Here is a 56,185-nt window from a genome sequence, read left to right on the forward strand (position 1 = left end):
CTCGGCCCCCGACCGCTCGACCACCAGTGCGCCGATCTTCGAGTCCTTGTCCCACTGGGCCCAGTCCTGGCCGCCCCAGCCGTTGAAGATCCAGTCGACGCCGCCGAGGCGTCCGTCCTCGGACAGTACGAATGTGGGTCCGATGTCGCGCATCCAGGCGTCGTTCAGCGGCGCCGCGACGATGTCGATGTCCGCGGACAGGTACTCCTCGGCTGCCGACACCTGTCCGGGGTCGACGACGACAGTGACGGGCTCGAACCGGGACACCGCGTGCGCCACCTCGGCCCACGTGGTGCGGGCCTCGTGGTGTTCCTCGGGGGTGTCGCCCAGGGAGTAGCCCTCACTGGGGTAGGCCATCCAGGTGCGTTCGTGCAGTTCGCCTTCCGCGGGCATGCGCCAGGTCATCAGGCCCTCCCGAACGGGGAGGCGTGATCGACCGGCTCGGTGAGGACGCCGTAGGTGTCGGGGCGCCGGGTGGCCAGGAACGGGAACAGGGCCAGCCAGTCTTCGCGCTGCTGGAGGTCGAGGTCGGCGACCAGGACCGCGGATTCGTCGCGCGGGGCCTGCGCGAGGATCCGGCCGTAGGGGTCGGAGATGAACGACGAGCCGTAGAACGTGATGAGGCCTTCGCTGCCGTGGCGGTTGGGCACCACCATGAACGTGCCGTTCGCGATGCCGTTGCCGACGATCACCTGCTGCCACAGCGGCTGGGTGTCGAACTGCGGGTGGTCGGGCTCGGAGCCGATCGCGGTGGGGTACACCAGGATCTCGGCGCCGCCGAGCGAGTACGCGCGGGCGACCTCGGGGAACCACTCGTCCCAGCACGTCGGCAGTCCGAGCTTCGCCCCGCCGAGTGCCTCGGCGGTGTGGACGGGGTACGGATCGGTTGCGGGACCGCCGCGGAAGTAGGTGTCCTCGTAGTAGCCGGCGGTGACGGGGATGTGCAGCTTGCGGGTGCGGGCGAGCAGTTCACCGGAGGGGGCGACGAGGATGGCCGTGTTGAACCCGAGCCCGTCCTCGTACTGCACACCGTCCTCGGAGTCGTTCCGCTCGTACAGCGAGGCGTGGACGAGGACGCCGTGTTCGGCGGCGGCCTTGGCGGCGAACGTGAACGTGGGGCCGGTGAGGAGGTCCTCGGCGGTCCGTCCCGGGTTGTCGCCACCCGGCGTCGACGCGGGGTAGCGGCTCAGTGTGAGTTCGGGGAGGAACACCACGCGCGCCCCGAGTTTCGCTGCCGCGGCGATGCCCTCGTCGAGTTCGGCCCGCAGGTCCTGATCGTTCTCGTGCCAGCGGTGCTGGACGAGACCGACACGGAGCGGGGTGCGTCCCGTCTCGCGTGTCCTCGACAGGGACTCGGGAGGGGTGAGGGCGGTAATCGTCAACATTGTGTTTCCTCGGATGTTCGGTTCGGCGAGCGCCTAAAACGAATTGGATTCGTTAAGTATGGTGGGTGAATGCTCGGCGATCAAGGGGTGGGGCGTGACGAATTCGATTCCTTCGGTATCCACCCTGGTCGCCGGTGACACACACCGACCAGGAGGGCACCCATGCCACGGCCATCACAGCGACTGCTGTCGCCGGAGATCATCACCGAAGCTGCCATGCGCATGGTGGACCTCACCGGTGACTTCACGATGCCGGGTCTCGCCGAACGGCTGAAGGTGCGGCCCTCCTCGCTGTACAACCACGTGTCCGGGAGGGCGGAGATCATCGAACTGATGCGTGCCCGCATGATGGCGGGCATCGTGGTGGCGGACCCCGACGGCAAGTGGAGCGAGACGGTGGCCGGCCTCGCGCGCGAGTATCGGCGCAATTACGCCGAGCATCCTCGGCTGATTCCTCTGTTCACCGCGCACACAGTGCAGTCCGGTGTGGCATTCGGGCTGTACAACGCGCTGGCGCAGGCATTCTCGGACGGCGGCTTCACGCCCGAAGAGATTCTGCACGCCATCACGACGGTCGACAGCTTCGTGCTCGGGTCGGCGCTGGACCTCGCCGCACCCGAAGTGGTCTGGGCGACGGCGCCGGAGGCGAACGAGGCCATGCTGGCCGCCCTGGCCACGTCCGGGCCGAACCCCGGACGGGCGGATGCAGCATTCGAGTTCGGGCTGCGGACGCTTATCGCGGGCTTGGTGGCGCAGGCTCCGTTCGAGCCGTGAGATCGCCCTCGTCCCGCAACGCCGACGTGTCGCGGTTGAGGGTCTCGCCGCGGAAGAAGGCGGGATTGCGGAAGCGCATGACCATCATCAGCACGGCGCCGAGCAGGAGGATGCCGAAGCCGAGGAAGAAGACGAGGCCGATTCCGCCGATGGACGCACCGCTCGCGTTCTCCGGGTCCATGCTCTCGTCGATCGAGATGACGAACACGGCGAACAGCATCAGCCCGCCGAGCAGCGGAAACGCGAACCGGAAGACGGCGTTGCGCACGCTCGTGAACAACCGGCCCCGGAAATACCAGACGCAGGCGAACGCGGTGATGCCGTAGTACCAGCAGATCATGATGCCCAGCGCGGCGATCGTGTCGAGCAGTGTGCGCTCCGACAGGAACGTGACGACGGTGTAGAAGACCGCGGTCACCACACCGGCGACGACGGTCGCGTAGGACGGCACCAGGAACCGCGGCGACACCTCGGCGAGCTTCTTCGGGAACGCGCCGTAGGCGCCCATGGCCAGCATCGTGCGCGCGGCGGGCAGGAACGTGGTCTGCAGGCTCGCGACCGAGGAGACGAACACGGCGAGGAACAGCAGCATGCCGCCCCAGTTGCCGAGAACCGGATCGGCGAGGGCGCCGAAGACGTTCTCGGAGTTGTCCGGGTTGCCGAGGCCGAGACCGTCCTCGCCGACGCCCGCATACATCATCGCCGCGACCGACACGAGCAGGTAGGTCAGCAGAATCGTCGCGACGCACAGCAGGCCGGCGCGACCGGGGGTCTTCTTCGGGTTCTTCGACTCCTCGCCCAGTGTCAGGCAGGTGTCCCAGCCCCAGAACGCGAAGATCGAACCCGTCAGGCCGATCACGAACGCACCGAGGGCCAGTCCCGTGAACGGGTTGAACCAGCTCAGGTCGAACGACAGCCCGGCGGGGGCGGACCCGTTGCCGACGTGAACCAGTGCCACCACCGCGAAGGCGATGAGCAGCACCATCTGGAAGCCGACCAGCGCGACCTGCAGCTTCTCACTGGTGGTGATGCCGCGACTGGCGATCCACGTGGCGAGCGCGATGAAGAGCAGTGTGGTGCCCACATTCACGAATTTGTTGCCCGGCAGATCCGCGATGCTCGGGGCGTCGAACAGTTTCGCGATGAACAGATAGAAGAACTGCACGGCGATCGCCGCGAGGTTCGAGAGCACGATGATCGTGGCGATCACCATGCCCCAACCGCACATCCAGCCGACGTACGGACCGAACGCCTTGGTCGACCACGTGAACGACGCACCGCAGTCCGGGGATTCGGAATTGAGCTCACGGTAGGCGTACGCCGTGAGGAACATGGGAATGAAGCCGGCGATGAAGATGGCGGGCATCTTCAACCCGACGGCCGCGACGATCAGCCCGATGCTGGCCGTCAGCGTGTAACCCGGTGCCACCGACGAGATTCCGAGGATCGCCCCGGAGAATGTCCCGACCGCACCGGTGGCCAGCCCCTTGGCGCTCACGGCGCCGTCGGCCGACGCCGGCGCGCCTTCGCTGTTCGTCATGTCTGAACCTCCGGTCGGGAACGAGCGTGGATCCGGGGCGGGTGTCGCGGACGGTTTACTCACTGTTTTCGAACTCCTGCTTGGGGACGACCACCATGGGCACCGGCAGGACGCGGAGCATCTTGGCCGCGGTGGATCCCAGGAACAGTCGATGAGGTTGGGCGAGCCGGCTGGAGCCGACCATCACGAGGTCGCCGTCCTGCCAGTCGAGTGTGCGGACCGCCGATTCCACGGAGGATCCGTCGGCGATCGTGACGGACACGGGAAAGTCTTCGGGAAGAGCGGATTTCGCCACTTCGAGGGTGCTCTGCGCGTGGGCGACGGCCCGGTCGCGGATGTCGTCGGGGGTGTCCCGGTGATCGCGGAGGTCGTTCTGCGGGTCGAGTGCGACGAGGGAGACGAGGCGGAGCGGGGTCTGCATCCGCTCGCACGTCCGTACCGCCGTCCGCAGCAGCACATCCGCCCCGGTCCGGGTCCCGAGCGCGCAGGTGACCTCGCGGATCTTCTTCGCGGAGGAATGCCGATAGCCGCGGGGCGCGAGGGCCAGCGGAACGTGCGCCGAGTGCAGCAGTTCCGTCGACACGGAGCCGACGGAGTGCCGCCCCAGCAGGCCGTCTCCGGCGGCGCCGACGACGATTGCCTGCGCCCCCAGCCGGGACACCTCGTCGATGAGACCCTGCGCGAACGAATCGTGGAAGCTCAGGTGGACGTCCACGTCGATGTCGCTCGGCACCGACGACTTCGCCTCGTCCAGCCAGCGCTGGGCACGGGAGGCGAGGATGTCGTCGTAGCCGGTCTCTGCCGGAACTCTCGCCGGGACCGTCCGGTCCGGCGGGAGCACCATGCAGATGTCGAGCTGTGCGCCGAGACTGCGGGCGAGCTGCGCCCCGAGGGCAAGACCGTCCTCCCCGCTGGGGGTGGCGAGATATCCAACGACCAAACGCATGGTGACGGTTCCGATCTGTCTCGGGGCGGGTGGTTTACGCGAAGCCGACGTACTTGGTCTCGAGGTACTCCTCGATGCCTTCGGTGCCGCCTTCGCTGCCGAGGCCGGACTGCTTGACTCCACCGAACGGCGCGGCGACGTCGGAGATCACTCCCCGGTTGACGCCGACCATGCCGCTCTCGAGCTTGTCGGCGACGCGGAACGCACGGTCGACGTTCTGTGTGTAGATGTATGCGGCGAGACCGTATTCGGTGTCGTTGGCGGCGGCGACGCCCTCGGCCTCGGTGTCGAAACCGGTGATCGCGGCGACGGGTCCGAAGATCTCCTCGCGGACGATGCGCGCGTTGGCGGGCACCTCGTCGAGGACGGTGGGCTGGAAGAAGTAGCCGGGACCGTCGACGGACTTGCCGCCGGTGCGGACCCGGGCGCCCGCGGCGACGGCGTCGTCGACGAGGGACGCCACGTTGCGGCGCTGCTTCTCGTTGACGAGGGGGCCGACGTTGGTGCCGTCCTCGCTGCCCGGTCCGACGGTGAGTGCGGCGATCCGGTCGGTGAGCTTGGTGGTGAATTCCTCGCGCACCGAGTTGGCCACGATCAGGCGGTTGGCGGCGGTGCAGGCCTCGCCGCCGTTGCGCATCTTCGCGGCCATCGCGCCCTCGACCGCGGCGTCGATGTCGGCGTCGTCGAACACCACGAACGGGGCGTTGCCGCCGAGTTCCATCGAGGTGCGCAGCACCTGCTGGGCGGACTGCTCGATGAGGATCTTGCCGACCCGGGTGGATCCGGTGAACGTCACCTTCCGCAGCCGCGGATCCGCGAGCAGCGGTTCGGTGACGGCGGCGGCGTTCGACGCGGGCAGCACCGACAGCACACCGGCGGGCAGGCCTGCCTCGGCGAAGATCTCGGCGAGCAGCAGCATGGTGAGCGGGGTGTCCTCGGCGGGCTTGACGATGATCGTGCAGCCGGCGGCGAGCGCGGGGCCGATCTTGCGGGTGCCCATCGCGAGCGGGAAGTTCCACGGCGTGACGGCCAGGGTGGGTCCGACCGGAACCTTGGTGACCATGATCCGTCCGCTGCCGGACGGTGACGTGGTGTAGCGGCCCTGGATGCGGACGGCTTCCTCGCTGAACCAGCGCAGGAACTCGGCGCCGTAGTTCACCTCGCCGCGGCTTTCCGGCAGGGCCTTGCCCATCTCCATCGTCATCAGCAGCGCGAGGTCGTCGGTGCGCTCGATGACCTTCTCCCACGCCGAGCGCAGGATGATCGACCGCTGCCGCGGCGCGGTCGCCGCCCATTCCTCCTGGACCGCCGCGGCGGAGTCCAGTGCGCGCATCGCGTCCTTGCCACCGGCATCGGCGACGTCGGCGATCAGGGTTCCGGTGGCCGGGTCGTAGACCGGGAACGTGCCGCCGTCGATCGGGTCGGTCTGGGCGCCGTCGATCCACAGACCGGTGGGCAGGGTGGCGCGGAGCCGTTCGAAATCAGTCATTGGAGTCCTCGTGGTGGGAATGGTGGTGATCGCACGCCTCCGGGGTGGGGGCGACGTCGAGGGCGGGGTTGCGGTCGAAGAATCCGACCGGCTTCAGCCAGAAGGACACGGTGTCCGCAGGCATGATCGGCCAGTCCTCCGGCCGGGGAATGTGGTGGATACCGAACGTGTACCAGAGCACCACGTCGGTGTTCTCGATCGGGCGGTCGGCCGCGGTCCAGGCGGGAAGTCCGTGATCGACCTTGCTCTGGTTCACGAATTCCCCGGCAGGCCAGCGCTCGTCGGGTGAGTTGGGCGTCACCCAGACGGTGTGGCCGATCGCACCGGTGCGCTGGAAGATCGGCGACGCCGGGTCGAACATCGACGGGATCGCGCCGCCGGGAACGAGCTTGTAGGCGGGGGCGGTGCCGAGGCCGGTGGTCGTGTTGTCGTTGACCACCTTCCACGCCCGCTGGCTCTGCCAGTCGAAGTCCTGTCGGCCCTCGAGTTCGGTGCGCAGCGGGGTGTTCTTCTGGCGCAGCGCGAGACCCAGAGGGTTGTCCGGGCCCATCGGCACCACTTCGGTCTCGGTCGCGTACACCGTGTTCTCGGTGCCGTCCACGTCGAGATCGAGGCGGGCGACCAGGAAGTGCTGGTGGAACGGCGCGTACGTGCGGTTGTCGACGAGCGTCCCGCTGGGGTGCTCCCCGCCTTCCGGGAAGTGGCTGACCACCATGATCCCGGTGGCGCGGACCTCGCATTCGATGTTGCCGTCCTGGTAGAACCGCCAGTAGACGAGATATTCGTAGTTCGCGACCGTCACGTGTGTCGACACCGTCAGCCGCCGCATGCGGCGCACCTCGGCGCCCGCATCGTGGTCGACGTGCTTCCAGAGGACGGCGTTGTCCTCCTCGTGGATACAGATCGCGTTCTCGATCGTGAACGGCACACCGTGGCTGTCGTGGAGTACGGCGTCGAGATACCGGATCTCGCCCAGGCAGTCGCAGCCCAGGGTGAGTGACGTGGTCATGAACCCGATGCCCCACTCGCCGATGTCGAAGGCGGTGCGGCGGTAGTGATCGGTGCTGGTGTCGCGATACGGCACCGCCATTTCCGCGAACGACATCCGGTTCGCGATCGAGCGCACCCGGCCGTTGTCGTTGTAGGTCACCGCGTGCAGGGTCATGCCCTCGCGGTAGTTGAACCCCACCCGCAGTGACCAGTTCTGCCACTCGAGCTTGTTGCCCTCGAGCGTGAACGACGGTCCCTCCGGCTGGACGATGTCCAACGGCTTCAGCGGCGGCCGCGTGCTCGCGTCGCGGATCCGTTCCGGGATGTGCCGGGGCACGTACTCGCCCATGACCTCGGGACGTTCGACGCTGAACGTGTCCTCGATCTCGAGCAGTTCCATCTTGTTGACGTCGATCACACAGTGGAAACCGTTGACCGGGCCCGCGTACGGGTTGGCGCCCTCGGCCGCCCGGACCCAGGTGTCCGACCAGCCGAGCCGGCGTCCCTTGTACTTCTCCGGGGTCACCGCGTCGCCGTACGTCCACACGTCCATGAACACCAGGCTCATGTCCGTGACCCCGCGCTTCGCGAGCGCCGCGATCACGTCCGGGTGCCCGCGGAGGAAGGCGTCCGCCTCTTCCCATTCGTCCACCGTGAAATTCGCCTGGACGTCCGGGATGTGCTCCCAGGAGACCACGTTGTCTCCCGTGAGCGAGACGAGCGCCTTGTAGGTGTCTCCGCTGTTGCGGTCGAAGCACACGACGACGGCCCGGCGGTCCGGGACGGTACCCGACGCGTCGAACGCCGACACCTCGGCCTTGCCGGGCTCGGCCAGTTCGATCGACGCGAACCGCCAGCCGTCCCCGACCCCGTGTTCCCGGGCGAGGACGGCCGCGGCCTGCGCGAATTCGTCCGCCCCCAACGGGTCCAGAGGATGGAACGTGCCGGTGGTCGTCCGGGTCATGGTGTCTCCTCTGGTCGTGGGGTGGGCACTTCGTGCTCGTGCGCCTTTTCGGTTGCGGTGACTACCGAAAAGGCGCACGGGTCAGACGAGCGAGCGCACGATCTGCTCGATGACGGTCAGGGCGTCGTCGAGCAGATCGTCGCTGATCACCAGCGGCGGAAGCAGTCGGATGACGTTTCCGTAGGTACCGCACGTCAGCAGAATGACACCTTGTTCGAGCGCATGGGCGGCAATCGCCTTCGTCAGTTCGGCGTCCGGCTCGTCGGTGCCGGGCTTGACGAACTCCATCGCGAGCATCGCGCCGCGTCCACGCACGTCACCGATGACGCCGACGTCGGCGGCCAGTGCCTTCAGCCGCGGCAGGGCCAGGTCGCCGATGTGCTGTGCGCGAGCGGGCAGGTCGAACTTCCGCATGCTGTCGATCGCCGCGAGCGCGGCGGCACACGCGACGGGGTTGCCGCCGTACGTGCCACCCAGACCGCCGGGGTGCACCTTGTCGAGGAGTTCGGCGCGGCCCGTGATCGCGGACAGCGGCATGCCGCCCGCCATGCCCTTGGCCATCGTGATGATGTCCGGGACGATCTCCTCGTGCTCGCACGCGAACCAGGCGCCGGTGCGGGAGAACCCGGTCTGCACCTCGTCGGCGATGAACACGACGCCGTTGGCGCGGGCCCAGTTCACCAGGGTGGGGAGGAATCCCTCGGCGGGAACGATGAATCCGCCCTCGCCCTGGATCGGCTCGATGATGATCGCCGCGAGTGAATCGGCGCCGATCTGCTTCTCCATCTGGCTGATGGCGCGCTGGGCGGCCTGCTCACCGGTCAGTCCGTCCTGGTCCCGGTAGGGGTAGGACATGGGGAGCCGGTACACCTCGGGCGCGAACGGACCGAAGTGGGCCTTGTAGGGCATCGACTTGGCGGTGAGGGCCATCGTCAGGTTCGTACGACCGTGGTAGGCGTGGTCGAACGCGACGACGGCGTCGCGGCCGGTGGCGAGGCGAGCAACCTTGATCGCGTTCTCCACGGCCTCCGCGCCCGAGTTGAACAGGACGGTGCGCTTCTCGTGGTCGCCGGGGGTGAGGGCGGCGAGCTCCTCCGCCACGCGGACGTAGCCCTCGTACGGGGTGACCATGAAACAGGTGTGGGTGAAGTGCCCGACCTGCTCCCGAACCGCCTCGGCGACGGCCGGATCGGACGCGCCCACGCTGGTGACCGCGATGCCCGAGCCGAGGTCGATCAGGGAGTTGCCGTCGACGTCGACGACCACACCACCGTCGGCATCCGCCGCGTACACGGGGACGCTGGAGCCGACGCCCGCGGCCACGGTGGCGCGGCGACGTGCGGTGAGGGCCGCCGACTTCGGGCCGGGGAGCTCGGTGACCAGGGCGCGCTTCTGCGGCAGCCGGTACTGGATGTCGTTCATGTTGGTGCAGTCCTCAGGGTCGTGACGTGGATGGGTATGGGGTGGGCGACGTCAGTCGTGGGAACTCATGACGTGCTTGATGCGGGTGTAGTCCTCGACGCCGTAGCCGGAGAGGTCCTTGCCGTAGCCGGAGTACTTGAATCCGCCGTGCGGCATCTCGGCGACGAGCGGGATGTGGCAGTTGATCCATACGGCGCCGAAATCGAGTGCGGCCGAGAGGCGTTGCGTGACGCCGTGATCGTTGGTCCACACACTCGACGCCAGACCGTACCGGACGTCGTTGGCGAGGGTGACGGCCTCCTTCTCATCGGAGAAGCTCTGCACGGTGAGGATGGGGCCGAACGTCTCCTCCTGCACGATGTCGTCGCGCTGGTCGACGCCGGTGATCACGGTGGGTTCGAAGAAGAATCCTTGCTCTCCCGAACGCTTTCCGCCGGTGACGATCTTGGCCGAGGTGGGGAGCGAGGCGATCTTGGAACTGACCGCGTTGAAGTGGTTGATGTTGTTGAGCGGGCCGTAGAACGCGTCCGGGTCGTCCGGCAGACCGGGCTCGAGCGTCTCGGCCTTGCGGACGAGGGCGTCGACGAGCTGGTCGTGGATGGACTCGTGGACGAGGACGCGGGTGGCGGCGGTGCAGTCCTGGCCACCGTTGAAGAAGGCTGCCTCGGCGATGCCGCTCGCGGTCTTCTCGATGTCGACGTCACCGAAGACGATGGCGGGGGCCTTGCCGCCCAATTCGAGGTGCGCGCGCTTGAGCTGGCGTGCGGCGGAGACGGCGACGGCGATACCGGCGCGCACGGATCCGGTGATCGACACCAGTCCGAGGGCCGGGTTCTCGACGAGGGTCGCGCCGGTCTCGCCGTTGCCGAGGACGACGTTGAAGACGCCGTCCGGCAGGATCCCCTTGGTCAGCCGGGCCAGGACGAGCGTGCTGTTCGGGGTGGTGTCGCTGGGCTTGAGCACGATCGTGTTGCCTGCCGCGAGCGCGGGGCCGATCTTCCACAGCGCCATCATGAACGGGTAGTTCCACGGGGTGACCTGACCGACGACACCGATCGGCTCGCGGCGCACGTAGGACGTGAAGCCGTCCATGTACTCGCCGGCGGCCTTGCCTTCGAGCATCCGGGCCGCGCCCGCGAAGAAGCGGAGCTGGTCGGCGCCCACCTTGATCTCTTCGTCGGCGATGACCTGCTTGGGCTGCCCGGTGTTGCGGCATTCGGCCTCGACGAGTTCGTCGCTGTGCGCCTCGATCGCGTCGGCGAGCTTCAGCAACGCGGTCTGCCGCACGCTCGGGGTGGTCTTGCCCCACGAGACGAAGGCCCGCTCGGCTGCCTCGACGGCGGCGTCCACGTCGGCCTTGGTGGAGACGGGCGCACGCCCGACGACGCTCTCGTCCACGGGGTTGATCAAGTCCAGCGTCTCCGTCGCGGATGAGGCGACGAACTCACCGTTGATGTAGTTCTCGAGTACGTCGATCGACATTCGTACCGGTTCCTCTCGTGGGGTCGAAACTCGTGTGTCGGAACGGACCGTCGGTCGATCAGTCCGACCGGAGTCCGGAGTTGCAGAGCATCTGAAAACAAGTGTGCGCTGCCTCACAAGCCAGGGGCAGCTGACAAAATGGTGAAAGACGCGCCCCCCGCCGCGCCGAGTTGTCCAATCCGGAGTCACCCGTGCGAGCAGGTGTGGCCGGCCGCGCCGGAGCCGGCGAAGGGCACGTCCGCAACGGCGCTCGCCGAGGCGGCGTCGTGCACGATCGCGCCGCCGACGAGGGTGAGGTCGGCCCGCTGGTCCAGCAGTTGTCCGGGCTCGAGCGTGTAGAGGTCCGCCGACCAGACGACCAGGTCGGCCCGGGCACCCGGACGGATCACTCCGAGCTCGTCCTCGGCGTGCCACGCCCACGCGCCGCCGCGGGTGTACGCCCGCAACGCCGAATCCAGGTCCATCCGTTCGCGCGGAGTCCAGTCGGTCCGGCCGTCCAGACCCGAGCGGGTGAGGGCGGAGTACAGGCCGACGAGCGGATCCATCTCCCCGACCTGCCAGTCGCTCGAGAACGCCAGCGCCGCCCCCGACTCGGCGAGCGAACGGAATCGCCACGCCCGGTCCCACCGGTCCTCGCCGACGTTCTCCATCCACGTTCCCGCGACGAGGTCGGGAGAGCAGTGCCGCGGCTGCATCGCCGCGACCACGCCGAGCTCCCGGAACCGGGGAAGGTCCTCGGGATGGAGGCATTCGACGTGGACGATGCCGTGCCGTCGGTCGACCGTCCCGTTCGCGCGGCCGGCGTGCTCGATCGAGTCGAGCGCCAGCCGGATTCCCCAGTCGCCGGTGGCGTGGGTGTGCGTCTGGAAGCCGAGGCGGTCGAGTTCGGTGAGCATCGCGGTGAACTCCTGCGGCGGCAGGCTGGGCGCGCCGCGATGCCCCGGCCGGTTCGCGTAGTCGGACAGCATGGCCGCGGTGTGCGGTTCGATCACGTCGTCGGCGTACAGCTTGACCGGCCCGAGCCGGAGCATGTCGTCGACGGGTGCGCTGTCCACGGCCTCCCGCAGGTCCCGGCGGAACGCGGCGTCGGCGCCGACCGGGTGGAACAGGGCGGTGATCACCCGCGAGTGCATCCGCCCCTCGGCGCGCGCCCGGTACATCAGATCGAGTTCGGCCAGCGGGACCTGCGGTTCGACGACGGTGGTAATACCGCTCGCGGTCGCCATCTCCAGGCTGGACGTGATGCGCCGATAGCGGCGGTCGGGGGAGTACATCGGGATGTCGCGTTGCAGACCGGCCAGACCGGCCCGCGTCATCGCGCTGGTGTAGAAGTCCGTGACCCAGCCGGTGGGGACGCCGTCGTCGTCGAATTCCGGCCGTCCCCAGGGGATCTGGGTGCCGCGGTCGATTCCGAGCACACGCAGTGCGGCGTCGTTCAGCCACACCGAGTGCTGGTCGTAGGTGGTGATGAAGACCGGACGGTCCGTGAGGCCGCGTAGGTCGGCGGCGTTCGGGCGGCGCCCGGTCACCACGGAGTAGACGGCGTTCTCGGCGCAGATCCAGTCGAGGTCGGGGCGGGTGGCCGCGTGCGCGCCGATCCGTCGCCGGACCTCGGTGAGGTCGGGTGCGCCTTCGAGGCTCACGGCGTCGGGATCGAATCCGAGGAGAAGGTGGTTGTGGCTGTCGATGATCCCGGGGGTGAGCAGTCGCCCTCGCAGGTCGATGGTGCGCCGGGCGGCGGGGGCGTCCTCGGTGGTCCCGACGTACCGGATGTGGCCGTCCGCGATGCCGACGGCCTCGGCCCGGCCGGTGGTGTCGAACGTCCGCACGACGCCGTTGGTCAGAAGCAGGTCGAGCATCAGCAGTTCTCCTCGGGGGCGGCGTTCAGCAACAGCAGGTGGGTGTTCTTGCGCGGTCGCAGGTACAGGGCGAAGTAGACGAAGCCGGCGGTGACGAGTCCGAGGGAGATGCCGAGGCTGAGCCACTGCTCCGGGTCGAGCAGCGTGACGACGAAGACGAGGCCGAGCGCGGCGATGCAGATTCCCGGGGCCAGCGGCCACAACGGCATGCGGTAGCCGATTCGGGTGGTGCCGCCGCGGCGGTGGTTGATCGCGGCCAGCGCGATGAACAGGTACGTGAACGTCAGGGTCGTCCCGGTGGCGGTGAGCAGGACGTCCAGCGGGACGAGGCACGCAGCGAACGCGATGGCGCCCATCACGACGGTGGCGAGGACGGGGACGCGGCCCTTGGCGCTGACGGTCTGCAGCGGCGCGGCGACGGTCTCGGGGAGGGCGCGATCGCGTGCGGCGGCGTAGAGAAGCCGGCCCGCCTGCAGCGTGATCGCGATGATCGCGTTGATCACGGCGAGGGCGATCGAGAGCAGGACCACCATGGCGACGGCGTGACCGGCGCGTTCGGTGAGGAATGCCTCGACAGGAAGGCTGGAACCGAAGAGTTCGGTCTGCGAGCGGGCGCCCACCAGGATCGCGATGAGCGGGACGAGTTCGGTGGCGACGGTGATGACGGCGCTCCAGATCACTGCCTTCGCGATCGAGCGGGCGGCGTTCTTGGTCTCCTCGGCGAAGTAGACGGCGCCGCCGTACCCGTTGTACGCGAAGATTCCCTGGGTGACGGCCAGCATCAGTCCGGAGATCGCCAGTGGTGCGAGGTTGCCGGTGCTCGGATCGAGAACCTCCGGGCTGAGGAGGCTGGTCAGTGGCCGTTCCATGTGGACGAAACCGAGGACGGTGAGCAGAGCCAGCGCCGCCATCTCGACGCCCAGGAAGACCCCGGTGAGCCATGCGTTGGTGCGGATGTCGAAACATGCGGTCACGGTGGTGATCACGACCACGACGAGCGCGGTCTGCTGCGGCGACAGGCCGTGGATCGCGACGCCCAGGTAGTCGGCGACCCCGAGGGCGAAGACGGCGATGATCAGCGGCAGGGAGATGAGGCTGATGAAGAACGTGGCGACGCCGAAGGCCGGTCCGAGTGCCCGCGACACGAGTGAGTAGTCGCCGCCGGCAACGGGATACGCGGACGCGAGTTCGGCGTAGCAGAAGGCGATGAGGATGCTCACGATGCCGGCGATGAGGAACGCCCAGAGCACGCCGGTGCCGAACAGGGCGAGCGCCGAACCACCGAGGATGAAGACGCTCGACGCCGGCGAGATCGACGACAGGGTGATCAGGATGTTTCCGCCAACGCCGATGCTCCGGGAGAGCGAGGCCTCGTAGGTGCCGGGTGCGGCGGGGGGAGTGGCGGTGGGTGGCCGGGCGGTCTGGTCCATGAGCTGTCCGTTCGGGGAGGGGGAGGGGCGAAATAGTTTTTTGACATGTCCGTCAAACAACTGGGCCGAGTGTCACAGATCACGTCGGCTAGTGTCAACGGCATGGCGCGACCGAACACTCAGAAGCAGCGGCGTTCCGAGCTCATCGAGGCGACACTCCAGGCGGGATCCGCGCACGGGCTCAGGTCGCTGTCCCTGACCGATGTCGCGAAGCGCGCGGGCCTGACGCGCGGCGCGCTGCTCTACTACTTCGACGATCTGGATTCGCTTCTCGTCGAGGCCCACCGGGCGGGCACCGAGCGCTACTGCGACCTGCGCGACGAGGCGGTGGCCGCGCAGTCGTCGTACGCCGCCAAGCTGCGGACGGCCATCGACGCCGGGCTGCCGAGCGGTCCCGACGACACCCTGATGCGGCTGTTGTACGAATTCGACTTCATGACAGGCACTTCGGCGCTGCACGACGAACTTGTCCAGAAGATGTATCTGCGTCAGTTCGCGACGTACCGCGCCATCCTCGGCGACGGGCACGCGGCGGGGGAGTTCACCGTGCGCGGCGACATCGACCAGGCGGCAATGAATCTGGTGGCCCTCGAGGACGCCTACGGGCTGCACATCGTCGGGGGAAACAGTCTCATCACCGTCGATGCCGCGCGCACGGCGATGCTGGGATTCTGTGAGCAGATCGGCTGCGGCGTCACGGAAGACGCCGCAGCCGAACGGGACTGACCGGGCCGGCTGCGTCGGCTACGCCGGGTGGCTGCCTGCCACCTCCGCTTCGTGGCGCACCGAGCCGGCCACCACGGTCAGCTGCACCCGCGCGGTGAGGAGGGAATCGGCGCCGGCGGTGAACGGATCACCGTCGAGGACCACGAAGTCGGCGGCCTTGCCCGTGACGAGTTGACCGGTGAGGTCGTCCCAGCGGCACGAGTAGGCGGCGTCGCGGGTGGCGTGCGCGAGCGCGTCGGCCATCGGCAGTGCGTACTCGGGCAGGTTCGGGGCGAGCGCCGGATCGATCGCGGACTTGCGCGTCGTCGCGATGTACATGTTGGGCAGCGGGGGATGCGGCGCCGTGGGGGCGTCGGACCCCAGCGCGAGGACGGCGCCCGCGGCGGTCATCTCGGGCCACGGGAACGCCCGCTCGACCCGATGGTCGCCCAGCATCGCCCGCCAGTTGTCCTGGATCGCCGGATCGGCATGGACCGGCTGCATCGACGCGACGACGCCGAGGCGCGCAAGCCGCTGCACGTTGTCCTTCGTGATCGTCTCCAGGTGCTCCATCCGGTGCCGACGCGGTCGAATCCCGTTGGCGGCGATCGCCTTTTCGAGCGCGGCGAGCGCGATCTCCGACGCCTCGTCGCCGATCGCGTGCAGCGCCACCTGCAGGCCGGCGGCATCCGCTGCGACGACCACCGGTGCCAGCGAGGCGAGATCCCAGATCGGTTCGGCGTTCGTCCCGTCCGAGTACGGCTCCTTCATCGCCGCGGTGCAGCTGTCGATGACGCCGTCGATGATGATCTTGATCCCGGCCATCCGCAGCCACGGACCCTGCAGTCGCCGGTGGTGCTCCACCGCCTCGTGCACCTGGCGGACGTTCTCCTCGTCCGAATCGGTTCGTTCGATCAGCCAGTGCCCGGCCACCCGGAGCGGCAGCGTGTCCCCGCCGGCGGCCAGTGCGCGTTCGAGCGCCTCGAGTTCGTCCGCGCCGAGCGCCATGTCGACCGCCCCGGTGACGCCGTCCGCGAGATACTGCTCGAACGTCGCCGCGAGGGCGACATCCCGCTCGGTGTCGCTGACCAGCTTCGCGAGGGCGGGCCACACGATCTGGGTCACCGCCGTCTCGTAGAGCATGCCGGTGGCCTCGCCGGTGACGGGGTCGCGCTCGATCCGGCCGCCGATCGGGTCGGGAGTGTCCGCGTCGATGCCGAGTTCGCGGAGCGCCGCCGTGTTCACCCACGCCGAGTGCACATCGTTGGAATCGAGGTACACGGGACGGTCGGCCTCGGCCGCGTCGATCATCTGCCGGGTCGGCGGGTGCCCGTCGAGTGCCGAAAACAGCCAGCTGCGTCCCAGGAGCCGGGGTGCGTCCGGGTTCTCGGCGGCGAATCGGCGGATGCGGTCCTGGATGTCGTTCAGATCGGCGGCGCTTTGCAGGTCCACCTTCTGGAGGGCCTGGCCCATCATCAGCAGGTGGGTGTGGGCGTCGATGAAGCCGGGCAGGACGAAGGCCCCGCCGAGTTCGACGACGCGGGCGTCGCCGGACAGCGTGTCGGCGGTCGCGGTGTCGCCGACGTAGGTGAGGCGATCGCCCTCGACGATCATCGACTCGGCCCAGGCGGGTTCGGCGGCGGTGAAGATCCGGCCGCCGCGGTAGTGGGTCGTCGTGTCGGTGTTCATGGTGTTCTCTCTTTCCGTCAGACGACGACCGAAGTGGTGTACCGGGCAGTGGGGTCCTGTCCGGGTGACGCGGAGGCCCGCTCGGTGCGCGTCGACAGGCGGGCGATCGACACGATCGGGACGAGCAGGACGAGGCTGATGCCCGCCAGGACGAAGCCGAACGCGACGTAGCCGACTGCGCCGGTCACGAGGGTGCCGAAGAGCGGGGCGAATGCGGACCCCACCAGATACGTCCCGAGGAGCGGGGCGGACCAGCGGCCGGATGGGTCCAGCGCGGCCGCGATGGCCACCACGTAGATGAAGGCCGCGGCGTACACCGTGTTCCAGGCGATGATGAGCACCAGATACGTCGTCGAATCGGTGGCCAGGCACGAGCCCAGTTTGAGGGCCGCGCCGAGCACGAGGAGGACGGCGGTGGGGACGGTGCGTCCGAGGCGTGACCCGAGCGCGGTCAGGACGAGGGCGGCGCCGATGCCGCCCGCGGTGGAGAGGCTGAGGGCCAGACCCATCTGCTGTTCCGTCAGGGCGGCGTGTTCGGCGCCCATGATGCCGGACACCGCCCACAACGAGTCCTCGCCGATCGCCCAGATCGCGAAGAGCACGAGCAGGGTGAAGCCGGCAACGGCCAGTTTCCTCTCGGTGACGCCCTCGGGCAACGGGGTTGGTGTGTGCGCGGTGCTCGCCGAGTCGTCCTCGACGGCGGGGGCGGACGGCAACCAGCTGATCGTGAAGACCGTCGCCAGCGCCAGTACCGCGACGATCCCGAAGGCATTGGTCATGTGCAGGCCGAGGATCGGGATCAGTGCCAGTATTCCGGTGACCGCGGTGCGGTTGACGAGCCCGTTGATCCCGGACACCCGGTTCGGATTGTTCAGCGCGGCCAGAGCCGCCCCGCCGACCGCGACCGCGCCACCGGCACCGATCCCGCCGACGATGATCGCGACGCACGCGATCGGGGCCGAGTGGACGGTGGCGGCGACGGCGAATCCCGCGGCCATCACGACGAGGCTGACGCGGCCGAGCAGGTGGCGCGAGCGCCCCGCCGCCCACCGGGTCGTTGCGAGGCAGACGAGTGCGGTGGCCAGCAGGGAGCCGGTGAGGACGGCGCCGGCGACGGTCTGGGTGATGCCGAGATCGTCCACCATCGCGATGATCATGAGCGGGATCAGATTGGCCGTGATGTAGCCGACGACGAAGACGCTGAACGTGGCGATACCTCGGCCGAGTGTCAGTGGGACGCGGACGGCGGTGGTCACGTGGGATTCCTGGGGTGGGTCAACGACAACTCCGTGTCTCGGGTGGCGCCCGCGTGAGACGTGGGTCACTTAGCGAATGGGATTCGTTAAGTATGCGGAGGGCGCGTCCCGTACGCAAGGGGTCAAACGAACTCAATTCGTTAATGTTGGGTTTCGGCGTTGCCCGAGGGTCGACGTCTGACACAATGGAGTAGTCGTCCGTGCTCCGCTGGCCAATTTGTCCAGCGCTATCCCGATCCCGACCGGTCAGGGTGGCACGGACCCGACCGCAATGCGCAGGAGCCGACATGACCGTTCCCGTTCGCTGGATGTTGTCCCAGCCGGACCTGGCTCTCGAGCTGAAGGGTGGCGCCGCCGGTCTCGGCAACGAGATCACATTCGCCCACACCACCGAACTGCAGGACCCCTTCCGGTGGCTCTCCGGCGGAGAATTACTCCTCACCACCGGCATCCGGCTTCCGCTGACCGCCGCCGACCGGGCCCGATACCTGCGCGGCCTCGGTGAAGCCGGGGTGGCGGCGGTCGGGTTCGGCACCGGTCTCTCGCATCCGGAGGTCCCCGAGGACCTCGTGGCCGTCGCCGACGAGATCGGGCTGCCGCTGCTCGAGGTGCCGTTGCCGACACCCTTCGCGGCCGTGGTCAAGCGGGTCATGAACCGACTCGCGGAGCAGGAGTACGAGGCGGTGCTGCGCGCGTCCCGGGCCCAACCGCGGATGACCCGCGCCGTCATCCAGGGCGGCACCGGCGCCACCGTGCGCGAGCTGGCCGTCGCAACGTCGGCCACCGTCCTGCTCCTCGACCTGTCCGGCCGGGTGCTGGAGTCCCATCCGGCGCAGCCGGCGGAGGATGTGATCGGGGAACTGCGGGAAGTGCTGGAGGCGGGCACCGGCGGGGCATCGAGCAGCGTGTCGCTGGCACGGTCGGGCGCGTCGATCACCGTGCAGCAGATCAGCGTCGGCAGCACACCGCACGGGCACCTCGCCGTGATCAGCCCCACCGCGCTCAGCCACGTCGACCAGATTCTGCTCGGTCACGCGAACTCGTTGCTCGCGCTGGATTTCGAGAAGCCGGTGCGGCTCCGGACCGCACAGAACCGGCTCAACTCGCACGCCCTCGGCCTGCTGCTCACCGAGGACCGCGATCTCGCGCCCGCCTGGTCGCAGATCCGGCACGCCGCAGACGCGGACGGGATGGTCCGTGGACTCACGGTCGTGGCCGAGACACCGGCACTCGCGGAACGGGTGGAGTCGGCGGTCGCGGTCGCCATGAACAAGGCCGGGCGGCAACTCTTCTCGCGCCGTCACGACACGCGGGTCACCGTTCTGCTGCGGGGCACCGACGACGTGGACTTCGCGCGGGCGATGCTACGCGGACTGTCCGGGCCGGCGCGGAAGGCGATCCGTGCGGGGCTGAGCGGGAAGCGGGAGGTCGCCGGTCTGGTGGCGGCCATCGAACAGTCCCAGCTCGCCGCGTCGGCCGCCGAGGCCGGGGCCGAGCCGTTGGAGTTCGCGGCGCTGACCGGTAGCGCGCTGCTCGCCTTCAGCTCGACGCGGGAGGTGCTGAACTCCCTGGCGGACACGATGATCGCGCCGATCGACGACTACGACCGCACCAACGGAACGGAACTGCTGGGATCGCTGCGGGCGTTCCTCGAGGCGAACGGGCACTGGGAGTCGGCGGCCGCGGCGATGGGCGTGCACCGGCACACCCTGCGCAGCCGCATGGCGCGGATCGAGTCGTTGATCGACTGCAGGCTGGACGTGGCGCGGGTGCGCGCCGAACTGCTGCTCGCGATCATCGCCCGGCAGTCGTGACTGCCGGGCGATGATCGGACGGGATTACTTCCCGAGGCGGGCGACGATGTCCGCGGCGGTGCGCTGACCCATCCGCACGGCGCCGTCCACGTGCTGGTAGCCCTCGGCGGCGATGTCCGAGCAGGAGAAGTGGAACGGTCCGACCGGCGTCCGCGTGTCCTTGCCGTACCGGTGCAGGCCGCCGAGGTCGAAGCTCGCGGCGTACGCGCCCCGGGTCCATTCCTCGGAGCCCCAGTCGGACTCGTAGTAGACGACCGGCTCGGCAGCCTTCGGTCCGAGGTAGCGGGCGAGCGAACCGAGGATGGTGGCCCGACGCTCCTCTTCACTCAGTTCGAACATGGCGTCGGCCTTCTCGTCCGACACGAACGCGACGAGGGTTCCCCGGCTGTCCTCGTAGTTGGTGTTGTCGTACACCTCCTGGACGACCTCGGACGCGCCGAATCCGGTGCCGGCGAGACCGTCTTCACGCCAGAACGGGGTCTCGTACACGGCGTGCACCTTGATGACGAGTCCCAGCGACTGGTGCTGGTGCATCTGGTGCTGGCGGCGCGGCAGCGGCGGGTCGTAGGAGATGCGGGAGTACAGGTTCGGCGGGACGGCGAGCACGACGCGGGACGCCTCCACGCGAATGTCCCCGTCCGCCAGCACGACTGCACCGTCCTCGCTCCACTGGACGGTGCGCACCGGCGCGTTCAGGAAGACGTCGTCGCCGAGGGCGGCCGCCATCCGGATCGACACCTGCTGCATGCCGCCGATGACGCGCTTGTCGAGGATGAAGTCCTCGTCCACCAGGTGCGAGAACGATCCGGCGGACGCGGCCATGAGCACGGCCTGCAGCGCGGAGAACGAGTGTGCGGGCTTGGTCAGCATGCCGCCTGCGATGAACAGGCCGATGTTGTCGCGGGCCTCGGCGTCGTCGGACTGCTCGATCAGCCAGTGCTTGAACGAGATCGTGTCCAGTTCGCGGGCCAGCGGGTGCGCCCAGGGCTCCTCGGCGCCGACCTGCGCGGCGAGGTCATCGAGGATCTGGATCAGCCGGTCCATCTCCTTACGGGTCGTCTCGTCGACGGGGAAGGATTCGCCGGTGTAGCGGGTGCGTTCGCCGGCGGCGGAGATGTAGACGGACTCACCCTCGCGGTACCGGTCGAACGTCTCGAGTCCGAGTTCGTCGAGCAGGGAGATGAGCGTCGTCTGGTCGGGGGAGACCCACTGGCCGCCGATCTCCAGCATCGCGCCGTCGATGGTGTCGGTCCAGGTCCGGCCACCCACGCGGTCGCGCGCCTCCAGGACCGCGACGGACAGCCCCGCCTTGCGCAGCGCGGTGGCTGCGGCCAGGCCGGACGGGCCGGCGCCGACGATGGCGACATCACGTTGGAGAGTAGGCACTTTCGAGCTCCTTTGGTTGAAGTGCTGACGGGTTCGTGAAATGTGGTTCGGTAGGGCATGTCTCCCAATCCCCGTTTCGGCGCTCCTGGCGCCCAATCGCCGCCCTGCTGCGTTGTCGTCGGCGCCGATACAACAGCGGTATCGGCTTCTCCTCCGCCTTGCCGGACGACGATTGTTTCGCCAGGTGCATCCGAGAGAGATTGGGAGACACGCCCTAACAGCGGGTGAGCGCGAGTGACAGTTCGGCATCGATGACGCAGATGCTCGAGTTGTCCACGCGGTCGTGGCTCCGCAGCTCGCCGAGCATCTGTGCCAGGCGGTCCGCGGCGGTGGTGTGTTCGGTCAGCCAGGCGGCGACGGCGTCGGCGGCGGACGTCGCGGGCGAGGCGTCGCGCAACACCAGTCCGATCAGGCCGTGCCAGTGCTCCTGCAGGTTGTCGACGAGGACGGCTCCCGCCATGGCCTCCCAGTAGGCGGTCCCGGTCTCGCCGACGGAGAACCGTTCCGACAGCCAGTCGAGGCCCACCACCCGGCCGAATTCGCGGTACGTCTCGGCGACCTGGGTGATCGGCAGATCGAGCGACTGCGCGGTGGTCTCCAGGGCGAAGCCCTGCGCCAGGATCCGCAGCGTGCCCAGGTCCTGGGCGGGCACACCGGTGAGGCGCGGCAGTGCGGCGGCGAGTTCCTGGACCGGCTTCGCGAAGCGCTCGATCAGCGCCTGCGCATCCGTGCCGGCGGTGCGATGCCGCAGCAGCCACGACGTGGTGCGCTCGATCAGGTCCTGGATGCCGAAGTGCAGGTTCAGCCGGGTCCGGTGGGATGCGCCGGGCAGGGTGAGGACCTCGTTCCACAGGCGGTCGATGTCGAACACCTGCCGCACCACCGCGTACGCGACGGTGATCTCGGGGGTGCCGACGCCGAGCCGCTCCTCGAGGCGGTGGATCAGGCCGGGGCCGACACGGTCGATCATGTCGCCGGCCACGATGACGGCCACGATCTCCCGGGCGAGCCGGTGACCGCTGATCTGCTGGGGGACGCGTTCGCGGATGGATGCCGGGAAGTAGTCGGCGAGAACACCGTCGAACACGGCATCGTCGAGCACGGGGGAGGCGAGCAGTTCGGTGACGACGAGGTTCTTCGACTGTGCGAGCAGAACCGCGATCTCCGGCCGGACCAGTCCCTGGCCCGCGCGGTGCCGCGCCGACAGTTCCGCCGCCGACGGCAGGACCTCCGCGGCCCGGCTGATCCCGGCGTCCCGCTCGAGGTTCTCGATCAGCCTCTCGTGGCGTCCGAGCAGGAACGGTGCGTGGACCTCGGCGAGGCTGATGGCGAGGGTCTGGGAGGCGGCGTCGGCGAGCACCGATTCGCCGATCTCGTCCTGGACGCGGGCGAGCAGCGTGTTCCGTTCCTCGGCGGGGAGTTCGCCGGCCGCCACGGCCGCGTCCAGCGCGACCTTCAGGTTCACTTCCCGATCCGACGTGGCGACCCCGGTGGCGTTGTCGATGAAGTCGGCATTGATCCGGCCGCCGTTCAGCGCGTACTCGATGCGGGCGCGCTGCGTGAGGCCGAGGTTGCCGCCCTCACCGATCACCGCGGCGCGCACATCGCTCGCCTCCACCCGGACGGCGTCGTTGGCCGGGTCGGCGGCGTCGGCGTGCCCCTCGGCGGAAGCCTTGACGTACGTTCCGATTCCGCCGTTCCACAGCAGATCCACGTCCGCGGTCAGCAGCGCCTTCACCACCTCGTGGGGCGGGAGTTCGGTGGCGGTGACGCCGAGGCGTTCACGCACCTGCGGCGACAGCGGGATCTTCTTCGCCGTCCGCGGCCACACGCCGCCGCCCGCCGACACGAGGCTCCGGTCGTAGTCGTCCCAGCTGCTGCCGGGCACGGACGCGAGGCGCTCGCGCTCCCGGTAGGACGCCTCGGAATCCGGTTCGGGATCGAGGAAGATGTGCCGGTGGTCGAACGCGCCGACCAACCGGATGGCGCGGCTGAGCAGCATCCCGTTGCCGAACACGTCGCCGGACATGTCGCCGATGCCGACCACCGTGAACGCGTCGGTGTCGACGTTCTTGCCCATCTCGGCGAAATGCCTGCGGACGGAGACCCATCCGCCGCGCGCCGTGATGCCCATCGCCTTGTGGTCGTAGCCGGCGGAGCCGCCGGACGCGAACGCGTCGCCTAGCCAGAAGCCGCGACGCGTCGCGATGCTGTTGGCCAGGTCGGAGAATCGGGCCGTGCCCTTGTCGGCGGCCACCACCAGATAGGGGTCGGCGTCGTCGTAGATCACCGTGTCGCGGGGGTGGACCACCTCGCCGTCGACGATGTCGTCGGTGACGTCGAGCAGTCCGTCGATGAAACTCGTGTATGCCGCGCGGACCGCGTCGGGCGTCGTCTCGGTGCGCACCACGAACGCGCCCTTCGCGCCCATCGGAACGATCAGCGAGTTCTTCACGTGCTGTGTCTTCATCAGACCCAGAACCTCGGTGCGGAAATCGTCCTTGCGGTCCGACCACCGCAGGCCGCCGCGCGAGACCGGACCGCTGCGGACGTGGCTGCCCTCGACGATCGGCGAGTGCACGAAAATCTCGCGGTACGGGGTCACGGCCGCGGACAGCGACAGCAGCGACGGGTCGATCTTGAACGCGGCGGGGGCGGCGCTGATCGTGCGGTCGTGCTGGAACCAGTTGGTGCGCAGCACCGCCGACGTGAACGACAGCAGGCCGCGGAGCAGACGGTCCTCGTCCAGCGTCGCGGTGCGGTCGATCGCGTCGAGCAGCACGCGCTCCGCGTCCGCGACGGCGCTGTCCCGGTCGGGGCCGGTGACGGCGGGATCGAAACGGGCGGTGAACAGGTCGCGGAATCCGCGCACGAAATCACTGTGCCGCAACAGGATCGCCACGATGTTGGGTTCCGACAGTCCCAGCCCCACCTGACGGAGGTAGCGGCAAGCCGCCCGGACCAGGACGGCGTCCGTCCACGTCAGGTTCGCCGCGGCGACGAGGCGGGTGAATCCGTCGACCTCCAGATGTCCGGTGGCCGCGGCCTCGAACGCGTCGGACAGCAGGCCCGGAGTTTCGGCGTCCCAGGCGAAGTCGCCGGTGCTGAAGTCGAACCGGTGGACCAGCGGGCTGCCGGGCTCGCCCGCGGGCAGCTGTTCGTGGGACGCGACCCGCAACCCGAGGTCCGCGAACAGTGCGACCAGCTCGGCGAGCAACGGGGTGCCCTGCGGCCAGACCATGACGGCGGCCGGCTCGGGCAGTGCATCCGCGGTGTCGACGAATCGCAGCCGCGGAGTGGTCCCTCCGGACGCCAGGACCGCGCTCGACACGGCGGCCTCGTCCTGGCGTGGACGGGGTGTGTCGGTCGTGCTCGGAATGACACCGGTATAGCTCATCGTGTGGCTCCTGACCCCTGATCTGGCAAACGCGTGACTTGGGAACCAGTGTGTCGAGAAGAGACGCACGCCACATCCGACGAAGTGGAGCGTCGTGCGGCGACGGACGCGACGTTTCGGAGCCGTGAGTATTTGTTAACCGCGGGCGGTTAACAAGTACTCACGGCCAGACGAGAACGCGGACAGTGTGACAGACGGCCTGGGGGAGAGCAGTGGCAACGCAGACGTTGAGGAACCAGTGCTTCACCAGGTCATCCGTTGATGACCCGGCGATCGCCGAGCGGTGCCTGCAAGGGGACTTCGAGGGTGCCGAACACGGCGACGAGAATGCACATCTTGTCGGCGGCCTCCGGGAGGGTGCCGGTGCGCAGCGAGATCGTGACGGTGGTGTCGGTCTCGGTGACGGTCGCGTCGGCGCCGTAGCACTCCGGGGTTCCGGTGACGAAGTGGATCGCCACCTTGTTGCCGTCCGCGCGGGACCACGACTCGAACGGCGTCGGATTCGCCCGGACGATGTCAGGGCGCGACTCGAAGACGGTGCCGAACTCGTCGCCGGGCACTTCGGAGGGAATCGGCATACCCGACGACGGATTGGTCGGGCTGGGATCCACTGCGGACGCGATCTCCGGGGGAATCGTCGGTTCGTCGATGCTCGAACCGGACCCGCATCCGGCGAGGGCGAGGCAGGCCAGCACTGCGAGGGCGATTACGCGCATATGCCACGGTAACCTCATCCCGCGAGCAGGCCGGAGACCAGCGCAATCCCCGGAATCGCAGCCAACGTGGTGACGAAAGCCGTGTCTCGCGCCAGCACCGTTCCCACCCCGTACCGGCTGGCGTAGACGAAGACGTTCTGGGCCGTGGGCAGCGTCGCCACCACCACGATGGCGAACAGTTCGTGGCCGTCGAGCCCGAGCAGATAGCGCGCCATCAGGTAGGCCAGCACCGGTTGCACCACGATCTTGAGCACCGACGCCAGCGCGACGTCGCGTCGCGGGCTCGTCCCCTTCTCGAGCACCCGCACCCCGTACAGCGAGATGCCGAACGCGAGCAGCGCACCGGGCACCGACGCGCCACCCATGAGCCGGAACGGCTGCATGAGGGCTTCCGGGGGTGTCCAGCCGAGGAGTGCGATCAGCAGTCCCGCGGCACCCGCCACGACGATCGGGTTCTTGAACGGCGCGGTGATCGTGTCGAGCCGCGACGCGCCGCGCCGGAGCGTGGTGACGTCCAGGATGGTGAGGGCGATGGGGGAGTACGCGATGATCTGGAACAGCAGTAGCGGCGCCACGAACGACGCGTCCCCCAGCACGAACACCGCGATGGGAATGCCGAGATTCGCGGAGTTCACGTACGACGCCGACAGTGCGCCGATCGTCAGTTCCGGAAGGGACCTGCGTAGCCACACTCTCGCGACGACCATGTACAGTGCGCCGACCGTCAATGCCGTGACAGCCGCGACGGCCAGAGTGGGCGAGAAGATCACGGAGAGGTCGGACGATGCGAGCGAATCGAACAGCAGCGCCGGTGTGGCGACGAAGAACACCAGCCTGCCCAGGACGGTTTCGCCCTCCGCTCCCAGCGTCCCGCGACGGCCGAGCAGGTAGCCGATGGCGATGATGACGAATATGACGGTGAATCCCGCAACCACTCCCGACACGTTGCGGGGCACCTCCTCGACAGGTAAGCCTCCTGTCGGCAAACCTTCCGAAGTCTAGTGCTCGGCGTTCGGGTGGGTGACAATAGCGTCCGGTCGGGGAGATCGTCTGTGCGCGCGTTCAGTCGCGCGCGAGGAGTCGCAATGCTGCGTCGAACGACCGTCCTCTGTGCGCTGTTCTGCGCGTGGACCCTTGCCTGGGGTGCCGCTCCCGTGGCGTCGGCGCTGGCCCCGCCGTCGAGTGGCGATCCGCAACTGATCGCGCTCGCCGGGCAGGTCCTCGGGCGCAGCTACCGCGAGAACGCGAGCGTCGCGTACATCGACGCGTCCGGTACCCGGTTCGCGAATTTCGGGGCCACCGAGGGTACCGACTTCGAGATCGGTTCCGTCACCAAGACGTTCACCGCGGAACTGTTCGTCGACGCCGTCGCCCGGGGTGAGGTGCGCGAGGACACGAAGGTCGGAGATGTGCTGCCGTTGCGGGGCGCACCGGTCGGCGACGTGACGCTACTCGAGCTGGCGTCCCACACGTCCGGGCTGGCGCAGTTCCCGATGAGCACCGACACCGTGGTGGCCGTCGGGCACTGGGTGGTCGCGTCCAACCCGTTCACGTACGACCGGGACACCCTGCTGCAGCAACTGCAGTCGGCGCCCCTCACGACCCGCGGCACGTACTCGTACTCGACCGTCGGCTTCGCGCTGCTCGGCCAGGCGCTGGCCGCGGCAGCGCACACGGACTACCCGTCGCTGCTCCGCGAGCGCATGCTCGTCCCCCTCGGACTGTCGCAGTCGTGGATGCCGCTCACCGCCGCCGACCTGCCGCCGAACGTCACCCGCGGATTCGACGTCCTGCACCGGTCGCAGGACCCGTGGCCGCTGGACGCCTACGCCCCGGCCGGCGGGTTGCGGTCCACCGCGAACGACATGTCGACGTACGTCCGGGCGCTCCTCGACGGGACGGTCCCCGGCGCCGCGGCCATGGACCCCCTGTGGATCGGCGACAACTACCGCGCGCTGACGTGGTCGATCGTCCCGTTCGAAGGTCGCGACTACACGCTGCACGGCGGCGCGACCGGTGGTTTCCAGTGCACGGTCGTGCTCGACCGGGAGAACGACCGCGGACTCGTCATCCTCACCGACACCATCGGCGGACTCGAGCAGCAGGGTCTGGAGATCCTCGCCCACACTCCCATGTGAGTGTTTTCGCGTCCCGGGGCACACATTGTCACTCACGTGTCCAGGTACCCCCGTTGGGTATGTCCGGTTACAGTGGTCGTGTGGAGACGGCAACCGGGCGGAGGCGCACAGTCGTGGCGCGTGCCGCGCTGCTGATCGCCGTCGCCGCCGGGGTGCTCCTCATGCACAGCCTGATCGCGCCGACCGCGATCGCCGCGGCACACGAGCAGCCCTCGGTCACCGCGTCCCACTCCGAAGACCCCCACGGTTGCGGGGACGGCTGCGAGCAACCCCATGTCACCGGACATCAGTGTGCCGGTGTGATCGTGGTGATCGCCGCGCTGACGTCGGTGATGTTGCTGTGGTGGCATTCCGTGGATCCCGCCGCGCGACGGTCGCGGGTGAGCGCCGACCGTGTGCGGTCGGGGCGCGGACCACCACCGTGGACGGTGCTGTCGTTGGCGGAACTCTCGATTCTGCGGGTGTGACAGGGAGCCCGGGGCGTGTGCCCCGGCGGATCCGACTGTCATTTCCCGAATCGATCTCGAGGAGTTCCTCATGCGTACCACCATCACTGCCCTGATCGCCGCCGCGGCAGGCGCGGCTCTCGTCCTGACCGGCTGCGGCACCGACTCGGCAGGCACCTCGTCGACGTCCGGCGCCTCGACGTCCGCGGTCGAATCGCAGGCGCAGTTCAACGACGCCGATGTCGTGTTCCTGGAAGGGATGTACCCGCATCACGCGCAGGCGGTGCAGATGGCCGACATGGTCGCCGGCCACACCGACAACGCCGACGTGGTCGCTCTCTCTGCCGCGATCAAGGCGGCGCAGCAACCCGAGATGGACCGGATGACCACCTGGTTCCAGCAGTGGGGGCAACCGGTTCCGACGCCCGACATGTCCGGCATGCATGGCATGAACCACGGTGCCGGCATGATGTCGGCCGATCAGATGGACGCCCTGACGGCACTGTCGGGCACGGAGTTCGACCGGCAATGGCTGACCATGATGATCGAGCACCACGAGGGCGCGATCGACATGGCGAACACCGAACTGGCCGACGGTGAGAACCCGGAGGCCAGGCAGATGGCCACCGACATCGTGACCGCCCAGCAGAAGGAGATCGCCGACATGCAGGCCGCGCTCGGCTGACCGGAATGACGAAAAGGCCGCGTAATCCGAGGATTACGCGGCCTTTTCGGTGCCTACGTGAGTTACCGGCTCGTGAAGGGCAGCAGAGCCATCTCGCGAGCGTTCTTGACGGCGACGGCAACCTGACGCTGCTGCTGCGGGGTCAGGCCCGTGACGCGGCGGCTACGGATCTTGCCGCGGTCCGAGATGAACGTGCGGAGGAGGTTGATGTCCTTGTAATCGACGTACTCGATCTTGGCCGCGAACAACGGGTTCTTCTTGGGCTTGCGGCCCTCGACGGGACGCGGCTTCTTCGACGGTGCTCTCTTGACTGCCATCTGCTTCCTTTACCAGCTCGACTTGTGGACGCCTGGCAGCTCCCCGCGGTGCGCCATCTCGCGAACACGCACGCGAGAGAGCCCGAACTTCCTCAGGTGGCCGCGCGGACGTCCATCCGCAGCGTCTCGATTGCGCAATCGTACCGGACTCGCGTCGCGGGGTAGACGCTGCAGTGCCGCCCGGGCCTCCGCGCGCTCGTCTTCGCTGCTCGACGGACGGCGGATGGTCTCCTTCAGCTCCGCGCGGCGCTCCGCCCAGCGTGCCACGACGATCTTGCGCTGCTCGTTCTTCGCGATCTTCGACTTCTTGGCCATGTGCGGTGTCTTCTACTTCTCTTCTCGGAAATCGACGTGCTTCCGCACGACCGGGTCGTACTTCTTCATCACCAGACGATCGGGGTCGTTGCGGCGGTTCTTGCGTGTCACGTACGTGTATCCGGTACCTGCCGTCGACTTCAGCTTCACGATCGGGCGGATCTCGTTGCGGGCGGCCATCAGATCTTCTCCCCACGGGCGCGGATCCGGGCGACGACGGCCTCGATACCGTCGCGGTCGATGGTCTTGATGCCCTTGGTGGAGAGCGTGAGGGTCACCCGCCTGTCCTCACTGGGCAGGAGATACGTCTTCTTCTGGATGTTCGGATCCCAGCGCCGGTTGGTGCGCTTGTGGGAGTGCGACACGGACTTGCCGAATCCTGGCTGGCGTCCGGTCACCTGGCAGTGGGCCGACATGGGCGTTCCTCCCTGTACCCCTCGCAAGAGGTTATGACAATCATTTTCGACAATGGCGAGATTCCAATGTAGCGTTCCGTCCACGTAATGACAATCGTTATCGAAAGGGTGCTCGTGAGTGAGATACTCGACGGCCGGACGCCGCTGATCCTGGTTTCCGGCTGGAACGGCCCCACCGAGGACACGGCGCGGTCGCTGCTCCGCGACGGCACCGTCGTCGTGCATCACGACCTCGACCTCGTGCACGAGGGCGTCGTGCGCCGCACCGTCACCACGCTGGAGTCGGGGGCGCCGCGCGAGCGCCTCGGCATCCTCGAACTGGCGCACGGCTGCATCTCCTGCACGCTGCGCGAGGACCTTCTTCCGCTGCTCCGCCGCCTGCACACCCGCAGTTCGGTGCAGCGGATCGTGCTGCACCTCGACCGCCGGCTCGAACCCGAGGCGGTGTGCTGGGCGGTCGAGCACGTGGCGGTGTCCGGTGTGGTGGGCCAGATCGACGGCCCGGCATCGCGGGACGTGCGCGTCGACGGCGTCGTCACCTGTGTCGACGCGGGAGCGTGGCTGGCCGACGCCACCGGCGACGAAGCACTCGACGACGACCGCACCGTCGCGCAGGTAGCGGTCGGGCAGGTGGACTTCGCCGACGCCCTGGTGGTGTCGGGCAGTGCCGGCGACGGCTGGCAGCAGGCCCGGCTCCACGCCGTCCTGGCCCGGCTGGCACCCGGCGCGCCGATCATCTGGGACGGGGACGCGCCCGACGTCGAACGCCTGCTCCGCGACATCCCGGCTGGCGCTCGGCGCGGTGAGCCGTCCCACGCCCACTCACCGCTGCTGCGCGGGCAGCCGCCGCTGTCCCACGACTGCGGCGTCATGCTCGTCGAGTTCACCGCCACCCGGCCGTTCCATCCGGAACGACTGCACGAGGCCGTCGACGTCCTCCTCGACGGGGTCGTCACGTCTCGCGGCCGCGTCTGGGTTGCGACGCAGCCGGACGAGGCACTGTGGCTCGAGTCGGCCGGTGGGGGACTGCGGGTGGCCAGTGCCGACCGCTGGCTGGCCGCGATGACCCCGGAGGAACAGGAACAGGTCGGGGTCGCGCGCCGCGCGATGGCCGCGCTGTGCTGGGACGAGCGCTTCGGCGACCGGCACACGTCGATGGTGGTGCTGGTGCATGCGGCCGACCCCACCGAGATCGACCGCACGCTGCAGTGGGCGCTCGTCACCGACGACGAACTCGCGGACGAAGCCGCCTGGCAGTCGTGGCCCGACCCGTTCGGGCAGTTCCACGAAGACCCCTGCGAGAGCAGTGAATCACCCTACGCAGAACCCGAATCGAGAGAGGGACACGAATGAAGGCGAACATCCACCCCGACTACCACCCCGTGGTGTTCCAGGACGCGAGCACCGGAACCACGTTTCTCACGCGGTCGACGGTGACCAGCGACCGCACCGCCCTCTGGGCGGACGGCAACACCTATCCGCTGGTGGTCGTGGATGTGACCAGCGAGTCGCACCCGTTCTGGACCGGCGCGCAGCGCGTGATGGACACCGCGGGCCGCGTCGAGAAGTTCGAACGCCGCTACGGAGTGCGCAAGCGCCCGTGAGTACTTATTAACCGCGGGCGGTTAATAAGTACTCACGGGTCGACGACGAAGGAGGAGACACACCATGGCAGTACCGAAACGCAGAATGTCGCGGTCCAATACGCGCAGCCGCAGATCGCAGTGGAAGGCCCAGGCACCCGACCTCGTCGAGGTGACAGTGGGCGGCGCGACGCATCGCGTGCCGCGCCGGCTGGTGAAGGCCGTGAAGCTGGGATTGGTGGACCCGGCCGGGAAGTGACGCTCCCCGTGCGAACCTTGGCGGGTGTTGCTGTACATCCTGGAACTGGTGGGCATCGCGGTGTTCGCGGCGTCGGGCGCCCTGGTGGGGGTGACGAAGCGCCTCGACATCTTCGGTGTGTGCGTGGTCGGTGTCTTCACCGCTCTCGGTGGCGGCATCGTCCGCGACGTCCTGCTGGGCATCCAACCGCCGACGTCGCTGGGTAGCTGGCCGAACCTCGGCACGTCGTTCGGCATGTCGTTGCTGGTGTTCTTCCTGCACTCGACTGTCGGGCGACTCCGCCGGGAGATCCTGGTGCTCGACGCTCTGGGCATGGGCCTGTTCGCGAGCACGGGCGCCGTGATCGCGCTCGACCACGGGGCGAGTCCACTCGCGTCGTGTCTGATCGGCGGGACGGCGGCGATCGGCGGCGGGATCCTGCGCGACGTGCTGGTGAACGAGGTCCCGTTGCTGCTGCAGCGGGACTTCTACGCGGTTCCGGCGCTGCTCGGTTCGGCGCTGGTGGTCGTGGTGAGCGAGTGGGGTTTGGGCACCGACGTGGCGCTGGTGGTGGGAACCGTGTTCGCGTCGGCGCTCCGGGTGCTGGCGCTGTGGCGGAACTGGGGTCTGCCGGGTCCGCGGGTCCTCGAGTGATCGCCGCCAGGGCATGTCGATGATCCCTTCTCAGACATATCTCAGTTGATCGGGCCAAACTGTCGGGTATGCGCATTTTGGTGGTCGACGACGATCGCGCCGTGAGGGAGTCCTTACGGCGGTCCCTCAGCTTCAACGGGTACTCGGTGGAACTGGCCGTCGACGGTATCGATGCTCTCGAGAAGGTGGCGAACGCGCGCCCCGACGCGCTCGTGCTCGATGTGATGATGCCGCGCCTGGACGGTCTCGAGGTGTGCCGACGGCTGCGGAGTACCGGCGACGACCTGCCGATTCTCGTCCTCACTGCGCGCGACTCCGTGTCGGAGCGGGTGTCGGGACTGGACGCCGGAGCCGACGACTACCTGCCGAAACCCTTCGCCCTGGAGGAGTTGCTGGCCCGGCTGCGCGCACTGCTGCGCCGCGCTGCGCCGGAGCCGGGCATCGACTCGGAGAAGATGACGTTCGAGGACCTCACGCTCGACCCGGTCACCCGCGAGGTGACGCGTGGCGAGCGGTCCATCAGCCTCACCCGCACCGAGTTCTCGCTCCTCGAGATGCTGATGGCCAACCCGCGCCGGGTGCTGACCCGCGGCCGCATCCTCGAGGAGGTGTGGGGTTACGACTTCCCGACGTCCGGCAACGCGCTGGAGGTCTACGTCGGGTATCTGCGCCGCAAGACGGAGGCGGACGGCGAGACCCGCCTGCTGCACACCGTCCGCGGAGTCGGCTACGTGCTGCGGGAGACTCCTCCGTGATGGCAGTTCCGTTCCACAAGACCGCCGACAAGTCGGGGTCGGCGAAGCACAACTCGCACCACGTTTCCCGGCACCCCACTGGCCCGATCCCGTTACCGCCCGAGATGCGACCTCCGATGCCGTTGACGCGGTCGGTGTCGTTGCGGTGGCGGGTGACGTTGCTCGCCGCGTCCGTGGTGGCCATCGCGGTTGCCGTCATGGCGATCGCGGCGTACGCCGTGGTCTCGCGGGCGCTGTACGCGGATGTCGACAACCAGTTGCGCACCCGCGCGTCGGCGCTCATCGACAGCAATCTCGTGACGTTCGATCCGCGCTACATCGCGGGCGCGACGCTGTACACGACGGACATCAGTGTGGCGCTGATCTTCCCGGACCTCGACACGTACACTCCGCCGGGGTCGAGTGTCCCCATCGGTGAACCCGAACTGTCCGTGGCCCGCGGCGAGCGCGACACGTCGTTGCGTACGGCGGACAATCAGCGGGTGCTGGCCGAGCGCACCCAGGACGGCAGCACCCTGGTGATCGCGCAGCGCCTGGCGCCGACGGGCGCCGTGCTCGACCGGCTCGCCTGGGTGCTGTTCATCGTCGGCGGGTGCGGAGTGGTCCTCGCGGCCGCCGCCGGAACGACGGTGGGGCGCACCGGTCTGCGTCCGATCGCCCGGCTCACTGCCGCCACGGAACGGGTGGCTCGGACCGACGACCTGACGCCCATGCCGGTGACGGGCAACGACGAACTCGCCCGGCTCACCGAGAGTTTCAACACGATGCTGAGGGCGCTCGCGGAATCGCGGGAGCGGCAGAGCCGGCTCGTCGCCGACGCCGGACACGAACTGCGGACGCCGCTCACGTCGTTGCGCACCAACATGGAGTTGCTGATCGCGTCGAGTCGTCCTGGCGCACCGCACATTCCGGACGAGGACATGGCCGAACTGCGCACCGACGTGGTGGCGCAGATCGAGGAACTCTCGCAGCTGGTGGGCGACCTCGTCGATCTCGCCCGCGAGGACGCACCGGAGACCGTTTTCGAGAGAGTCGATCTCAGCGAAGTGGTGGATCGCAGTCTCGAGCGGGCACGCCGCCGGCGCAACGAGATCGACTTCACCGCCGTCACCGTTCCCTGGTTCGTCTACGGCGACCACGCGGGACTGTCGCGGGCGGTGCTCAACGTGCTCGACAACGCGGCCAAGTGGAGTCCCACCGGTGAGCAGGTGCGTGTGGCGATGAAGCCGGCAGGCGACGGACTTCTCGAGCTGACGGTCGACGACGCGGGCCCGGGCATTCCGGAGGAGGATCGGGAGCTCGTGTTCGACCGCTTCTACCGGTCGACGGCGTCGCGCTCGATGCCCGGCTCCGGGCTGGGTCTGGCGATCGTCAGGCAGGTGGTGGTCAAGCACGGCGGCACGATCGCCGTCGACGTCTCCGAACGGGGCGGTGCGCTCATCCGGATCGTCCTTCCGGGTGAGCCCGGAGCGGAATAGTCTCAGGGTCTCGGCTTACTCAAAGGCCGGTCTCAGGACCTTCTCAGTCCCACCGGGCACTCTCGTAGACAGAGACGGTGCGACTGCCCCTGCGGGCGGTCGCGGGAGATGGAAGTGATGCGATGACCGAAGATCGAAACAGTCACGACGGCAACAGCCGCGACAATGCGGGTGGTGACCAGGGCGTGCGCCCCGATCAGCCTGCCCACCCGCAGGCGGCGCCGGGTCACCACCCGACCGAGCAGTTTCCGGCCGCACCGCAGCACCCCACGGGCGGTCCGATGGGTCAGCAGGCCTACGGCGCCGGGTACCCCCAGGGCAACCCGTACGGTGTGCCGCACCAGCCCACACAGCAGTTCGGGCAGCCTCAGCACGGCGCTCCGGGACACCCGGGTGCCCAGCACGCGGCCGGGCAGCACGGGGCGCCTCAGGGCCCGTTCCCCGGCCTTCAGGGCCCCGGACAGGCCGGGGAGGGATCGACGGCGACCGCGACCAAGCGTCCCGCCCGCACCGCCATCGTGGTGGGCGCTGTGGCGCTCGCTCTCGTGAGCGGCGGTATCGGTGGCGTCGTGGGCTCCCTGGCAACCGAACGGAACGGCAGCGGCGCCGCGGTGACCAACTCCCTCGACGCCCCCAAGAACAACACCGCGACCCCGGCCGCGAACGCACCGGCAGGTTCGGTGCAGGCGGTCGCGAACAAGGTGGTCCCGAGCGTCGTCCAGATCGAGGTGGCGACGGCAGGCGGTTCCGGTGGAGAAGGATCCGGCATCGTCATCTCGTCCGACGGCATGATCCTCACCAACAATCACGTGGCAGGCGCGGCCGCGAAGGGCGGCAAGCTGACCGTCGCTTTCTCGGACGGCAGCACGGCGGACGCCAAGCTGGTCGGCGCCGACCCGGTGTCCGATCTCGCGGTCATCAAGGTGGACGGCAAGACCGATCTCACTCCGATCGAGCTGGGAACGTCCGGCAACGTCCAGGTCGGGCAACAGGTCGTTGCGATCGGGTCGCCCCTCGGCCTGGCCGGGACCGTCACCGAGGGCATCATCTCGGCGCTCAATCGCCCGGTGTCCACCAGTGGTGAGTCCGGCAACCAGAACACCGTCATCGACGCCCTCCAGACGGACGCGGCGATCAACCCGGGCAACTCGGGCGGCGCCCTCGTCAACATGGACGGCCAGCTGGTCGGCATCAACACCGCCATCGCGAGTATCGGCGGTTCGGGTGCGGGCGAGCAGAGCGGATCCATCGGGCTCGGCTTCGCGATCCCGGTCGACCAGGCTCGGCGCATCGCGGACGAGCTGGTCAAGACCGGCAAGGCCACCCAGGCCGTCATCGGGATCCAGGTCCCGTCGCAGGACGCCGCCAACGGTGCCACCGTCGTCGAGGTCACGTCGGGCAGCCCGGCGGAGAAGGCGGGAATTCCGAAGGGGTCGGTGATCACCAAGGTCGACGACCGCGTCATCACCAGTGGCGACGCGCTCATCGCCGCCATCCGCTCACACGCACCGGGAGACAATGTGTCCATCACCTACACCGACGGGAACGGATCCAATTCCAAGACCGTCGACGTCACGCTCGGAACCGCCGAACAGGGTGGCCGCTGATGAACACGGGGATTCTCGGGCAGGTCGAGTCCGTTCTGAACGGGGCCACTACGGTAGGGACCATGGACATCGAAGCCTCGCTGGCCGGCCGCGCGCTGGTGGTAATCGTCGACGACCGCACCGCTCACGGTGACGGCAAGGACTCCATCGGGCCTCTGGTGACAGAACTGCTGAACGAGGCCGGCTTCATCGTCGACGCCATCGTGGCGGTGGCGGCCGACGAGGTGGAGATCCGCAACGCGCTCAACACCGCCGTCATCGGCGGCGTCGACCTCGTCGTCTCGGTCGGCGGCACCGGCGTGTCGCCGCGCGACGTCGCCCCCGACGTCACGGCCGAGGTCCTCGACCGCGAGATTCCGGGAATCTCGGAGGCCCTCCGGTCTTCGGGTCTCGCCGCCGGTTCGCTGGACGCGGGCCTCTCCCGCGGGCTCGCCGGAGTGTCCGGCAGCACACTCGTGGTAAACCTCGCCTCCTCCCGCGCCGCGGTCCGGGACGGCATGGCCACCCTGACGCCGCTCGCGGCGCACGTGATTTCCGAATTGTCCGGTCTGGAAGGCTGAGACGATTTCTCGTTCCGACGAGCCGGACTCGCCAAGCGAGACCGACGAGCAGGCAGTTCCGAGCCGGGCCCCGATCGACAGGGCCCGGCTCGAACGCATCTTCGGGGACGTCTTCCCCGACACCACCGCGGACGAACGCGAACCTGGGGAAGGGCCCGCCGCCGCTGCCGGCGACGAATGGCTGCGCCGTCAGCGCCCCCCACATCACGGGTAGTTACCTTCGAAAGCCTCACCTTAAGCGAATCGTGATCTGCGGTCCCGCTCTGCGATCAGCGTGAGTATTTGTGCTTCCGCCCGGGCGGAATTTCCCCGGGCGCGGGGCCGCCTTCAGTGTTCTTTCAGGCATCACATTTCGGTCAGAACAGACATCCTTCGAGCTTGTGAACCGAATGTAAACGTTACCGAACTTAACGTGAACAGCCAGTGAAGCTGCTGGTCAGAAGGGTGGCGAGTGGTCGGAATTCTCGCGCAAATCCCACACATTGGACACGTTTTCGGGTGTGGCATACATCACGATTCTGTTTCCGATGGAATTAATTGCTTAGGCAACCACCTGCCGGTTACTGTCCTCGGCGAGTCAGTACTGGAGATGGAGGGCAGGGTCGATGTGCCGTTGCCCAGTCGGAACTCTGACGCTTCGTCAGTGATTTCGTCTTCAGCGCGGTTATCGAGCTGTGATCATCCGTAGTTCACTCTGCGGACATCACAGCTCTGGATACTGCGCTGGGCCCGACATGGACCACTCCTCAGTCTCGAAGGTCGTGACTGGGAACCAGCAGAATCCTGATGAGGGGAACGAATGAGCGAGAACCGAAAGACCGGCCTGCGCCGTGGAGCCCGCATTGCCGGCCTTGGTGCCGCTGCGGCTGTAGTCCTCGGCCTGATGTCCACGGGTGCGGCCAACGCCGACACCTTCGTGCCGCTGCCGGGTGGCGAAAAGGTCGTCAACGCGGGAAGCGTCACGGCCAAGATCGCCCGCAACGCGGAGAGCGCTCTGGTTTCGCCGTCGCTGGCCGCCAATGGCGCGGGCCGCACGGCGTGGGTTTCGGGCGATGCGTTCGCTGAGCTCGGCGGCGAGATCCCGGAGGAAGGCGCGACGCTGACCACCGGTTACATCGTGGGTTGCCAGCTCGACATCACCGGCCTCGAGGCCGGAATCAGCGGCAGCATGTCGCTCGACGGACCGAGCGCGAGCGGTGCGCTGAGCCTGCCGATCGCACCGGGTGAGGTCAAGTTCGCGAAGATCCGGACCAAGGAAGACCTGAAGCCGGGTGTCTCGGCGATCCAGTACCGCGATCAGCAGATCGAGGTTCAGGGTTGCGGTGGCTACGCGCAGGCTCGTGCGTACACGGTCCTCGAAATTCCGGGGAACCACTACGTCAAGTCGACCCTCTACGGGCAGCCGTTCAGCATCGGCTGATTGCTCGTAAGCAGATCCCACTTCACGACTTCTCGCACAAGCGACATTCACCCTAGAGGGGAACAATGAACAGCAAGACCCTGCGCCACGGCGCCAAGGCTGCCGGCGTGGTCGCCGCGGCCACCGTCGCGATCGGCCTTCTCTCCACCGGTGCGGCCAACGCCGACACCTTCGTTCCGTTGCAGGACGGAAACATCACCCAGACGCTGCTCGACGGCACCGTGGTGACGGTCAAGCAGACCGGCAACTCGGCGAACATCAGCCCGTCGATGGGTTCGACCCCGCTGCACCGCAACGTGTGGGCGTCGGGCACCATCGATGTCTCCATCGACGGTGGCACGGCCAAGGGCGGCACCATCGACGCCGGCTACATCGTTGCCTGCCAGCTCGACTTCGGCGGCGAAGCCAGTGGTGGTTCCGCCGGTGGTGCGTCGTGGGACGACATCCAGGCCGGTACCGTCGGTAACCCGATCAGCACGGGCGACACGTCGGTTGGCGGCGGACTCTCCATCGCTCCCGGCGAGGCGAAGAACGTGCCGATCCTCGACGTCGAGTACACCGACGACTACGGCGCCGAGGCTCACAAGAGCAGCTTCAAGTTCACCGGCAAGAGCGGTGGCTTCACGTACTCGGACGAGACGTTCGGTGTGTCCGGTTGCGCCGGCTACGCGCAGGCCCGCTCCTATGCCAAGGTCACCGTCTCGACCGACTCGGTCGACGGCACCGTCACCCTGTGGGGACAGCCCTTCAGCCTCGGCTGACGCGTGACGCCGAAAAAAAATTGAACAACGTAATACCTCGAGGTTGGGGGCGTACGGCACTTCCGTACGCCCCCAACCTCGCCCTATGCGCTGTCGTGCATGTCACAGTTAGGACACGGAGGCTGGGGCGGAGGCGGATTCGGACACGTAGCTATAACATTTGGACGTTGTTTCAGCTAACTTTATCCCGTCAAGAGGTAAAGACTGCCTAACCGATCGCCGGGTAGGTGGTACCTGATGAGGGGAAAGAATGAGCGAGATCCGTAAGTCAGGCCTGCGCCGTGGGGCCCGCGTTGCCGGCCTCGGTGCCGCCGCGGCCGTTGCACTCGGCCTGATGTCCACCGGTGCTGCGAATGCCGACACCTTCGTGCCGCTGCCGGGTGGCGAAAAGGTCGTCAACGCGGGAAGCGTCACGGCCAAGATCGCCCGCAATGCCGAGAGCGCTCTGGTTTCGCCGTCGCTGGCCGCCAATGGCGCCGGCCGCGTTGCGTGGGTGTCGGGCGATGCCTTCGCCGAGCTCGGCGGCGAGATCCCGGAGGAAGGCGCGACGCTGACCACCGGTTACATCGTGGGTTGCCAGCTCGACATCACCGGTCTCGAGGCCGGTATCAGCGGCAGCATGTCGCTCGACGGACCGAGCGCGAGCGGTGCGCTGAGCCTGCCGATCGCACCGGGTGAGGTCAAGTTCGCCAAGATCAAGTCGAAGACGGACCTGAAGCCGGGCGTCTCGGCGATCCAGTACCGCGATCAGCAGATCGAGGTTCAGGGTTGCGGCGGGTACGCGCAGGCTCGCGCGTACACGGTCCTCGAAATTCCGGGGAACCACTACGTCAAGTCGACCCTCTACGGGCAGCCGTTCAGCATCGGCTGATCGCCGCGCTCCCGAACAACCAACCTTTTCGAGTCCTGTGGGCGGCCACGGCGTGCCCACTGTAAGAAACCCTTGAGGGGAACAATGAACAGCAAGACCCTGCGCCACGGCGCCAAGGCTGCCGGCGTGGTCGCCGCGGCCACCGTCGCGATCGGCCTTCTCTCCACCGGTGCGGCCAACGCCGACACCTTCGTTCCGTTGCAGGACGGAAACATCACCCAGACGCTGCTCGACGGCACCGTGGTGACCGTCCGCCAGACCGCCAACTCGGCGAACATCAGCCCGTCGATGGGTTCGACCCCGCTGCACCGCAACGTGTGGGCGTCGGGCACGATCGACGTCTCCATCGACGGTGGCACGGCCAAGGGCGGCACCATCGACGCCGGCTACATCGTTGCCTGCCAGCTCGACTTCGGCGGCAGCGCGAGCGGTGGTGCCTCGGCCAGCGCAGGCTGGGACGACATCCAGGCCGGCACTGTCGGCGACCCGGTCAGCCAGACCGGCACCAAGGTCGGCGGCGGAATCTCCATCGCTCCGGGCCAGGCCACCAACGTGCCGATCCTCGACATCGAGTACACCGACGACTACGGCGCCGAGGCTCACAAGAGCAGCTTCAAGTTCACCGGTAACAGCGGCGGCATCACGTACTCGGACGAGACGTTCGGTGTCTCCGGTTGCGCCGGCTACGCGCAGGCCCGCTCCTACGCCAAGGTCACCGTCTCGACGGCTTCCGTCGATGGCACCGTCACCCTGTGGGGACAGCCCTTCAGCCTCGGCTGATAATTCGTTCCACCCATGACTCCGGGCCCGTGCATGCAGCTGCTGCACGGGCCCGGAGTCGTCGGAAGCTATTCGCGGGTCTGCTCGAGGTTCGCGGCCTTGTCCGCGGTCATCGCGTGCGCTCCGTCGGGACTCGCTGTCGCGCCGTTGGTTTCGAGGCTTGATTCGAGGATGTCGCGGATCTGGATCAGCAGGTCGGCCTCACTGGCCTTCTTATCTGCGGGCTCGGTGATGAACCGCTTCTTCGCGGCGTTGGCCGGGACGATGAGAATGAAGTACACGACTGCGGCGATGATCACGAAGTTGATCACGGCCGTGATGACGGCGCCGATGTTGATGAAGGTGGCCGGGTTGTCGGCGAGAATCTGGTAACCCCAGCCCAGATCGTTGGCGCCACCCGCAACGGCGATCAACGGATTGATCACGTTGTTGGTGAACGCTGTGACGATGGCGGTGAACGCGGCTCCGACTACGACCGCGACGGCGAGGTCGAGGACGTTCCCCCGGAGCAGGAAGTCCTTGAATCCCTTGAGCATGTCGACGTCTCCTCGAGTGGGTGGCAAGTCATCCAGCACTGTTCGCAGAAAAGCCTAGATGAGCGCGGCTTCGCGTGACGGGTCACTGGAAGGTCACGGTGATCGCGCTCGTGAGAGATGCCGCGGCGACCGTCGTGGCCTCGGATGCCGGAAGGGCCAGCATCACCACGCGTTCGCGCTGGTCACGTCCGTTCTCGGACGGTGTCACCAACACCACGACGGCGCGGGACGCCAGCACGGTGGCGCCGGAGCGCCGGTCCGGATTCGCTGGTGTGCCGGGATCGACCGTGAGCACGTCGACGCGATCGCCCTCACGCAGAAGTTCCGTGACAGCGGGGTCGGCGAGCCGGACGGGGACGATCCGGGCGTCGTCCATGCCCGCTGCTGCCGCGGCGAGACGGGGGCCCAGTACTCGGACGTCGGTGAGGGCTTCTCCGGCGCGGGTCGGTCCGGCGAGGGTGCGCCCGGCGACGTCCGCCAATGCGGTGACGGCCCCGTCGGGGAGGGTCCCTGCCTCGAGTTCCACCAGTTCCACGTCGGCGTCCGTGAGAACGACGCCCGGTTGCAGATCCCGGGCGGCCACCACGACTGCGGAGCGGGCAGAGTCGGGGTCTCCGCGGGCGAGGAGCGCCAGTGCGAGGCAGACCAGCGCGGCGGCCAGGACGCGTCTGGCGACGAGGGTGCGGGCCCATCCGGGATGGGCGAGATCCGACAGCCGGTCGGCCCACGACGGGCTCAGGCTTCGGTGTGCTCGGTTCGACCGGCGGCGACTGGTCTGGACAGGATCGAACGACATGGTTCGACGCTAGGAGACCGGCGGGCCCGTGGGTACGCCGAAAGGGCCCGCCTGTGGATGGACGAGAAGTTGTGGATAACTCGCGGAGACGCGAGAACTAGCTGGCAGCAGCCTTGGCCGGTGCGGCGGTCGCGGTGCTCGACGAGCTGGACGAGGCCGTCGACGAACTTTCCGACTTCGCGGCGGGAGCAGAATCGGTCTTGGCCGGCTCGCTTGCTGCGCCGGACGTGCCGCGGCTGTCGGTGCGGTAGAAACCACTGCCCTTGAAGACGATGCCGACGGAGTTGAACAGTTTGCGAAGCTTGCCCGAGCACGCGGGGCAGACGGTCAGGGAGTCATCACTGAACGACTGGACGATGTCGAAACGGTTGTCGCATGCCGTGCACGCATATGAATAAGTGGGCACCGTGGTTCCTCCGCACTGTGTAGTCAAACCGCAGGTGTTAGCACTCTACAGTCGACAGTGCCAACAACGCTAATCAGAGAACTATTCCGGGCGGGAAACGTCCTCAGCGGTCGCCGAGTGGGACGAGGCCCGAGCCCGGGGTGAGCGCCCATCCCATACGTACGTCATGGGGGTCCTCGGGCAGCTCGGACACTAGTTCCTCGTCGCGGACCACCGTGATCAGCCGCGCGTCGGAGGCGGCGAGGCCGAGAGTCCGGTCGTAGAAGCCCGCGCCGCGGCCGAGTCGCACCCCCCGCCGGTCGACGGCCAGGGCGGGAACGAAAATGGTCCCGGCCGAACGGATCTCGTCGGGTTCCCACACCGGCCCGGTCGGCTCGCGGAGGCCGTAACTCGCGTCGGCGAGACCATCCGCGCCCGTGAACTCGGACCAGTGGAGCGGGCCCGGATCGCGGGTGACGGGCACGAGGACGCGTCCGGCGACTCGTCGGAGGGCGTCGAGAAAGTCCAGCGACCCGGGCTCGAGCGCAGTGGGAACGTAGGCACAGACGGTTGATCCACCGGCGATTCCTTGTGTGGCGAGCGCGACAAGCGCCCGGTCCTCGGCGGTGCGGAGTTCGGGGGTCAGCGCGCGCCGCCCGGAGAGCACCAGTTGCCGCCACTCGTCCTTCGTTCGTGCGTGCATGCCCCAACCTTAGAGCCGGCCGGTGAGCGTCCCCGACGGGTTCCGGGAGGTTACTGACAGGAACTTGGTGACTGTCGAGTAGGTCCGCACAGTTATGGTGTGGTCATGACAGACGCCGCACCGCACACCGCCAGCGCCTTTCGCACGGCTGTAGTGCCCGCAGCGGGAATGGGTACGCGATTCCTCCCCGCGACCAAGACCGTGCCGAAAGAGCTGCTCCCGGTCGTGGATACCCCGGGTATCGAACTGGTGGCCGGAGAGGCCGCGGATTCGGGCGCCGGCCGGCTCGTGATCGTGACATCGCCGGGTAAGGACGGAGTGGTCGCCCACTTCGTCGAGGATCTCGTGCTCGAGAGCAAGCTCGAGGCCAGCGGCAAGTATCACCTGCTCGAGAAGGTGCGCAAGGCTCCCGGCCTGCTCGAGGTGGAATCCGTAATCCAGGACGAGCCTCTCGGCCTGGGCCACGCGGTCGGCTGCGCGGAATCGGTCCTCGACGACGACGAGGACGCTATCGCCGTGCTCCTCCCGGACGACCTGGTGATGCCGCGCGGAGTGCTCGAGACGATGTCGCGGGTCCGCCGCAAGCGTGGTGGCACCGTCCTCTGCGCCATCGACGTACCCAAGGACCAGGTGAGCGCGTACGGCGTCTTCGAGGTCGAGACGGTTCCCGACGCCACCAACCCGGACGTCCTCAAGGTCATCGGCATGGTCGAGAAACCGGCCATCGAGGATGCGCCGTCCACGTTCGCCGCCGCAGGTCGCTACCTCCTCGACCGGGCGATCTTCGATGCGCTGCGGCGAATCGAACCCGGCGCCGGCGGCGAGCTCCAGCTCACCGACGCCATCGCCCTCCTCATCAAGGAAGGCCATCCCGTTCACGTCGTCGTGCACCGAGGCACGAGACACGATCTCGGAAATCCCGGCGGCTACCTCCGTGCTGCGGTTGACTTTGCGTTGGACATGGAGGAGTACGGCCCATCGTTGCGCGAATGGCTGATCGACCGATTGAAGCGGACGGATTCCTAGAGAAGCTCGGGAGGCAAGAACTTGCGGTCGGTCGAGGAGCAACAGACGATCGTGACCGCGGCCGCGGTGGCGCCGCGGCCGGTCCGTGTGGCGATCTCCGAAGCCCAGGGGCTGCTGTGTGCCGAAGAGGTGGTCACCGAGCGTCCGCTTCCCGGTTTCGACCAGGCCGCGATCGACGGCTACGCCGTCCGTAGCGTCGACGTCCAGGCCGCCGGAACCGACATCCGGGACGACGACGGTGCGCCCGTCGAACTGTCGCTCCCCGTGGTCGGTGAGGTCACGGCAGGTTCGAGGCAGCCGATCCGGCTGCAACCGCGTCAGGCCGTCAAGGTCGATACGGGCGCTCCGCTCCCGACGCTCGCCGACGCCGTCCTTCCGCTCGACCGCACGGATGGCGGCCGGGCCCGCGTCAAGATCTACAAACCCGTCCGCTCCGGCGACTACGTGCGCCGGGCCGGCGACGACGTGCAGCCCGGAGACGTCGCGGTCCGGGCAGGCACCATCATCGGGGCCGCGCAGGTCGGGTTGCTGGCGGCGGTGGGCCGAGACAAGGTGCTCGTGCATCCGCGGCCGCGGCTGTCCGTCATCTCGGTCGGTGGCGAACTCGTCGACGTCGACCGGACCCCCGGTCCCGGCCAGGTCTACGACGTCAACTCCTACGCGCTGGCCGCCGCCGCCCGCGACGCCGGCGCCGACGTCAACCGGGTCGGTATCGCGAACGCCGATGCCCGTCGGCTGCGCGAGGTGGTGGAAGGTCAGCTGATCCGGTCCGAGATCGTCGTCATCGCGGGTGCGGTCGGCGGCGGCGCCTCCGAGGACGTGCGGGACGCACTCGCCGATCTCGGCAACCTCGAGGTCGACCGCGTCGCAATGCATCCGGGATCGGTCCAGGGTTTCGGCCAGCTGGGCCGGGACGAGGTCCCGACGTTCCTGCTCCCGTCCAATCCGGTGAGCGCCCTCGTCGTGTTCGAGGTGATGGTGCGCCCGTTGATCCGCATCGCGCTGGGGCGTAGGCAGCCGATGCGACGCGTCGTCACCGCCCGCACCGTCGCACCCATCACGTCCATCGAGCACCGCAAGGGTTTTCTCCGAGGTCAGCTCATGCGCGACGAGGCCACGGGGGAGTACCTCGTCCAAGCTCTCGGCGGGGCGCCGGGCGCGTCCTCACACCTGCTCGCCACGCTGGCCGAGGCCAACTGCCTCGTCCTCATCGACCCCGAGATCACCGAGGTCCGGACCGGTGATCAGGTGGACGTGGCTTTTCTGGCGCAGCGGGGCTGATGGCACCGCGACAGTGTGAGACGGGATGACACAGCATCCGGGTTGGCCGCCGCATCTCGGGCCCTTGCGGGTGAAGGGTGGCGTCGTCACCGTGCGCGCCATCAGGTTGCGTGACGCGTCGGCGTGGAGTCGTCTGCGCACCCGCGACCGCGCGCACCTCGAACCGTGGGAACCGACCGGGGAGGCACCCTGGGAAGCGCGCCACCATATTTCGGGATGGCCCGGACTGTGCAGCAGTTTGCGTTCGGAAGCCCGGAAGGGTCGCATGCTGCCGATGGCCATCGAACTCGACGGCAATTTCTGCGGCCAGATCACGATCGGCAACGTGGTGCGGGGTGCACTGCGCTCCGCCTGGATCGGTTACTGGGTGGCCAGCGACGTCAACGGACTCGGGGTGGCCACGGGCGCACTCGCGCTGGGGCTCGATCATGCCTTCGGGCCCGTGGGGTTGCATCGCGTGGAGGCCACCGTGCGTCCGGAGAACCTGGCGAGCCAGGCGGTGCTCCGCAACGTCGGCTTCCGCGAGGAGGGTCTCCTCAAGCGCTACCTGGACGTCGACGGGCAGTGGCGCGACCACATTCTGGTCGGCATGACCGTCGAGGACGTGCCCGGCACGGTGGCAGATTCGCTCGTGCGGAGTGGCAAAGCCACCTGGGCGTGACCGCCGTAGCGGACATGGACAAGCGTCCAGCTACGCGGCAGTTATCTCACGGTATCAAAGCTTCCTGACCGGGGCTCCGCTTTCGGCGAGTCTTTGCCGGATCGTTCCCTCTGCCGTCTCGGGGCATGTCGAGCACCACATTTTCGCGTTACGCATGTGACACCTGAGTATGGTGAGATCGGCGCGTCTGCGAAGATGTGCGTGTTCATGCGGTTAGCCTGGGTGGGTCAACAGCGGTATCCATGCTGGTAGACGATTGGGAGGAGGTCGCCGTATGCCGAACTCGTTTCTCTGGATCGGGCTCGTCGTCGTGTGGCTCTTCGTCCTGGTTCCGATGCTGGTGAACAACCGCCCCCGGATTCGGCAAACCAGTGACGCAGCACTCGCGACGCGTGTGCTGCACCGCGGTGACGAACGTCCCGTGCAGCGTGGACCCGCGGCTGGACACCGCAGCGACCCGTACTGGCAACCGGAACCGGACCACTACGGCTACGACGCGGAGGACCTTGTGGACACTCACGCAGAGGAAGACGAGTTCGACGGCGAGCGGGCACCGGTGGGTGAGTACGTACCGGCGCGCCGGGGGCGTGGCGGCTTCGATCCCGAGGCCGACGCGATCGCGCGCGAGGCCCGGTACGCGTTCCGGCAGCGGTCGGTTCTCGGGCTGGTGTTCGCGACAATCATGTCGGCGGCGCTCGGGCTGATCATCTCGCCGCTGATGTGGTGGGTGTTCGCCGCCGGTGTGGTCGGTCTCTTCGGCTACTTGGCGTATCTGCGCCGGCAGGTTCAGATCGAGCAGGAGATCCGTCGTCGGCGGACCGCGCGTCTCAACCGTTCGCGGTTGGGTGTCGAGTCCCGCAGCGACGAGGAGCTCCGCCTCATCCCGGCCCGGTTGCGGCGTCCGGGCGCCGTCGTCCTCGAAGTGGACGACGAGGACCCCGAATTCGATCATCTCGAACACTTCGACGACGCCCCGATGCAGCAGGCCACGATGCGCCGAGCTGCCGGTGAGTAGCCGGGCGAATCGGGCCGAAAGCCACGTCGGTGTAGGCGATTCGCTCCCGCCGCGGGTGGCCTGCTAGAGTTTGCCGAGCGGATCGCAGGATCCGCGCGGGGCTGTGGCGCAGTTGGTAGCGCGCTTCGTTCGCATCGAAGAGGTCAGGGGTTCGATTCCCCTCAGCTCCACCACAGAAATGGCACTCACTCCACCCGGAGGGAGTGCCTTTTCTGCATTCGGCGCATTTTCTGTCTTCCGGCCCAGGTGAGCGCCATCGTCGGGGTGTGTAGAGCGAGGCCGCCGCGGGAATGCCCGACCCTCCGATTTGCCAAAAGGTAACTGAATGCTGTGTACTGTCCGTAGGTCATCAAGGGGTCGATCGCACGGGGTGGAAATACATGCAGGCAATGGGCAAGATCTCGAAGTTCTTGGAGCCGGCGACGGTGGCCGCGACCATCACCGCGACGATGTTGCTGGTGAACGTCCTGTGAACTCCGGCCGACCACTCGAAATCGCGAGGGCCGCGTCGGATACGCCGTCCTTCCGCTGACCGATCAGCACCTCCAGGCGATACCGCCGAACCCGCAGGGGTTCTCGGAAGCTGCTCGAGTCCCACCTGGCTCGGGCACCGCTGGTGGTGCCGGTTCCCCGACACCGGCACCACCAGCACCTCCGCTCGGTTCGCTCGATACCATGACAGCGGCGACGTCGCCGTAGACGTGGTGTCGTGAATACGAGGGGGGTGCACAGTGAGCGCGCGTCGTGTTGTTCGAAGGCTGACCATGGTCGGACTGGCGCTGGCCTTCTTGTCCGGGCTCGGCTGGGTCACCGTCTCGGTGTTCCCGTCCGACGCCTCCGCCGACCCCCAGTACCATGACTGCGCCAACAGTCGATGCGACGACGGTTCCTCGGAGTCTTCCGGCGGCGGCAAGCCCCGGCATCCTCATCCGCCGTGCGAGAGTCGCCGCGGCTGCGGTGGCGGAGAGCCCAGCGAGACACGGGAACCCAGCGAGACCGCGAACCCAAGTGATACGGCCGAGCCCAGCGAGACGGCCGAGCCGTCCGAGACCACGGAACCGTCCGCCACCGCCGAACCCACGGAGACGTCGACTCCTTCGACGTCACGGGTCGTGGTCGCTCCGCCCCCTCCGTTCAAGTTGCCACCCGTGGCCGAACCGGACATCGCGCGCCCGGACACGTCCGGGGACGACGATTCCGGAAACGACGCGGGTCCCGATGCTGCCGCCCCGGGATCCGAGGATCCTGCCGCACCTCCGGCGTCCGGGGGAGCGCCGGCCGGAGGTTCCGGGTCCGGTTCCGGAGCCGCTGCGGCAGCCCCGGGTGCGAGCGGTCCCGCGGATTCCGCACCCCAGGATCGCCCTGCCGGCGAGACCCCGAGCAGCGGCGGACCGTCGCCCGCCGCGGGGGCACCGGCCCAGGACGATCCGGCCGCCGCGCCGCCGGGAATGGTTCCGGTGGTCCACAGTGAGCCGTTGCCTGCGATCACCGTTCTCGGTGGGGTCGGCGTGCTGCTGTGCTGCGCCGGCGGGGCAGGTGCGCTGACCTTCAAGGGTGCTCGCGCACAGCAGGCGCGCATCGCGGCCGCGCGGGCGGAATTCTTCCCGTCCGCTTCGAGTGGAGGGATGTAGTCGTGGGGGCGAACAGATCTCATCGTCGGGTCGCGGCGGCCGTGGACGCGGTGTGTGACGCGGCGGCCCGGGCCGAAGCGGTGTCACTCCGGCACGTGGTGGACGCGGTGGCCCGCGAACGGCAGCGTCCCATCGAACTCGATTTCACGAAGCCGATGGCGCCCGGTGTGTGCGGCCAGAGGCGCGCGTACCCGGACCGGGACGTGATCGTGCTGGCGCCGGGCTTGCCGGACCTCGACCGCACGCTTGCGCATGAGCTGGGTCACATCGTGTTTCGGCACGAAGGAGCCGAGATCGTTACCGCGACGCTCGAAGCCGGGGACGATCTGATCGCCTACATGCTCAGCCAGCGGTCGCGACGGCGGGAAGACGAGCAGCCGTCCGACGAGGTGGCCGAGTGGGAGGCCGAGACGTTCGCGTCGATGCTGCTCATCCGGTTGAACACGATGCAGGGGCGCGGAACTCCCGTGTCCGTGCTCCGCTACGACGAGGCGATCGGCTGATGGGCTGGCTGGTTGCGCTCGTCGTCTGGACGGCCGCGGGTGCCCGGATCGGCCGGGTCGCCGCGCGTCAGCCGACGCCGCTGCGCGTGGCGATGGTGGTGGCGGTGTCCAGCGCGGCCCTTGCGTCCACGTTGGCCGTTCCGGACGTCGCCGGGCGCCTCGACACCGTGGCCTCGGATGTCGGGCTGTCGGAGATCATCCTCGAACTGGCGTGGACGTTGTTCGCCGCCGCGAGCGCGGTCGGCGCGATCTCCGTGTGGCCGATACTCCCGCGTCCTGCGCTGCGTGCCGTCGCCGTGATCGTCTACACCGTGGCTATCGTGCTCGGAATCGGGCTTGCCGGTGGATATCCCGTTCCTGCGCTGGTGTTCATCGTGATCGCGCTGACCGCGGTGGTCGTGACCGGAGTCCGGCACGTCGCGTGGACACCGCTCGGCCGCGGAATCTCACTGATCGTGGTCGGATCGGCGATCGTCCTGGCTGCGGCGGTCGTCGGACTGGTGCGTGAGGTGTCGGGCGAGACGTGGGCCGTCGGCTCCTCGCCGGCGTACACCGTCGCGGCCGTGATCGTCTCGGTCGGCACCGTCTGGGTGCTCGTCGAAACCTGGTTCCGCGCACGCCAGGACCTGCGCCGCATGAACACACTGCATTCGGTGCTCGTTTCACGGTTCCCTGAAGTGGTCGAGGGCGACGGCAAGGGGAGCACGACCGTCCTCCGCGCCTCCGACGCTGTCGCACACGTCATGGATGCGCTGTACCTGCAGGCGGGCGCGGGCATGCTCGACACGGACGAACAGGACCTGCCGGAATCGACCGCCGAACGCGCCCGGATTCTCGCCGGCTGGATCGACGACCCGGTCGCCTCCGACGTCCTCGACACCGAGTGGATCGCGCCGCCCCAGGGCATGTCGCCGCGCCGATGGGTGCTCGATCTCGCGGACGCGTACGCCGACTTCCGGAAGTCGGCCCCGGTTCCCGTGAAGGCGGACACCGCCGAATCGTCTGCGGAATAGCCTTCAGCCGCCGGTCAGTCCGGTGAACCGGTGACGAGCCACCCGCAGGGCGAGGCGAGATCTTCGGCCTCCGGCGGTCCCATGGATCCCGCAGGGTACGGCTTGGCCGGGGGAGGGTCACGCAGCAGCGCGTCGGCGACGGTCCAGACGTGCGCCAAGCCGTCGGGGCGGGTGAACAGTGACCGGTCGCCGTGCAGGACGTCGAGGATGAGTCGCGAATACGGTGCGAGGGCGTGGGCGAGCGGTACCGTGTCGAGCGGCAGGCCCAGGTGGCCCACCGACAGTGTGTCGTCGGGTCCGGGTTCCTTGACGACCATGGAGATGTCGATCTCGCCGTCCCCGGACAGATCGAACGTCAGGACGGCGCCGTCCGGCGGAATGTCCGAGAGCGGTCCTCGAGGACTGCGGAAGACGAGGCTGACCCGTTGTCGGCTGACGCCCAGCATCTTTCCGGTCCGGAGGAGGAACGGCACCCCACGCCAGCGGTCCGTGTCGACCCACAACCGTGCGGCGACGAACGTCTCCGTCGTCGAATCGTCTGCGACACCGTGAACGTCGCGGTACCCCTCGTACTGGCCGAGCACCACGTCGGCCGTGTCGAGCGGACGGAACGCCCCGATCACGGTTTCCCGGGCGGATTGGAGATCGTCGGCGCCCAACGTCTCCGGCGGCTCCATCGCGATCTCGGCGGCGACCTGGAACAGGTGCGTCACCAGCATGTCCAGGACGGCACCGGTGGCGTCGTAGAACCGGGCGCGGTCGTCGATGTCGAGTGTCTCGGGCACGTCGATCTGTACCTGCTCGACGTGTTCCCGGTTCCAGACGCCCTCGATCAGCCCGTTCGCGAAGCGCAGGATGTGCAGATTCTGGGTGCTCTCCTTGCCGAGGAAATGATCGATTCGATAGATCTGCTTCTCGTCGAGGACGTGGTGCACGGCTTCGTCGAGTTCGGTGAACGCCTCGTGCGACGTCCCGAACGGTTTCTCGTACACGACGCGTGCGCCACGGGCCAGGTCGTGAGCGCCGAGCGCGCGGGTGGTCTCGGCGAACGTGCTGGGTGGCAGGGCCAGGTAGTGAACCAACTGCGCGTCTGCCGCGTCGAGGTCGTCCCGCGCCTGCCGAACGGCTGCGGGGAGCGTTCCCGGGTTGTCCGGGGTGAAACCGCCGCCCGCGAATCTCAGCCGCCGGGCGAACGTCTCCCAGTCTGTGTCGTCGTGCGGCACTCCGAATTGGTTCACGACGTCGCGCACGTGGTCGCGGAACTGATCGTCGGAGACGTTGCCCCGGCCGGTGCCGATCAGCATCCACTCGGAGTTCAAGAGCCCTGACCGAGCGAGCTGGAAGAACGCGGGGAGGACCATGCGTTTGGACAGGTCCCCGGTGGCACCGAAGAGCACGAAGATCGTGGGACCGAGCTGCGGTCTGTCAACCATTGCTCCATCATGCGCCACGTGGGCACACCGGGCAGGGCATTCCGGCGGTGTCGTCGGGTGCGTTAGGTGACTTCTACCCGGACGTCGGGAGCGACCTGCGGCGAACTCGTTGCTGCCCAACGACTCCGGTGATCAGCGGGACGCGTCCGGTGGGACCTCCGGCAACCCCTCGCTGGCGCGGAGTTTCTCGGCCATCGTGGTGAGCAGGTTCTGCGACTCTTCGGAGAGGTCGAACGCGCGGCTGGAGAGCTTGCGAAGTCCGTATCCCTGGAGTTGAGAGAGAAGCTCGAGATCGTGATCGATCTTCGCGGCGTAGATGTCGTTGAAGAAGTAGTCGGGCTTCACCTTGAAGAAGCGGGCGAACGCCGCGACCGTCTCGTCGGAGGGGTTGGTTCGTTGTCCCGACCGGAGCTGGGAGATGTAGGGCTTCGAGATCTGGTGTCCGTCTGCGATGAGTGCCGCCGCGACCTCGGCGTTGGTATGCGGTTTACGTCCCGGAGGGTGGACCGTGTCGAAGAGCTTGTTCAACCGCGCAGCAAAATCTGCCATTGTGAGCCGCCGGGTCCTCTCTCGTGCGGGCGTCAGTCGTGTGAACGACACCGTACCACGATGATAACCGATTGATAACTCACGGACATAGAGGCAAAACGTCGTCCGCGGACTCTGTGCTTATCTCATATATGTTTCAACGATCGCCTGTTCGTCGCTCGCGGATCGCCGACATTTCGGGAGCCCTCTGTGCTCGTCACGCACGCACTACCGTTGAAAGTTCAAGAGAGGCGCGGAGGTGTGGTGACTGGAGCCCGAGGGGCCGGTTGTGGTTGCCGGGCCGATTGTGTGGTTGCTCTTTCAATCACTGAGAGTTAGCTGGAAACGTCGCAGGGGTGTGCGCCGTGAGGCTGCCCGGTTAATATCCCCAGTTCAGGGCCACTGTGTTGCGTTGCGCATCGCAACGTGGAGAGGTCGCTCGCGGCCCGCGGGGCCTCGTGAACACTACTGTGAAGTTGTGGCATCCGCGCGGGCGCCAGGCCGCGCGCCCCCGGATCCGCGTCACGGCCGCCGCGTGCTCTTCGCGGGTTCGCGCCGCCTGGTTGGACGAGTGTCCAGCTCAGCCGGGGTTTTGCCGCTCCGGTGCGCCCCCGAGTCTGGCCAAATCTGAAGCCGACGGGGATGATTGTGATATGGAACACAGAATGAGTGACGCCGAGCTTCGGAAGGCGATTCGAGTTCTGCGCGAGCGCGCCGACGACGCCCGGCACCGAGGAAACGACGACGACGCCAACGGAATCGAGAGGACGATTCGTACCTATCAGGAAGAAATGACCCAGCGGTTGTGAACCGTCACGAACCGGCCCGGAGAGGGCCGGTTCGCGTTTCCTCGGGAAAGGCACCGCTGCGGTTGCGTGCGCGCAATCAGATTGCGTGCGTAGACTTCCAGCCGACACGGATCGGTGACGACGGGGGCGCGCACGGCTATGGCGATCAAGACGCTGGACGGCAAGAAGTGCCTGATCACGGGTGCAGGTAGCGGGATCGGGCAGGCGACCGCCCTGGCGGCCGCGGCGGAGGGCGCCGAACTCTTCCTCACCGACATCAACGAGGTCGGCCTGGCGCAGACGGTCGAACAAGTCGGCAGCCGCGGGGGCACCGTCAGTTTCTCGCGTGCCCTCGACGTGTCCGACTACGACGCCGTCGCCGCATTCGCCGCCGATGTCCACGATCAGTTCGGCAGCCTCGACGTCGTCATGAACGTCGCCGGTATCTCCGCGTGGGGGACCGTCGAGAATCTCGAACACCGCCACTGGAAGTCCATGGTGGACGTCAACCTGATGGGTCCGATCCACATCATCGAGAGCTTCCTGCCCCCGATGGTGCGGGCGGGACGCGGCGGTCACCTGGTCAACGTCTCTTCTGCCGCCGGCTTGCTGGCGCTGCCGTGGCATGCCGCCTACAGCGCAAGCAAATTCGGGCTCCGCGGAGTGTCCGAGGTTCTGCGGTTCGATCTCAAACGGCACGGCATCGGTGTGAGCCTCGTTGTTCCCGGCGCGGTCAAGACGCCGCTGGTGGGCACGGTCGAGATCGCCGGGGTCGATCGCGACGACCCGCGCATCCAGAAGGCGATCCATCGCTTCGAGAAGCGGGCCGTCACGCCCGAGAAGGTCGCGTCCTGCATCATCGCCGGCATCAAGAAGGACCGGTACCTGGTGTACACGTCGCCGGACATCCGGTTCGGCTACTGGTGGGCGCGCAAGTTCTCGCCGCCGTACGACTTCGTGATGCAGCGGGCGAACGACCAGTTCAGCAAGTTCCTGTAGGAGCTAGAACTCTCCGCCTGGGACCGGGGCGCTCGGGGCCAGTACCGTCCCGTCGGTGAATCGGACGCCGTCGGTGCACCGGCACTCGACCTGTCCGCCACCGAACTGCTCGGCGTGCAGTCGCGCGTACAACCCTTGTCGTGCAAGGAGTTCGGTGTGCGTGCCGCGCTCGATGAGCGTTCCCTCGTCGATCACGAAGATCACGTCGGCGTGCTGAATGGTCGACAGCCGGTGGGCGATCGCAAGGGTGGTGCGTCCGCGCATCACCTCACCGAGAGCGCGCTGGACGAGGCGCTCGGAGACCGTGTCGAGCGCGGACGTCGCCTCGTCGAGGATCAGTACGCGGGGGTTCTTCAGCAGCACCCGCGCGATGGCCAATCGCTGCTTCTCGCCACCGGACAGGCGAAATCCTCTTTCGCCCACCAGGGTGTCGTATCCGTCGTCGAATCCGAGGATGCGGTCGTGAATGTTGGCGGCCTCGGCGGCGGCCTCCAGTTCGGCATCGGTCGCGTCCGGTTTGGCATATCGAAGGTTGTCGGCGATCGAGGCGTGGAACAGATACGGGTCCTGGGTGACCATTCCGACCGCCTCGGAGAGCGAGCTCATGGTCAGGTCGCGCACGTCGTAGCCGTCGACCCGGACGGCGCCACTGTCGACCTCGTACAGGCGCGGCACGAGGTAGCAGAGCGTGGTCTTGCCTGCGCCGGACGGACCGACGAAGGCGGCGAGCTGACCCGGCTCGATCTCCAGGGACGTGCCCGCGACCGCCCAGCGCCGGCTGCGACGTTCCGCCGGTTCGGTTTCGGGCGCCGCCGCGGCCGGGAACCGCGGCGCGACGGTCGCGACGCCGCGCATGCCGCCCCCACCGCCGCGACCCAGACTGCGCAGCGCCACCGGGTCGGGATCTGCGGTGGCCAGCCGGACGGGCGCGGGATACGCGAAGTACACGTCGTCCAACTCCACCCGGCCGGGGGAGTCCGCAGGCAACTCGACGGCGTCCGGGCGGTTCACGATCGCGGGCTGCAGGTCGAGGTACTCGAAGATGCGGCGGAACAACGCCATCGATGTCTGGACGTCGAGGGTCACCCGCATCAGCGAGACCAACGGTTGCAACAATCTGGCCTGCAGGGTCGAGAACGCGACGAGTGTGCCCGCCGAGAGAGCCGCGGAACCGCCGCTGACGAGATACCCCGCCAGCAGGTAGACGAGAGCGGGCGTGATCGCCATGAACGAAGAGACGACGGCGAAGAAGCCCTGACCCGTCATGGCCTGCCGCACCTGAAGCTCGGTCTGCCGCGCGTTCTCGGTCCGATACCGGTCGAGTTCGGTGTCGGCCTGGTTGAACACCTTCGTCAGCAGCACACCCGAGACGCTCAGCGCTTCCTCGGTAATGGCGGTCATGTCCGACAACGACTCCTGCGTCTTGCGCGCCAGAACGCGTCGCCGGGCGCCGACCCGCCGCTGCAGGTAGACGAAGCCGGGAAGCAGTGCGACGGCGAGAAGCGTCAGCTGCCACGACAGCAGCAGCATCGCGATGAGGGACGCCGTGACGGTGACGACGTTCGACAGGATGCTCGACGCCGTGGACGTGAGAACCGACCGCACCCCACCGACGTCGTTGGCCAGCCGCGATTGGATCGAGCCCGTCTTGGTGGACGTGAAGAACGCCAGTTCCATCGTCTCGAGGTGGGCGAACAGACGCTCCCGGAGATCCGCCATCGACAGGTTGCCGACCTTGGTGGTGAGGTAACTCTGGCCGACGCCGATCAACGAACCCGCGAGCGTCACCGCGATCATGGTCACGACCAGCCACAGCAGCAGTGTCAGCTGGACACCGCTGCCGTCGGTGGGGAACAGTGCACGGTCGAACACCGCCTTCGTGAGGAAGGGATTCACGATGCCGAGCAGTGATGAGACGACGATGGCGGCCGCGACGAGCACCAGCCACCCGCGGTACGGACGCAGGAGCGCCCAGATGCGGGGGAGCAGCGAAGGCTCGGCGGGTGCCTCCGAAGCCTGCTGTGTGGATGTGGGACCGGTCGCGGGCATCTCCCCATCGTGCCCATCCCCCGCAGTCCTGGCGAGCCGATTCGACGCGGCCCGTCCTGATGCTCCGGTCCGGTGGTTACGGTAGGTCCCCCTGCTCGGGGATGCCGAGTTCGTCTCGCACCGCGGAGAGGAAGTCGTCCTGGGCGCTCATCCCGGCCTGGAAGTGGTCGGCGAACTGTTGTTGGCGGGTGGACAGGGTGTCCGCCGACACGACGTCATCCGTCGCGAAGTCGGTGCTCAGCCAGCCGATGGTCTCGGATCCAGCCAGATACTCGACCACCATTCGCCGTGCCGATTTCACGACCGGTTCGGATCCGATCAACTCCACCGTGGTGAACTTCGAGACGAGGACGATGTTCTGTTGCGGTAGCGGACGGAGGACGTCGGTTCGACGATTGGTTCACCGTCGCCTCCACCTGATTCGACGTGTTCAGCAAGGTGAACACGCCTCCGCACACGGAACCGATCAGGGTGCCGACGACGGCCATGGAGGCCACGAGCATGCTGAGCCGAAACTCGTGGCGCCGCCCGTCCATTCGATCGACAGTTGTGACGCCGTCACGCTCGCTC

General features: G+C 67.9%; 55 protein-coding genes and 1 tRNA gene (1 of these 56 running past the window's edge). 28 read left to right on the forward strand and 28 right to left on the reverse strand.

The window, feature by feature from the left end; genetic code table 11:
- Positions 1-405 carry the beginning of an agmatine deiminase family protein gene (locus tag HGB39_RS02205; protein WP_005571828.1) on the reverse strand. Its footprint begins 618 nt before the window's first position, so 405 of the gene's 1,023 nt are visible here — the first part of the coding sequence; the start codon lies at positions 403-405; its stop codon lies off the left edge, out of view.
- The gene (locus HGB39_RS02210) at positions 405-1,385 is read right to left on the reverse strand and encodes a nitrilase-related carbon-nitrogen hydrolase (protein WP_005571829.1); all 981 of its coding nucleotides are present in this window, start codon (positions 1,383-1,385) and stop codon (positions 405-407) included. The genes HGB39_RS02205 and HGB39_RS02210 overlap by 1 nt, the downstream gene beginning before the upstream one ends.
- Before the next feature lie 162 nt (positions 1,386-1,547).
- Here HGB39_RS02210 and HGB39_RS02215 point away from each other — a divergent pair, with 162 nt between their 5' ends.
- Positions 1,548-2,159, forward strand: coding sequence for a TetR/AcrR family transcriptional regulator (locus HGB39_RS02215; protein ID WP_005259946.1), 612 nt, complete (start codon positions 1,548-1,550; stop codon positions 2,157-2,159).
- Here the strand turns inward: HGB39_RS02215 and HGB39_RS02220 are convergent.
- The 8 genes from HGB39_RS02220 to HGB39_RS02255 all read right to left on the reverse strand — a co-directional run bounded on the left by HGB39_RS02220 (position 2,119) and on the right by HGB39_RS02255 (position 14,281).
- Positions 2,119-3,699 carry an APC family permease gene (locus HGB39_RS02220; RefSeq protein WP_005571839.1) on the reverse strand — a complete coding sequence of 527 codons (1,581 nt, stop codon included), beginning with the start codon at positions 3,697-3,699 and terminating at the stop codon, positions 2,119-2,121. The two genes, HGB39_RS02215 and HGB39_RS02220, sit on opposite strands and share 41 nt — an antisense overlap.
- 55 nt (positions 3,700-3,754) lie before the next feature.
- Entirely contained in the window at positions 3,755-4,645 is an 891-nt protein-coding gene (locus HGB39_RS02225; RefSeq protein WP_005571844.1) for a universal stress protein, read from the reverse strand.
- A 34-nt stretch (positions 4,646-4,679) separates the two neighbouring features.
- Positions 4,680-6,134, reverse strand: a complete 1,455-nt coding sequence (locus HGB39_RS02230) for an NAD-dependent succinate-semialdehyde dehydrogenase (RefSeq protein ID WP_005259940.1) — start codon at positions 6,132-6,134, stop codon at positions 4,680-4,682.
- On the reverse strand, positions 6,127-8,088 hold the full coding sequence (locus tag HGB39_RS02235) for a primary-amine oxidase (RefSeq protein ID WP_005571846.1): 1,962 nt from the start codon (positions 8,086-8,088) through the stop codon (positions 6,127-6,129). The genes HGB39_RS02230 and HGB39_RS02235 overlap by 8 nt, the downstream gene beginning before the upstream one ends.
- An 81-nt stretch (positions 8,089-8,169) precedes the next feature.
- Positions 8,170-9,510 (reverse strand): 4-aminobutyrate--2-oxoglutarate transaminase, encoded by a 1,341-nt coding sequence (gene gabT / locus HGB39_RS02240; protein ID WP_005238605.1) that lies wholly within the window; start codon positions 9,508-9,510, stop codon positions 8,170-8,172.
- 51 nt (positions 9,511-9,561) lie between these two features.
- Entirely contained in the window at positions 9,562-10,992 is a 1,431-nt protein-coding gene (locus tag HGB39_RS02245; RefSeq protein ID WP_005571847.1) for a gamma-aminobutyraldehyde dehydrogenase, read from the reverse strand.
- Between the two features lie 185 nt (positions 10,993-11,177).
- Positions 11,178-12,851: an amidohydrolase gene (locus HGB39_RS02250; RefSeq protein WP_005571848.1), complete on the reverse strand. Its 1,674-nt coding sequence runs from the start codon at positions 12,849-12,851 to the stop codon at positions 11,178-11,180.
- Complete coding sequence (locus HGB39_RS02255; protein ID WP_005571850.1) at positions 12,851-14,281, reverse strand: APC family permease; 1,431 nt, start codon at positions 14,279-14,281, stop codon at positions 12,851-12,853. Before HGB39_RS02255 ends, HGB39_RS02250 begins: the two co-directional genes overlap by 1 nt.
- Before the next feature lie 69 nt (positions 14,282-14,350).
- On the opposite strand from HGB39_RS02255, the gene HGB39_RS02260 reads away from it, so the two are divergent.
- Positions 14,351-15,007, forward strand: coding sequence for a TetR/AcrR family transcriptional regulator (locus HGB39_RS02260; RefSeq protein WP_005259929.1), 657 nt, complete (start codon positions 14,351-14,353; stop codon positions 15,005-15,007).
- Between the two features lie 18 nt (positions 15,008-15,025).
- On the opposite strand, the gene HGB39_RS02265 is transcribed toward HGB39_RS02260, so the two are convergent.
- Positions 15,026-16,675, reverse strand: a complete 1,650-nt coding sequence (locus tag HGB39_RS02265) for an amidohydrolase (RefSeq protein ID WP_064080344.1) — start codon at positions 16,673-16,675, stop codon at positions 15,026-15,028.
- A 17-nt stretch (positions 16,676-16,692) separates the two neighbouring features.
- Entirely contained in the window at positions 16,693-17,931 is a 1,239-nt protein-coding gene (locus tag HGB39_RS02270) for an MFS transporter (protein ID WP_005563634.1), read from the reverse strand.
- Positions 17,932-18,218: 287 nt separating this feature from the next.
- Here HGB39_RS02270 and HGB39_RS02275 point away from each other — a divergent pair, with 287 nt between their 5' ends.
- On the forward strand, positions 18,219-19,745 hold the full coding sequence (locus tag HGB39_RS02275; RefSeq protein ID WP_005259923.1) for a PucR family transcriptional regulator: 1,527 nt from the start codon (positions 18,219-18,221) through the stop codon (positions 19,743-19,745).
- 24 nt (positions 19,746-19,769) lie between these two features.
- Here HGB39_RS02275 and HGB39_RS02280 read toward each other — a convergent pair whose 3' ends face one another.
- The 4 genes from HGB39_RS02280 to HGB39_RS02295 form a co-directional block, all read right to left on the reverse strand.
- Positions 19,770-21,173: a flavin monoamine oxidase family protein gene (locus HGB39_RS02280; protein ID WP_120661294.1), complete on the reverse strand. Its 1,404-nt coding sequence runs from the start codon at positions 21,171-21,173 to the stop codon at positions 19,770-19,772.
- 172 nt (positions 21,174-21,345) lie between these two features.
- Entirely contained in the window at positions 21,346-24,528 is a 3,183-nt protein-coding gene (locus HGB39_RS02285) for an NAD-glutamate dehydrogenase domain-containing protein (protein ID WP_005563636.1), read from the reverse strand.
- Positions 24,529-24,779: 251 nt separating this feature from the next.
- Positions 24,780-25,244: a hypothetical protein gene (locus HGB39_RS02290; RefSeq protein WP_005563637.1), complete on the reverse strand. Its 465-nt coding sequence runs from the start codon at positions 25,242-25,244 to the stop codon at positions 24,780-24,782.
- Positions 25,245-25,258: 14 nt separating this feature from the next.
- Entirely contained in the window at positions 25,259-26,188 is a 930-nt protein-coding gene (locus HGB39_RS02295; RefSeq protein ID WP_005238627.1) for an AEC family transporter, read from the reverse strand.
- A 141-nt stretch (positions 26,189-26,329) separates the two neighbouring features.
- Between HGB39_RS02295 and HGB39_RS02300 the strand changes: the two genes are divergently transcribed.
- The 3 genes from HGB39_RS02300 to HGB39_RS02310 all read left to right on the forward strand — a co-directional run bounded on the left by HGB39_RS02300 (position 26,330) and on the right by HGB39_RS02310 (position 28,513).
- Positions 26,330-27,382 (forward strand): serine hydrolase domain-containing protein, encoded by a 1,053-nt coding sequence (locus HGB39_RS02300; RefSeq protein ID WP_005563638.1) that lies wholly within the window; start codon positions 26,330-26,332, stop codon positions 27,380-27,382.
- Between the two features lie 80 nt (positions 27,383-27,462).
- A complete protein-coding gene (locus HGB39_RS02305) occupies positions 27,463-27,849 on the forward strand; it encodes a DUF6153 family protein (RefSeq protein WP_240482839.1) in 387 nt (128 codons plus the stop codon).
- A gap of 70 nt (positions 27,850-27,919) precedes the next feature.
- A complete protein-coding gene (locus HGB39_RS02310) occupies positions 27,920-28,513 on the forward strand; it encodes a DUF305 domain-containing protein (RefSeq protein ID WP_005563642.1) in 594 nt (197 codons plus the stop codon).
- Positions 28,514-28,575: 62 nt separating this feature from the next.
- Here the strand turns inward: HGB39_RS02310 and rpsR are convergent, their stop codons facing one another.
- Genes rpsR through rpmB form a run of 4 tightly spaced genes read right to left on the reverse strand, consistent with a single transcriptional unit; the run spans position 28,576 to position 29,561 of the window.
- Positions 28,576-28,830: a 30S ribosomal protein S18 gene (rpsR, locus tag HGB39_RS02315; RefSeq protein WP_005238639.1), complete on the reverse strand. Its 255-nt coding sequence runs from the start codon at positions 28,828-28,830 to the stop codon at positions 28,576-28,578.
- Between the two features lie 9 nt (positions 28,831-28,839).
- A complete protein-coding gene (gene rpsN / locus HGB39_RS02320) occupies positions 28,840-29,145 on the reverse strand; it encodes a 30S ribosomal protein S14 (RefSeq protein WP_005259913.1) in 306 nt (101 codons plus the stop codon).
- A 12-nt stretch (positions 29,146-29,157) separates the two neighbouring features.
- A complete protein-coding gene (gene rpmG, locus HGB39_RS02325; protein WP_005238642.1) occupies positions 29,158-29,325 on the reverse strand; it encodes a 50S ribosomal protein L33 in 168 nt (55 codons plus the stop codon).
- Entirely contained in the window at positions 29,325-29,561 is a 237-nt protein-coding gene (gene rpmB, locus HGB39_RS02330) for a 50S ribosomal protein L28 (protein WP_005563644.1), read from the reverse strand. Before rpmB ends, rpmG begins: the two co-directional genes overlap by 1 nt.
- 87 nt (positions 29,562-29,648) lie before the next feature.
- On the opposite strand from rpmB, the gene mrf reads away from it, so the two are divergent.
- The 12 genes from mrf to HGB39_RS02395 all read left to right on the forward strand — a co-directional run bounded on the left by mrf (position 29,649) and on the right by HGB39_RS02395 (position 40,268).
- Positions 29,649-30,914 carry a ribosome hibernation factor-recruiting GTPase MRF gene (mrf, locus tag HGB39_RS02335; RefSeq protein ID WP_064080343.1) on the forward strand — a complete coding sequence of 422 codons (1,266 nt, stop codon included), beginning with the start codon at positions 29,649-29,651 and terminating at the stop codon, positions 30,912-30,914.
- Positions 30,911-31,165, forward strand: a complete 255-nt coding sequence (locus tag HGB39_RS02340; protein ID WP_005570565.1) for a type B 50S ribosomal protein L31 — start codon at positions 30,911-30,913, stop codon at positions 31,163-31,165. The genes mrf and HGB39_RS02340 overlap by 4 nt, the downstream gene beginning before the upstream one ends.
- Positions 31,166-31,229: 64 nt before the next feature.
- Positions 31,230-31,403: a 50S ribosomal protein L32 gene (gene rpmF, locus HGB39_RS02345; protein ID WP_005259908.1), complete on the forward strand. Its 174-nt coding sequence runs from the start codon at positions 31,230-31,232 to the stop codon at positions 31,401-31,403.
- Between the two features lie 24 nt (positions 31,404-31,427).
- Entirely contained in the window at positions 31,428-32,036 is a 609-nt protein-coding gene (locus HGB39_RS02350) for a trimeric intracellular cation channel family protein (RefSeq protein WP_005570563.1), read from the forward strand.
- Between the two features lie 68 nt (positions 32,037-32,104).
- Positions 32,105-32,791 carry a response regulator transcription factor gene (locus tag HGB39_RS02355; RefSeq protein ID WP_005238656.1) on the forward strand — a complete coding sequence of 229 codons (687 nt, stop codon included), beginning with the start codon at positions 32,105-32,107 and terminating at the stop codon, positions 32,789-32,791.
- Positions 32,791-34,269: a sensor histidine kinase gene (locus tag HGB39_RS02360; protein ID WP_005570561.1), complete on the forward strand. Its 1,479-nt coding sequence runs from the start codon at positions 32,791-32,793 to the stop codon at positions 34,267-34,269. Before HGB39_RS02355 ends, HGB39_RS02360 begins: the two co-directional genes overlap by 1 nt.
- 122 nt (positions 34,270-34,391) lie before the next feature.
- Positions 34,392-35,876, forward strand: a complete 1,485-nt coding sequence (locus HGB39_RS02365) for a S1C family serine protease (RefSeq protein WP_081315295.1) — start codon at positions 34,392-34,394, stop codon at positions 35,874-35,876.
- Complete coding sequence (locus HGB39_RS02370) at positions 35,876-36,436, forward strand: MogA/MoaB family molybdenum cofactor biosynthesis protein (protein WP_005567398.1); 561 nt, start codon at positions 35,876-35,878, stop codon at positions 36,434-36,436. Before HGB39_RS02365 ends, HGB39_RS02370 begins: the two co-directional genes overlap by 1 nt.
- Positions 36,437-37,235: 799 nt before the next feature.
- Positions 37,236-37,856: an MspA family porin gene (locus HGB39_RS02380; protein WP_005238665.1), complete on the forward strand. Its 621-nt coding sequence runs from the start codon at positions 37,236-37,238 to the stop codon at positions 37,854-37,856.
- A 65-nt stretch (positions 37,857-37,921) separates the two neighbouring features.
- A complete protein-coding gene (locus tag HGB39_RS02385; protein ID WP_005567396.1) occupies positions 37,922-38,617 on the forward strand; it encodes an MspA family porin in 696 nt (231 codons plus the stop codon).
- 250 nt (positions 38,618-38,867) lie between these two features.
- Positions 38,868-39,488 (forward strand): MspA family porin, encoded by a 621-nt coding sequence (locus HGB39_RS02390; protein WP_005238669.1) that lies wholly within the window; start codon positions 38,868-38,870, stop codon positions 39,486-39,488.
- Between the two features lie 84 nt (positions 39,489-39,572).
- A complete protein-coding gene (locus HGB39_RS02395; RefSeq protein WP_005567394.1) occupies positions 39,573-40,268 on the forward strand; it encodes an MspA family porin in 696 nt (231 codons plus the stop codon).
- A gap of 68 nt (positions 40,269-40,336) precedes the next feature.
- Here the strand turns inward: HGB39_RS02395 and mscL are convergent, their stop codons facing one another.
- From mscL to HGB39_RS02415, 4 genes are all read right to left on the reverse strand, one after another.
- Positions 40,337-40,804 (reverse strand): large conductance mechanosensitive channel protein MscL, encoded by a 468-nt coding sequence (gene mscL, locus HGB39_RS02400; RefSeq protein ID WP_005255372.1) that lies wholly within the window; start codon positions 40,802-40,804, stop codon positions 40,337-40,339.
- An 82-nt stretch (positions 40,805-40,886) separates the two neighbouring features.
- On the reverse strand, positions 40,887-41,600 hold the full coding sequence (locus HGB39_RS02405) for an SAF domain-containing protein (protein WP_005567393.1): 714 nt from the start codon (positions 41,598-41,600) through the stop codon (positions 40,887-40,889).
- A 97-nt stretch (positions 41,601-41,697) separates the two neighbouring features.
- A complete protein-coding gene (locus HGB39_RS02410) occupies positions 41,698-42,006 on the reverse strand; it encodes an FmdB family zinc ribbon protein (RefSeq protein WP_005238679.1) in 309 nt (102 codons plus the stop codon).
- A gap of 103 nt (positions 42,007-42,109) precedes the next feature.
- Positions 42,110-42,688, reverse strand: coding sequence for a 5-formyltetrahydrofolate cyclo-ligase (locus HGB39_RS02415; RefSeq protein ID WP_005567391.1), 579 nt, complete (start codon positions 42,686-42,688; stop codon positions 42,110-42,112).
- Positions 42,689-42,793: 105 nt separating this feature from the next.
- On the opposite strand from HGB39_RS02415, the gene HGB39_RS02420 reads away from it, so the two are divergent.
- The 8 genes from HGB39_RS02420 (at position 42,794) to HGB39_RS02460 (ending at position 49,818) form a co-directional block, all read left to right on the forward strand.
- Entirely contained in the window at positions 42,794-43,714 is a 921-nt protein-coding gene (locus HGB39_RS02420; RefSeq protein WP_005567389.1) for a UTP--glucose-1-phosphate uridylyltransferase, read from the forward strand.
- Positions 43,715-43,735: 21 nt separating this feature from the next.
- Positions 43,736-44,995, forward strand: coding sequence for a molybdotransferase-like divisome protein Glp (glp, locus tag HGB39_RS02425; RefSeq protein ID WP_005238688.1), 1,260 nt, complete (start codon positions 43,736-43,738; stop codon positions 44,993-44,995).
- A 25-nt stretch (positions 44,996-45,020) separates the two neighbouring features.
- The gene (locus HGB39_RS02430; RefSeq protein WP_005238689.1) at positions 45,021-45,656 is read left to right on the forward strand and encodes a GNAT family N-acetyltransferase; all 636 of its coding nucleotides are present in this window, start codon (positions 45,021-45,023) and stop codon (positions 45,654-45,656) included.
- Between the two features lie 274 nt (positions 45,657-45,930).
- Positions 45,931-46,671 (forward strand): divisome protein SepX/GlpR, encoded by a 741-nt coding sequence (gene sepX, locus HGB39_RS02435; RefSeq protein WP_005255377.1) that lies wholly within the window; start codon positions 45,931-45,933, stop codon positions 46,669-46,671.
- 97 nt (positions 46,672-46,768) lie between these two features.
- A tRNA-Ala gene (locus HGB39_RS02440) sits at positions 46,769-46,844 on the forward strand.
- Positions 46,845-47,402: 558 nt separating this feature from the next.
- Positions 47,403-48,302 carry a cell surface protein gene (locus HGB39_RS02450; RefSeq protein ID WP_248949736.1) on the forward strand — a complete coding sequence of 300 codons (900 nt, stop codon included), beginning with the start codon at positions 47,403-47,405 and terminating at the stop codon, positions 48,300-48,302.
- A gap of 2 nt (positions 48,303-48,304) precedes the next feature.
- Positions 48,305-48,805: an ImmA/IrrE family metallo-endopeptidase gene (locus HGB39_RS02455; protein WP_043787229.1), complete on the forward strand. Its 501-nt coding sequence runs from the start codon at positions 48,305-48,307 to the stop codon at positions 48,803-48,805.
- Positions 48,805-49,818 (forward strand): hypothetical protein, encoded by a 1,014-nt coding sequence (locus HGB39_RS02460; RefSeq protein ID WP_005561366.1) that lies wholly within the window; start codon positions 48,805-48,807, stop codon positions 49,816-49,818. Before HGB39_RS02455 ends, HGB39_RS02460 begins: the two co-directional genes overlap by 1 nt.
- 14 nt (positions 49,819-49,832) lie before the next feature.
- Here HGB39_RS02460 and HGB39_RS02465 read toward each other — a convergent pair whose 3' ends face one another.
- Positions 49,833-51,251: a glucose-6-phosphate dehydrogenase gene (locus tag HGB39_RS02465; RefSeq protein ID WP_005561364.1), complete on the reverse strand. Its 1,419-nt coding sequence runs from the start codon at positions 51,249-51,251 to the stop codon at positions 49,833-49,835.
- A 132-nt stretch (positions 51,252-51,383) separates the two neighbouring features.
- Positions 51,384-51,800: a helix-turn-helix domain-containing protein gene (locus HGB39_RS02470; RefSeq protein ID WP_005238699.1), complete on the reverse strand. Its 417-nt coding sequence runs from the start codon at positions 51,798-51,800 to the stop codon at positions 51,384-51,386.
- A gap of 644 nt (positions 51,801-52,444) precedes the next feature.
- Between HGB39_RS02470 and HGB39_RS02475 the strand changes: the two genes are divergently transcribed.
- Both HGB39_RS02475 and HGB39_RS02480 read left to right on the forward strand, forming a co-directional pair.
- The gene (locus HGB39_RS02475; protein ID WP_005561362.1) at positions 52,445-52,588 is read left to right on the forward strand and encodes a hypothetical protein; all 144 of its coding nucleotides are present in this window, start codon (positions 52,445-52,447) and stop codon (positions 52,586-52,588) included.
- A 138-nt stretch (positions 52,589-52,726) separates the two neighbouring features.
- Positions 52,727-53,566, forward strand: a complete 840-nt coding sequence (locus HGB39_RS02480; RefSeq protein ID WP_005255390.1) for an SDR family oxidoreductase — start codon at positions 52,727-52,729, stop codon at positions 53,564-53,566.
- Positions 53,567-53,569: 3 nt separating this feature from the next.
- Here HGB39_RS02480 and HGB39_RS02485 read toward each other — a convergent pair whose 3' ends face one another.
- Together HGB39_RS02485 and HGB39_RS38400 are read right to left on the reverse strand one after the other, a co-directional pair.
- Positions 53,570-55,615, reverse strand: a complete 2,046-nt coding sequence (locus tag HGB39_RS02485; RefSeq protein WP_064080167.1) for an ABC transporter ATP-binding protein — start codon at positions 55,613-55,615, stop codon at positions 53,570-53,572.
- Between the two features lie 76 nt (positions 55,616-55,691).
- A complete protein-coding gene (locus tag HGB39_RS38400) occupies positions 55,692-55,943 on the reverse strand; it encodes a hypothetical protein (RefSeq protein WP_005567296.1) in 252 nt (83 codons plus the stop codon).
- Positions 55,944-56,185 lie beyond the last annotated feature (242 nt).

The sequence above is a fragment of the Rhodococcus opacus genome (assembly GCF_012396235.1).
In the GTDB taxonomy this organism is placed as follows: Bacteria; Actinomycetota; Actinomycetes; order Mycobacteriales; family Mycobacteriaceae; genus Rhodococcus_F; species Rhodococcus_F opacus.

What these genes read in the sequence shown, in the direction of transcription:
- HGB39_RS02210 (WP_005571829.1), bottom strand. Translation starts at nt 1,385, where the DNA reads ATGTTGACGATTACCGCCCTCACCCCTCCCGAGTCCCTGTCGAGGACA.
- HGB39_RS02215 (WP_005259946.1), top strand. Translation starts at nt 1,548, where the DNA reads ATGCCACGGCCATCACAGCGACTGCTGTCGCCGGAGATCATCACCGAA.
- HGB39_RS02220 (WP_005571839.1), bottom strand. Translation starts at nt 3,699, where the DNA reads ATGACGAACAGCGAAGGCGCGCCGGCGTCGGCCGACGGCGCCGTGAGC.
- HGB39_RS02225 (WP_005571844.1), bottom strand. Translation starts at nt 4,645, where the DNA reads ATGCGTTTGGTCGTTGGATATCTCGCCACCCCCAGCGGGGAGGACGGT.
- HGB39_RS02230 (WP_005259940.1), bottom strand. Translation starts at nt 6,134, where the DNA reads ATGACTGATTTCGAACGGCTCCGCGCCACCCTGCCCACCGGTCTGTGG.
- HGB39_RS02235 (WP_005571846.1), bottom strand. Translation starts at nt 8,088, where the DNA reads ATGACCCGGACGACCACCGGCACGTTCCATCCTCTGGACCCGTTGGGG.
- gabT (WP_005238605.1), bottom strand. Translation starts at nt 9,510, where the DNA reads ATGAACGACATCCAGTACCGGCTGCCGCAGAAGCGCGCCCTGGTCACC.
- HGB39_RS02245 (WP_005571847.1), bottom strand. Translation starts at nt 10,992, where the DNA reads ATGTCGATCGACGTACTCGAGAACTACATCAACGGTGAGTTCGTCGCC.
- HGB39_RS02250 (WP_005571848.1), bottom strand. Translation starts at nt 12,851, where the DNA reads ATGCTCGACCTGCTTCTGACCAACGGCGTCGTGCGGACGTTCGACACC.
- HGB39_RS02255 (WP_005571850.1), bottom strand. Translation starts at nt 14,281, where the DNA reads ATGGACCAGACCGCCCGGCCACCCACCGCCACTCCCCCCGCCGCACCC.
- HGB39_RS02265 (WP_064080344.1), bottom strand. Translation starts at nt 16,675, where the DNA reads ATGAACACCGACACGACGACCCACTACCGCGGCGGCCGGATCTTCACC.
- HGB39_RS02275 (WP_005259923.1), top strand. Translation starts at nt 18,219, where the DNA reads ATGACCGTTCCCGTTCGCTGGATGTTGTCCCAGCCGGACCTGGCTCTC.
- HGB39_RS02285 (WP_005563636.1), bottom strand. Translation starts at nt 24,528, where the DNA reads ATGAGCTATACCGGTGTCATTCCGAGCACGACCGACACACCCCGTCCA.
- HGB39_RS02290 (WP_005563637.1), bottom strand. Translation starts at nt 25,244, where the DNA reads ATGCGCGTAATCGCCCTCGCAGTGCTGGCCTGCCTCGCCCTCGCCGGA.
- HGB39_RS02300 (WP_005563638.1), top strand. Translation starts at nt 26,330, where the DNA reads ATGCTGCGTCGAACGACCGTCCTCTGTGCGCTGTTCTGCGCGTGGACC.
- HGB39_RS02310 (WP_005563642.1), top strand. Translation starts at nt 27,920, where the DNA reads ATGCGTACCACCATCACTGCCCTGATCGCCGCCGCGGCAGGCGCGGCT.
- rpsR (WP_005238639.1), bottom strand. Translation starts at nt 28,830, where the DNA reads ATGGCAGTCAAGAGAGCACCGTCGAAGAAGCCGCGTCCCGTCGAGGGC.
- rpsN (WP_005259913.1), bottom strand. Translation starts at nt 29,145, where the DNA reads ATGGCCAAGAAGTCGAAGATCGCGAAGAACGAGCAGCGCAAGATCGTC.
- rpmG (WP_005238642.1), bottom strand. Translation starts at nt 29,325, where the DNA reads ATGGCCGCCCGCAACGAGATCCGCCCGATCGTGAAGCTGAAGTCGACG.
- rpmB (WP_005563644.1), bottom strand. Translation starts at nt 29,561, where the DNA reads ATGTCGGCCCACTGCCAGGTGACCGGACGCCAGCCAGGATTCGGCAAG.
- mrf (WP_064080343.1), top strand. Translation starts at nt 29,649, where the DNA reads ATGACAATCGTTATCGAAAGGGTGCTCGTGAGTGAGATACTCGACGGC.
- HGB39_RS02340 (WP_005570565.1), top strand. Translation starts at nt 30,911, where the DNA reads ATGAAGGCGAACATCCACCCCGACTACCACCCCGTGGTGTTCCAGGAC.
- rpmF (WP_005259908.1), top strand. Translation starts at nt 31,230, where the DNA reads ATGGCAGTACCGAAACGCAGAATGTCGCGGTCCAATACGCGCAGCCGC.
- HGB39_RS02355 (WP_005238656.1), top strand. Translation starts at nt 32,105, where the DNA reads ATGCGCATTTTGGTGGTCGACGACGATCGCGCCGTGAGGGAGTCCTTA.
- HGB39_RS02360 (WP_005570561.1), top strand. Translation starts at nt 32,791, where the DNA reads ATGGCAGTTCCGTTCCACAAGACCGCCGACAAGTCGGGGTCGGCGAAG.
- HGB39_RS02365 (WP_081315295.1), top strand. Translation starts at nt 34,392, where the DNA reads ATGACCGAAGATCGAAACAGTCACGACGGCAACAGCCGCGACAATGCG.
- HGB39_RS02370 (WP_005567398.1), top strand. Translation starts at nt 35,876, where the DNA reads ATGAACACGGGGATTCTCGGGCAGGTCGAGTCCGTTCTGAACGGGGCC.
- HGB39_RS02380 (WP_005238665.1), top strand. Translation starts at nt 37,236, where the DNA reads ATGAGCGAGAACCGAAAGACCGGCCTGCGCCGTGGAGCCCGCATTGCC.
- HGB39_RS02385 (WP_005567396.1), top strand. Translation starts at nt 37,922, where the DNA reads ATGAACAGCAAGACCCTGCGCCACGGCGCCAAGGCTGCCGGCGTGGTC.
- HGB39_RS02390 (WP_005238669.1), top strand. Translation starts at nt 38,868, where the DNA reads ATGAGCGAGATCCGTAAGTCAGGCCTGCGCCGTGGGGCCCGCGTTGCC.
- HGB39_RS02395 (WP_005567394.1), top strand. Translation starts at nt 39,573, where the DNA reads ATGAACAGCAAGACCCTGCGCCACGGCGCCAAGGCTGCCGGCGTGGTC.
- mscL (WP_005255372.1), bottom strand. Translation starts at nt 40,804, where the DNA reads ATGCTCAAGGGATTCAAGGACTTCCTGCTCCGGGGGAACGTCCTCGAC.
- HGB39_RS02405 (WP_005567393.1), bottom strand. Translation starts at nt 41,600, where the DNA reads ATGTCGTTCGATCCTGTCCAGACCAGTCGCCGCCGGTCGAACCGAGCA.
- HGB39_RS02415 (WP_005567391.1), bottom strand. Translation starts at nt 42,688, where the DNA reads ATGCACGCACGAACGAAGGACGAGTGGCGGCAACTGGTGCTCTCCGGG.
- HGB39_RS02420 (WP_005567389.1), top strand. Translation starts at nt 42,794, where the DNA reads ATGACAGACGCCGCACCGCACACCGCCAGCGCCTTTCGCACGGCTGTA.
- HGB39_RS02430 (WP_005238689.1), top strand. Translation starts at nt 45,021, where the DNA reads ATGACACAGCATCCGGGTTGGCCGCCGCATCTCGGGCCCTTGCGGGTG.
- sepX (WP_005255377.1), top strand. Translation starts at nt 45,931, where the DNA reads ATGCCGAACTCGTTTCTCTGGATCGGGCTCGTCGTCGTGTGGCTCTTC.
- HGB39_RS02460 (WP_005561366.1), top strand. Translation starts at nt 48,805, where the DNA reads ATGGGCTGGCTGGTTGCGCTCGTCGTCTGGACGGCCGCGGGTGCCCGG.
- HGB39_RS02465 (WP_005561364.1), bottom strand. Translation starts at nt 51,251, where the DNA reads ATGGTTGACAGACCGCAGCTCGGTCCCACGATCTTCGTGCTCTTCGGT.
- HGB39_RS02470 (WP_005238699.1), bottom strand. Translation starts at nt 51,800, where the DNA reads ATGGCAGATTTTGCTGCGCGGTTGAACAAGCTCTTCGACACGGTCCAC.
- HGB39_RS02475 (WP_005561362.1), top strand. Translation starts at nt 52,445, where the DNA reads ATGAGTGACGCCGAGCTTCGGAAGGCGATTCGAGTTCTGCGCGAGCGC.
- HGB39_RS02480 (WP_005255390.1), top strand. Translation starts at nt 52,727, where the DNA reads ATGGCGATCAAGACGCTGGACGGCAAGAAGTGCCTGATCACGGGTGCA.
- HGB39_RS02485 (WP_064080167.1), bottom strand. Translation starts at nt 55,615, where the DNA reads ATGCCCGCGACCGGTCCCACATCCACACAGCAGGCTTCGGAGGCACCC.